The sequence below is a fragment of the Massilia sp. PAMC28688 genome, assembly GCF_019443445.1.
Classification (GTDB): Bacteria; Pseudomonadota; Gammaproteobacteria; order Burkholderiales; family Burkholderiaceae_D; genus Telluria_A.
In genome coordinates, this window is record NZ_CP080378.1 from 4,188,973 (window position 1) to 4,246,643 (window position 57,671).

The 57,671-nt window shown below is 60.8% G+C and carries 36 protein-coding genes (2 of these 36 only partly in view); 22 read left to right on the top strand and 14 right to left on the bottom strand.

The genetic code is table 11. From position 1 onward, the window contains the following. The 3 genes from tssM to KY495_RS24405 form a co-directional block, all read right to left on the bottom strand. Positions 1-3,582, bottom strand: the 5' portion of a protein-coding gene (gene tssM, locus KY495_RS18770; protein WP_219884321.1) for a type VI secretion system membrane subunit TssM. The gene continues 237 nt to the left of window position 1, outside the view; only the first 3,582 of its 3,819 coding nucleotides appear in the window; its start codon is at positions 3,580-3,582; the stop codon falls past the left edge of the window. Between the two features lie 28 nt (positions 3,583-3,610). Next, on the bottom strand, positions 3,611-4,987 hold the full coding sequence (locus KY495_RS18775) for a hypothetical protein (protein ID WP_219880865.1): 1,377 nt from the start codon (positions 4,985-4,987) through the stop codon (positions 3,611-3,613). A gap of 127 nt (positions 4,988-5,114) precedes the next feature. After that, positions 5,115-5,957, bottom strand: a complete 843-nt coding sequence (locus KY495_RS24405) for a M15 family metallopeptidase (RefSeq protein ID WP_219880866.1) — start codon at positions 5,955-5,957, stop codon at positions 5,115-5,117. 185 nt (positions 5,958-6,142) lie between these two features. On the opposite strand from KY495_RS24405, the gene KY495_RS18785 reads away from it, so the two are divergent. The 6 genes from KY495_RS18785 to KY495_RS18815 all read left to right on the top strand — a co-directional run bounded on the left by KY495_RS18785 (position 6,143) and on the right by KY495_RS18815 (position 17,812). Continuing rightward, complete coding sequence (locus KY495_RS18785) at positions 6,143-7,078, top strand: hypothetical protein (RefSeq protein WP_219880867.1); 936 nt, start codon at positions 6,143-6,145, stop codon at positions 7,076-7,078. 32 nt (positions 7,079-7,110) lie between these two features. Continuing rightward, positions 7,111-10,353, top strand: a complete 3,243-nt coding sequence (locus KY495_RS18790) for a type VI secretion system Vgr family protein (RefSeq protein WP_219880868.1) — start codon at positions 7,111-7,113, stop codon at positions 10,351-10,353. Further along, a complete protein-coding gene (locus tag KY495_RS18795; RefSeq protein ID WP_219880869.1) occupies positions 10,350-13,766 on the top strand; it encodes a hypothetical protein in 3,417 nt (1,138 codons plus the stop codon). Before KY495_RS18790 ends, KY495_RS18795 begins: the two co-directional genes overlap by 4 nt. A 25-nt stretch (positions 13,767-13,791) precedes the next feature. After that, positions 13,792-15,057 (top strand): hypothetical protein, encoded by a 1,266-nt coding sequence (locus KY495_RS18800; protein WP_219880870.1) that lies wholly within the window; start codon positions 13,792-13,794, stop codon positions 15,055-15,057. Between the two features lie 291 nt (positions 15,058-15,348). Next, positions 15,349-16,308: a hypothetical protein gene (locus tag KY495_RS18805; RefSeq protein WP_219880871.1), complete on the top strand. Its 960-nt coding sequence runs from the start codon at positions 15,349-15,351 to the stop codon at positions 16,306-16,308. A gap of 26 nt (positions 16,309-16,334) precedes the next feature. Next, positions 16,335-17,812 (top strand): IS3 family transposase gene (locus tag KY495_RS18815; RefSeq protein WP_374040954.1). Its coding sequence is split into 2 segments (ribosomal slippage): positions 16,335-16,760 and positions 16,763-17,812, totalling 1,476 coding nucleotides; the frame shifts between segments, so codons are not numbered across the junction. A gap of 585 nt (positions 17,813-18,397) precedes the next feature. Here KY495_RS18815 and KY495_RS18820 read toward each other — a convergent pair. Then, positions 18,398-19,381 (bottom strand): IS5 family transposase, encoded by a 984-nt coding sequence (locus KY495_RS18820; protein WP_219880848.1) that lies wholly within the window; start codon positions 19,379-19,381, stop codon positions 18,398-18,400. Between KY495_RS18820 and KY495_RS18825 the strand changes: the two genes are divergently transcribed. Continuing rightward, on the top strand, positions 19,380-19,517 hold the full coding sequence (locus tag KY495_RS18825; RefSeq protein ID WP_219880872.1) for a hypothetical protein: 138 nt from the start codon (positions 19,380-19,382) through the stop codon (positions 19,515-19,517). The genes KY495_RS18820 and KY495_RS18825 overlap by 2 nt on opposite strands. A gap of 1,378 nt (positions 19,518-20,895) precedes the next feature. Here the strand turns inward: KY495_RS18825 and KY495_RS18830 are convergent. Then, positions 20,896-21,983, bottom strand: a protein-coding gene (locus KY495_RS18830; protein WP_219880873.1) for an IS3 family transposase whose coding sequence is annotated in 2 segments (ribosomal slippage) — positions 20,896-21,731 and positions 21,731-21,983 — 1,089 coding nt in all. Because the reading frame shifts where the segments join, the coding sequence is not laid out codon by codon here. 80 nt (positions 21,984-22,063) lie between these two features. Here KY495_RS18830 and KY495_RS18835 point away from each other — a divergent pair. From KY495_RS18835 to KY495_RS18845, 3 genes are all read left to right on the top strand, one after another. Further along, entirely contained in the window at positions 22,064-22,381 is a 318-nt protein-coding gene (locus KY495_RS18835; RefSeq protein WP_219880874.1) for a hypothetical protein, read from the top strand. A 222-nt stretch (positions 22,382-22,603) separates the two neighbouring features. Next, positions 22,604-23,080, top strand: a complete 477-nt coding sequence (locus KY495_RS18840; protein ID WP_219880875.1) for a DUF3304 domain-containing protein — start codon at positions 22,604-22,606, stop codon at positions 23,078-23,080. A gap of 369 nt (positions 23,081-23,449) precedes the next feature. Further along, positions 23,450-24,187 carry an SDR family oxidoreductase gene (locus tag KY495_RS18845; protein WP_219880876.1) on the top strand — a complete coding sequence of 246 codons (738 nt, stop codon included), beginning with the start codon at positions 23,450-23,452 and terminating at the stop codon, positions 24,185-24,187. A 12-nt stretch (positions 24,188-24,199) separates the two neighbouring features. On the opposite strand, the gene KY495_RS18850 is transcribed toward KY495_RS18845, so the two are convergent. The 5 genes from KY495_RS18850 to KY495_RS18870 form a co-directional block, all read right to left on the bottom strand. Continuing rightward, positions 24,200-25,081 carry a family 16 glycosylhydrolase gene (locus KY495_RS18850; RefSeq protein ID WP_229518364.1) on the bottom strand — a complete coding sequence of 294 codons (882 nt, stop codon included), beginning with the start codon at positions 25,079-25,081 and terminating at the stop codon, positions 24,200-24,202. 1 nt (position 25,082) lies between these two features. After that, complete coding sequence (locus tag KY495_RS18855) at positions 25,083-26,603, bottom strand: tryptophan halogenase family protein (protein WP_219880877.1); 1,521 nt, start codon at positions 26,601-26,603, stop codon at positions 25,083-25,085. A gap of 66 nt (positions 26,604-26,669) precedes the next feature. Continuing rightward, entirely contained in the window at positions 26,670-29,564 is a 2,895-nt protein-coding gene (locus KY495_RS18860; RefSeq protein ID WP_219880878.1) for a TonB-dependent receptor, read from the bottom strand. A 321-nt stretch (positions 29,565-29,885) separates the two neighbouring features. Then, positions 29,886-30,302 (bottom strand): KGG domain-containing protein, encoded by a 417-nt coding sequence (locus KY495_RS18865; protein WP_219880879.1) that lies wholly within the window; start codon positions 30,300-30,302, stop codon positions 29,886-29,888. A gap of 224 nt (positions 30,303-30,526) precedes the next feature. Next, complete coding sequence (locus tag KY495_RS18870; RefSeq protein WP_219880880.1) at positions 30,527-31,480, bottom strand: DMT family transporter; 954 nt, start codon at positions 31,478-31,480, stop codon at positions 30,527-30,529. A gap of 246 nt (positions 31,481-31,726) precedes the next feature. On the opposite strand from KY495_RS18870, the gene KY495_RS18875 reads away from it, so the two are divergent. The 6 genes from KY495_RS18875 (at position 31,727) to KY495_RS18900 (ending at position 41,667) form a co-directional block, all read left to right on the top strand. Beyond that, the gene (locus KY495_RS18875) at positions 31,727-34,384 is read left to right on the top strand and encodes a TonB-dependent receptor (protein ID WP_219880881.1); all 2,658 of its coding nucleotides are present in this window, start codon (positions 31,727-31,729) and stop codon (positions 34,382-34,384) included. A 102-nt stretch (positions 34,385-34,486) separates the two neighbouring features. After that, entirely contained in the window at positions 34,487-36,007 is a 1,521-nt protein-coding gene (locus KY495_RS18880; protein WP_219880882.1) for a tryptophan halogenase family protein, read from the top strand. A gap of 317 nt (positions 36,008-36,324) precedes the next feature. Continuing rightward, positions 36,325-37,563 carry an ABC transporter substrate-binding protein gene (locus KY495_RS18885; protein WP_219880883.1) on the top strand — a complete coding sequence of 413 codons (1,239 nt, stop codon included), beginning with the start codon at positions 36,325-36,327 and terminating at the stop codon, positions 37,561-37,563. A 7-nt stretch (positions 37,564-37,570) separates the two neighbouring features. Further along, the gene (locus tag KY495_RS18890) at positions 37,571-39,079 is read left to right on the top strand and encodes a tryptophan halogenase family protein (RefSeq protein ID WP_267876160.1); all 1,509 of its coding nucleotides are present in this window, start codon (positions 37,571-37,573) and stop codon (positions 39,077-39,079) included. Positions 39,080-39,157: 78 nt separating this feature from the next. After that, positions 39,158-40,186, top strand: coding sequence for a LacI family DNA-binding transcriptional regulator (locus tag KY495_RS18895; protein WP_219880885.1), 1,029 nt, complete (start codon positions 39,158-39,160; stop codon positions 40,184-40,186). A gap of 113 nt (positions 40,187-40,299) precedes the next feature. Continuing rightward, the gene (locus tag KY495_RS18900; RefSeq protein ID WP_219880886.1) at positions 40,300-41,667 is read left to right on the top strand and encodes a GH1 family beta-glucosidase; all 1,368 of its coding nucleotides are present in this window, start codon (positions 40,300-40,302) and stop codon (positions 41,665-41,667) included. Between the two features lie 10 nt (positions 41,668-41,677). Here the strand turns inward: KY495_RS18900 and KY495_RS18905 are convergent, their stop codons facing one another. From KY495_RS18905 to KY495_RS18915, 3 genes are all read right to left on the bottom strand, one after another. Continuing rightward, on the bottom strand, positions 41,678-42,109 hold the full coding sequence (locus tag KY495_RS18905; protein ID WP_219880887.1) for a hypothetical protein: 432 nt from the start codon (positions 42,107-42,109) through the stop codon (positions 41,678-41,680). A 92-nt stretch (positions 42,110-42,201) separates the two neighbouring features. Beyond that, a complete protein-coding gene (locus KY495_RS18910; protein WP_219880888.1) occupies positions 42,202-43,410 on the bottom strand; it encodes a cation:proton antiporter in 1,209 nt (402 codons plus the stop codon). 94 nt (positions 43,411-43,504) lie between these two features. Continuing rightward, positions 43,505-45,139 carry a murein L,D-transpeptidase gene (locus KY495_RS18915; RefSeq protein ID WP_219880889.1) on the bottom strand — a complete coding sequence of 545 codons (1,635 nt, stop codon included), beginning with the start codon at positions 45,137-45,139 and terminating at the stop codon, positions 43,505-43,507. Positions 45,140-45,260: 121 nt separating this feature from the next. On the opposite strand from KY495_RS18915, the gene KY495_RS18920 reads away from it, so the two are divergent. From KY495_RS18920 to KY495_RS18940, 5 genes are all read left to right on the top strand, one after another. Continuing rightward, positions 45,261-47,414 (top strand): bifunctional diguanylate cyclase/phosphodiesterase, encoded by a 2,154-nt coding sequence (locus KY495_RS18920; RefSeq protein ID WP_219880890.1) that lies wholly within the window; start codon positions 45,261-45,263, stop codon positions 47,412-47,414. 188 nt (positions 47,415-47,602) lie between these two features. Further along, on the top strand, positions 47,603-49,450 hold the full coding sequence (locus KY495_RS18925) for a pre-peptidase C-terminal domain-containing protein (RefSeq protein ID WP_219880891.1): 1,848 nt from the start codon (positions 47,603-47,605) through the stop codon (positions 49,448-49,450). 177 nt (positions 49,451-49,627) lie between these two features. Further along, a complete protein-coding gene (locus KY495_RS18930) occupies positions 49,628-50,104 on the top strand; it encodes a thermonuclease family protein (RefSeq protein ID WP_229518365.1) in 477 nt (158 codons plus the stop codon). A gap of 1,078 nt (positions 50,105-51,182) precedes the next feature. Continuing rightward, positions 51,183-52,613 carry a hypothetical protein gene (locus KY495_RS18935; RefSeq protein ID WP_219884412.1) on the top strand — a complete coding sequence of 477 codons (1,431 nt, stop codon included), beginning with the start codon at positions 51,183-51,185 and terminating at the stop codon, positions 52,611-52,613. Between the two features lie 762 nt (positions 52,614-53,375). After that, positions 53,376-54,179, top strand: a complete 804-nt coding sequence (locus tag KY495_RS18940) for an alpha/beta hydrolase (RefSeq protein ID WP_307728199.1) — start codon at positions 53,376-53,378, stop codon at positions 54,177-54,179. Here the strand turns inward: KY495_RS18940 and KY495_RS18945 are convergent, their stop codons facing one another. Next, a complete protein-coding gene (locus tag KY495_RS18945; protein WP_219880893.1) occupies positions 54,180-57,101 on the bottom strand; it encodes a GGDEF and EAL domain-containing protein in 2,922 nt (973 codons plus the stop codon). A gap of 147 nt (positions 57,102-57,248) precedes the next feature. Here KY495_RS18945 and KY495_RS18950 point away from each other — a divergent pair, with 147 nt between their 5' ends. Then, positions 57,249-57,671, top strand: partial view of an ABC transporter substrate-binding protein gene (locus KY495_RS18950; protein WP_219880894.1) — the 5' portion only. It continues 354 nt past the right edge of the window; the window shows 423 of its 777 coding nt (coding positions 1-423); it begins with the start codon at positions 57,249-57,251; its stop codon lies off the right edge, out of view.

The following is a 57,671-nucleotide window of genomic DNA, read 5'->3' on the forward strand; positions in this document are numbered from 1 at the left end:
GGCGGTTTCGACCATTCGCATGAGTCCTTCCCGCCCTTCCACGTTGAGCAGTACCACGGTCCGTCCCTCCGGCGTAATAGCCGTGATGCGCGTACCAGGCTTCGGCGTTGGATTTGGCCATGTCATAGGAACTGGCGGCTGGGGCAGGCCTTTCCAGCGCACCGACTGGCCATCAATCTCGATCGTGAATTCTGTTGCATTGGCAGCGCCGATGGCCTGCAGTTCGAACATCTTCACCTCACCGCCGCCCGTCGACGCCTCCACGTTGGCAACGCCGGTGGCGCTCAACGGCGCAATCCACATCGGGAAGCTGGCGACAACCGGTTCGGCCAGCCTGATACCCATGTCGGCCCAGGTTTTCGCAGCCAGCATGTCGCCACGGCGCACAACGAGCGGGCCGATGGTGGTGTCGAAGAACTTGGCGATCGTGCCGGTTGGACCGAACATCAGGCCGATTTCTTCGTTCGACGCTTCCGAGGTCGATGCGGCGTTGAACGGGAATTTAACTGCCAGCGTCTTGTTAAACGGCTGCACAACCTGGGCCTGCCATACCTTGTTGATTTCCGCTTCGGTCGGTTTGACGATCACGGCAAACGACTGCATGAGCGGGCGTACCAGGATTGGACGGATCGCGGTCTTTTGCGAGTCGCTCATCCCGGTCAGCATCTGTTCATCGACGTATTTCAGCGCATCGGCCAGTTCCGAGCCGGTGCCGTCGAGCGTTTGCTGCATCAGCTGCTTGGCGCCCGGTCCGGGGTCGCCCTGGTTCTTGATGGTGTTAAAGCGGGTACGCAGCTTGGACAGGTGGTCCATGTAGGTGCGCATGAGCGAGTTGCCCTGCTCGGTCGCCACCACCAGGCGCGCCACGCCGGCAAATTCCTTGCCCACCGGCCCAAGCGGCAGGGCCGCGCTGGCGGCAGTGGCGCTGGAACTGGTTGGCATGTTGACGTTCACCTGGGACGGTTTGCGGCGCAGGATGACTTCCTTGAACCAGCCCATGACACCGCGCTTGGCTCGCTGCAGGCCGGCGTCCACCAGCGATGGATTGTCCCACGAGGTCTGCTCGTAGACAGTCGTAATGAGCTTGTTCAAGGGCGAAATCTGCGGATCACCCAGGCGGTTCATGGCCACGGCGGCGGCATCGAAGCCTTCGAGGTCGCGAATGGTCACGCCCTGCACGAACTTCTGCCACTCCTTGGCATAGTCGTTCTTGTACATTTCGACCAGCTGCTTCTGGATCTGTTCCGGGCTGCCTTCCAGCGTCAGGTCATTGCTGGATGCAGTCTTGAGCACCCAGTCGGCGCTTTGCAGTTCCTTGTTGGCCGCTTCCTTGATTGCCTCCTGCACGTAGTCGCTCCAGGCTTCGCGCGTGAAAGTGCCAGGAATGGCATAGCTACCCAGGATCAGCGACTTGTCCTGGTCGCCCACGATGCTGGCGACGGTGATGGGCTTAAAGTTGACGGCGGCGCGGGCCTTGATGGCGGCGTACACGCGCTCGCGCGCCGGCATGCCTTTGACGACCTTGCGCAGGTTTTCACGGGTCTGGTCCACCAGTGCCAGTTTGCTGTCAAGCGTCGGCCAGGATGGATCGCTGACCTGGCGCAGATAGAAGTCGATGGTGCGTTCGGCAGCGCGGATCATTTGCTCGCGCGGCATCGCGCCGCGGTTGGCGTCGAGCCAGTTGCGCCAGTGTCGGGTGAGCTGGTCATTCAAATGGCCGCCCTCGAACCTGGATTTGTCGCCCAACATGAGGTAGGTCTTGAGGGCGTTGTAAGCATCCTCAGAGTTAGTAGGCGAGGCATCCTTGAAATTGGTGTTGGCGACCGGCGCCGGCGTCACCGGCGTGGCATTGAGCACGCTCATTGCATCCTGCACGCCGCCACCGAGTCTGCTGCTCGGCTGCAGCTGGGCGGCATTGGCGTTGACGTCGGTGAGGAAGCCTTCAAGTGACTGCCCGACGGGATTGAGCATCACTTCCTTCACGCCATTGAAATACTCTTCGCGCAGCTTGCGCTCCAGCAGATTGCCCTGGTAAAGGCCAAGGCTCAGGCTCAAAGGCCGGTCTTCGCGATAGCGCGACAGCTGCTCGATACGGTCCTGCAGGATCTGCAGTGCCTCGAAGCGTGATTGCAGGTCCAGGCGCTGGGCCTGCACCTTGACGGCCGAGTCGAGGTCGGCCTGCACATTGGCCACCAGCTGGCGGTTGTTCACGTACGACCAGCTCCAGCCGCCCAGGGTCAGGCCAACCAGTGCGGTCGCCGCAAAGAAGGCAGCGTAGCGCATGCGCGTCTTGGCGGGGCTGGCGTATTGGGCCACCAGGTCCTTGTCGGCAAAGATCACCTTGCGAAACAGGTTAAGCAGGAAGAAGCCGCTCTGGGCGTGGAATTCCTCGTGCTCGGGCGGGCGCAGCTTGATGTCGAAGCGGCGTGCCACGCGCTCGGACGAAGCCGATACCGATTCGCCTTCCTGCAGGGCGCTGGTGAAGTAAAAGCCGCGGAACACGGGCTTGAACTGGAATGGATTTTCCTCAAACAGGGTGGCGATAAAGGAGCGCAGGGGCGCCTTGATGGTCGAAAATTCAAGCGGGAAGGTGAATACGCCGGGCGGCATGCGCTCGCGCCACTGCAGTGCCATGTTGGCCTGGCTCATGTCCTTCAGGCCGTCGTACAGTTCATCGAAGCGGGCGTCGAACTGGTCCAGCACCTGCTGGCCAGTGGTGCTCTGGCTGTAGGGGAGGGTGGCGCCCCAGGCGCGATCACGCTCGCCGCGCTCGGTGTCCTGGAAAAATTCGTTAAAGCCGGTGATCAGGTCGGCCTTGGTAAAGACGACGTAGACGGGGGCATGAACTTCGAGCTTTTCAGTCAGCTCCTGGACCCGCATGCGCAGATTTTTGGCCAGGTTGATGGCAAATTCCGGGCGGTTGCCGGTCAGTTCGGCCACGCTCACGGCGATGATGATGCCGTTGATCGGCGCCTTCTTGCGGTATTTTTTCAGCAGGCTCAGAAAGCCGAACCACTCGTTGCGGTCTTCGTCGACCACGGAGTAGCGCCCGGCCGTGTCGAGCAAAATGCCGTCTGTGGTAAAGAACCAGTCGCAGTTGCGGGTGCCGCCCACGCCTTGCACCACCTTGCTGTCGGCGAATGGAAACTGCAGGCCGGAGCTGGCAATGGCAGTACTCTTGCCGGCGGCCGGGTTGCCAATGACCATATACCAGGGCAGTTCGTAGAGCGCGGCGTCACCGGAGAGGTGTCCCAGCTTGGAGCCTTTGATGGTGGCGATGGCATCCAGCATGCGCTTCTTGATCACGTCCTGTTCCTGACGCTGGGCCGGGTCGACCTTGCTGATCTTGTTGGCCTGCTGATCGAGCATACCGCCCAGTGCCGATGCGTTCCTCAGGCGCGTGCGCCGCCGCCACAGCCATACCATTACACCAAACGCCATGGCGATGGCCAGCACGCCCAGGGCATAGGCGAGCGGCAGCTCGAGCAGCGTGGCGCCGATCAGGAGGAGGGCGGCAAACGCAAGCCAGCCGATGACGAGCAGGCTTTTGCGACTTGTCAGAAATTCCCAGAAATTTTGCATCATTGTTGGTAACTCACTTGTGAAACATTCAGGACAGGGCTGCTGCAGGCTGGATCAGGATGGCGCTGCGGCGGTACGGGTCATCGTTGCTAATACAAAGAACAGGTGCTGCGAGCTCGGTGGCATGGTGGTGACCCAGGGCCAGTGCCGTGACAAAGGAGACAGCGCCGGCGCTGCCGCAGCCGCTGCCAACGGCCAGCACTTCTGAGGCGGTGTCAAGATGCGGCAGGGTGGCCGAGGCCAGTTCCATCATTTCCATCACGCGCGAGGTGCGGTGATCGGTGTCTGTAACCAGCATGGCGACTTTGGCCGCCTCGGTGCCGGTGGCGGCAAGCAGCGTGGCAGACATGGTGGCAAGGGCCTTGGCGTCGGCCTTTTTGGCTTCGTCGGCCGAGTTGTGGCGGCGCGTTTCCGGTTCTAGCTGCAGCAGCATGTGCGGCAGCTCGGGGAGGGTTACAGCCTGGGCATGGTCGATCAGCAGCAGGCCGGCGGCGCCTTCGCCGGGAATGCGGCCCTGGGGACGGGCGGCGGCAAACAGAATGTCGCTGCTGGCCCAGCGCTCGATGCAGGCCTCGCCTAGGTGCGATGCGCAGGTCATGACGATGGCCGCCAGCGGCACGCCACTGGTGTTGGCCTGGTGTGCCACCCGGCCAAGGACCGCAGCGGGACTGGCGCCGCGCGCATCGGACGGCACCGTGGCCGCGAGCGACAGCTGCTTGTCGGGCCAGCCGGCGGTGATGATGACGTGGCGCAGCCACAGGCCGGCGGCGCTGCGCAGCTCCAGGCTCCATTCCGGCGGCAGCATGGGCTGCAGGTACAGCATGGGCGGCGCGCCTTCGGGCGGCAGCAGGTTGGCGCTCGCTTCGTCGGCCAGCTCGCCGGCAACGGCGGTGGCCAGGGTCAGGGCGCGCCATTGTTCGGCACTCACTTCCAGCTCCTGCACGCCGTTCTGTTCAAACCATTCGGTGATTTCGTCCTGGATCGCGGTATCGTCGGCGTCGGCGCAGCGCACCGTCATGACCGGGAAGCCCTGGTCATTGACCAGTTCGGCATCGAGCTCGGCGCGCGCCTTGCCTTCGATGAGCTTGCCAGACAGGTCGGCGGCGCTGGCGCCGTGCGGCGCGCGGATGGCGGCGGCCAGCAGGGCCAGGGGCGGCGCCTTGGGCGCGGGCGGCGCAGCCTGGGCATCGGCGGGGGCGCCTGTGGCGGCAGGAGCGGGCGCGGCGGCCATTTTCTGCAGCACCACGCGGCCCACCCAGATCGAGGCCAGGATGCCAAGCGGGATCGCGACCAGGAAGACCAGCATGTCGCCCGGGGCGGGCATCCGGTTGGTTGCGCGCCAGTACCAGATCGCGCCCATCCAGCTGAGGCCCAGGACCAGGACGATCAGCAGGCTGACTTTCATCCATGGGCGCATCAGAACGGCACCATCAGTCGGCAGGCGGCGGTACGTGGCGCAGCGCCGGCACGGGCGGCACCGGGCTGGTGAGGGAAAACCTGTGGTCCTTGCATATATCCTGTTCGCTTCACTATCAATTCCGCTTCATCACGCCCTTGCGGCGCAGTTCGGTGTGTCCAAAATCCATCATTTTCCAGCGACCGCCCCAGGTCAGCCCGACCGATTCAGCCACTTCGCCATACAGTTCGTAGCCGCGCATGGCCCACGGATCTTTTTCCGTGATGACGATCTTGCCGTTGCGCAGGAAAGCGCAGTCGGCCGCCAGGCCATACTGGTGCCAGCTCTGGAACGCGGCCGCATTGGTCACGTTTGAACCCATGGCAGCAAGCTTGTTCTGGCGCTCGGGACTGCGGTAGCCTTCCAGGATCGCCATCTCGTAACCATGCCTTTCCTTCATGATCTTGAAGATCAGCAGGAGCCGCTGGGCAAATTCCGGGTCCAGGCGATCCCAGTCGCGACTGGCCGTCACCAGCATCGGCCTTACCTGTTCCACTTCCACCGTGGCAAACACGGCCGGTGGCAGGGGCGGCGGCGGCACCAGCTGCTCGCCTTCCAGCAACATTGCAACTTGCTGGTTGGTTTCCCTGACCGGGGTGTCGAAACCGCCCAGCATTGTAGAGGAACCTGACGTTAAGGCAACTATTGGTGGTATCAAAATCAACAATATTCCAACTGTGAACAGGACGTAGTGGGCACGGACAAAGCTGATGAGGTTGCGCAATGAGCTGCGGCCCGATTGCTGTATCTTTACAACACCCTCTCCCTGTTGCCGCGCCAGATGGCCCAAGCGCTGCTGCATGCGCTGCCCCGCGCCGGCGAGCGCCTGCAAAACAAACTCGCGCCCCGCGGGGAACAAAATCATCCAGCTGACCAGGCAAGCGAGGAGGAAATACAGCGCTATTGCCACAAAGAACACATGGACCTCTTCAATTCAACTGTGCGATACTGCCAAAATTGCCTATTAGTATAACTTGAAGTTCTGATAATCTAGCCCTTGTTTACGTGTTAATTCGTGGACAATGCAACATAGTTGGAATTATATCAACAACAGAACTGTCGCAAATAGCGTAAAGTTATGCAGAAATTAACAAGGAGCGCATTTTGCAACATAGCGATGATCGTCCGCCGGCGTCGGGCCGGCCCAGTCTTCTGTCTGCGGAGCAGCAGGGAGAAGCAGAGCGCCAGCGCATCCTGTCCGGTCTCGATAACAAACCGTCGCTAACGACTGCAGGGGCGGACAAGGCCCGCAGCGGCGCGCTCAAGTGGGTGGCGGCCGGTGCTGCCGTGCTGGCCCTGACAGCCGGTGCGGGCGCCTGGCTGGTCAGCGAAGGGGAAAAGGAAATCGTGCTGGCGGGCACCGCGCCGCTGCCGGCCACACCGCCACCGGCCGCAGCGCTGGTGTCGGAGCCGGCCCCACTGACGCCGCCGGGCGAAGAGGTGTCGACCGCGGCCATCTTGCAGGATACGCCAGTGATGGCAGAGCCGGCACCGGCCACGCCACCAGCGCTCGACAAGGATGGCGATGAGCTGCAGTCCATGCTCGAGCAGGGCTTGCCGGATGCACCCAAGGCCGCAGCGGGGACTCCGCTGGTGCTGGCCGATGCGCCACCGTATGCGGGCGAAAAGCGCGCCCCTGGGCCGGAGAAGGCAGTGCCTGCAGCCAAGGCGGCGAAGCCTGCCGCCGACAAGTCGAAGCCGCCAGCATCAAAGGCGGCTGTAAAGAAAACGGCAACGGCCAAGAATGACGCCAAAGCGCGCAGCAAGAACACTGCCGCGTCCGCCAAGAAGAAACCGGCGCCGGCCAAGCCGGCCCCGAAGATTGACAGCGATGAAGCCCTGCTGGCCGCACTGGTAGCTCATTCCAAGGCGACGCAGCCCAAGCGCGCCACGGGAGTCGCGGCCAAGCTCAAGCAATGCAAGACATTGGGATCGGTTGCCGATGCGGAGCAGTGCCGCGCCAAGTTGTGTGCAGGCAGCGCCAGAAAAGAGGCGGAGTGCAAGTCTTCACGCGTGGCAAAAGCGGCGGGCGATTCCTGAACCGGGTCAAATTTTAGTACGAAAGCAAGTCAATGAATTCAGCGTTAGCCGACAAGATCTCGGCGGTACTAGCAGCATTTTCCAGCGTCAGTAGACTTTACGCACTGACAATTGGAGATGAGGACAGCGCGTCCGGCACCGAAGGCTTGATGGTCGAAGCCTTTGCCGCCGATGACGCGCTACAAGACATTGGCGCGCGCGACGTGATTGCCGTGTCGACCAACGCCCATATTGATCTTGGCCCATTGCTCGGCCAGCCCGCTGCCTTGCGCGTAACCCTGGCCGATGGCAGCCGCACCACGTTTGCCGGCGAGATCAGCCAGGTGGCGATGCTGGGCAGCGAAGGCGGCCTGGCGCGCTACCGCGTACGGATTTCCCCTTGGCTGTGGCGCCTGAGCCAGGTGCGCAACAGCCGCGTATGGCAAGACAAGAGCGTCATTGACATCGTCGAATCGGTATTCGAAGCGTATGGCCCGGTGGCGAAGTGGCGCTGGAGCGAAGAAGCCGGTCCCTTCCTGGCCGAGGCCACGCGCAGCTACTGCTGCCAGTACCGCGAAACTGACCTGGCATTCGTGCGCCGCCTGCTGACCGAGGAAGGCATTGGCTGGCGCTACGAGCAGACCGAGGACGGCCCAGGCGTGGTGCTGTTTGCGGACAGCACCCAGCAGGATGCTATCGCCGAAGATATCAGCAGCGAGGCCGATGGCGGTTTGCGCTTCCATAATGTGCGTGCCGGCGAACGCCAGGATACGGTGCAGGCCTTGCATGCGCAGCGCGCCATCAGCGCATCCATGACCACCTTGCTCAGCTATGACTATAAGGCCAAGCAGGCTGTGGCGGCCAGCGCACCATCGCGCCTTGCCAATGGTACGCGCCTGGCGTCGCTTGAATCGTTCGATGTCCCTGGCCAGTACGCTTTCGCCAGCGCATCGCAGGCGCAGCACTATGCCGACATGCAGATGCAGGGCAGGGAAGCGCGAGCCCAGCTATGGTCGGGTCGTTCCACGGTACGCAGCTTGCGCGCAGGCACCCGCGTCACCGTATTTGATGCGCCGCTCAAGCGGCTGGGCGACGCACCCGCTTTCACCATCTTGCGCGTTTGCAGCGTGGGCGTGAACAACCTGCCGGCACCGGCGCACCAGGCCTTGTCGGAACTGTTCGGCCCCATACCCGAACTGTTGCAGGACATCGTGCGCGACGCGCCGGACGATTTCGATTTGGCCATTTCCCAGGCGCGTTCCACCGGCTACGCCAATTGCTTCGAGGCGTTAGCGGCCGACGTCGTCTGGCGGCCGCAGTTGCCGGACAGCGAGGGACGCAACCATCCGCGCGCCACCGCGCTTGGCTCGCAAAGCGCGATCGTGGTGGGCCCCGATGGTGCCGACACGGCCGACGGCGCAGACGAGCTCTATTGCGACTACCTGGGACGCGTGCGCATTCGCTACCACTGGCAGGACAGCGGCGACGCGACCTGCTGGGTGCGCGTGGCGCAGCGTTCGGCTGGCGGCGGCATGGGCAGCCAGTTCCTGCCGCGTATCGGTCAGGAAGTGTTGGTGCAGTTCCTGGAAAATGACATCGACCGGCCCGTGATTGTTGGTGCCCTGTACAACGGCCAGGGCGAGGGAGGTGTGGCCCCGACGCCGGGCGGCCAGGCTGCGGGCGAGGGCGACGCAGACTGCTTCGCGCCGGCACATAACAGCGCGCCTTCGGCGCAGGGCAACATTGCTGGCGGCAATAGTCCGCTGTGGCATGGCGCTTCAAGCGATACCAAGGGACACCGCAATGGCGCGGCCCAGTGGGGTGTGCGCAGCAAGGAGTTTGGCGGCTCGGGCTACAACCAGCTGCTGTTCGACGACACCGATGCCCAGGGACGCATCCAGCTCAAAAGCAGCCATGCGGGCAGCGAGCTCAATCTCGGACACCTGATTCACACGGCCGACAACTACCGCGGCAGTTTCCGCGGCCTGGGTGCGGAGCTGCGGACCGATGCCTATGGTGCCGTTCGGGCGGGCCGTGGCCTCTTGATCAGTAGCTACAAGACCAGCCACAGCGCGACGCAGCGCGATCCTGCCGGTGACAACGCGCCGGCCATTGCCATGCTCAAGCAGGCGGCGACGATTGCAGAAACGTTCAGCAAAGCGGCCGAGACGCACAAGACCGTTGCGCTGGCCACGCACACGGGGGCGATTGGTGCCAGCGAAAGCGTGATTGATGAAAAGGGCGCGCCGGTCAAGGCCTTGATGACGGCCGTCTCCGGCATGGTGGGCAGCGATTCGCTGGATACGGCGCAGGCGGATGCGTTGGCCAAGGAAACGTCGCCGGCCGAGGGCAAGCTGCCGCACGCCACTGACCCCATCATCGCCATTGCGGCCCAGGCGGGCCTGGGCATAAGCGCGGGGCAGAGCGTGCAGTTGGCCAACGGCGAAACGGTGGCACTTATGAGCGGCAAGGACATGCAGTTCAACACGGGCGGTCAGATGCGCGTGCACACCGGGCAAGCCATCGGCGTGCTGGGCGGAGCGATGAAGCCGGGGCTGGACAATGTCGGCCTGCAGATGATCGCTGCGAAGGACAACATCGACGTTCAGGCGCAGAGTGACACGCTGACCGTGCAAGCGCGCGACGAGATCAATGTCATGAGCGCCAATAGCCATATTGACTGGGCGGCGGCCAAGAGCATCAGCCTGTCGACGGCGGGCGGGGCGAACATCACGATTGAGGGTGGGAATATTACCGTGCAGTGCCCGGGCAATATCGTTATTCATGCCGGGAAGAAGGTGTTCAGCGGACCCGAAAGTCGGGAATATCCGATGCCGCAACTGCCCAAGTCCTCGACAAAGCCGGTCCCACTCAAATTCGATCTGATGTTGACCGCGCTGCCTGGCCTGGATGCGATTCCTCTTGGTAACTACGACTGGCAAATCGTCAGGATGGGCGCCGCGAAGAAGGACCGAATAATCGTTCAAGGAGTCTCTGACGATGAGGGAAAACTCAAGTTGACCCCGGCTCAGGAGCTCCGTTTGTCTGTCGCGGTTGCGCGGTGGCCGAGTGACATTTACGTGATCGGGCCTGGTATTGAACGGCCGCTGATTATCTATGACCAAAAAGATGATTGGACGGAAAGCCAAAAAACCTTGCATGCCTTGGCTGCCCTTGATTTCTCCGAGGTGCCAGGCACACACATCACGACTGAAGAGAGTACCCGAGAGAGAACGCGGGCGGGTGAAGCAACAGGCGAAGCATCCACATTTCAGTTTTTCAAAAAGATATCATGAGCACTACAAAAACACAGCGGCCAGCCACAGTTGTCAAAGTCCTCAATAATGGGGCACCTGTAGTAAAAGGACAGATGGCGTCCCACGCTGGTGCGCACGGCAGAGACAACATTGAGCCCAATGCTTTCGCACCGCTACGGCAGAACAATAAAGTGCGATTCTTCACCACTGGAAAAGAGTATTTCAAGGTGGTCTGCGCCGCAATGTTAAGCGCGAAGTCGAGCATCTTTATTGCTGGGTGGCAGGTGAACTGGGATGTTGAACTGACGCCCGGGATGCGGCTGCTCGATGTATTGCACAACCGGGTTCAAAGTTCGGACAAGTTCCGTGTATTCGTTATGCCATGGCTGTCGCCGAAAATTGGCTTGGACACGTTGGATCTGGAAACGATGCTCGCGGTTTTTCATCTCAACGCTGGTCGAAAAACCATGCAAGCCATGTGCTGCCCTGCCGGAGGACAAAGCGATCTCATCGGCACGGAAGGTGCCGCGTTCAGTCACCATCAAAAACTCGTCGTCATCGACAACAAGATTGCCTATATCGGGGGTATTGACCTTGCTTACGGCCGTTGTGACGACGAGCGGTTTTCACTTAACCATGAAGGCCGGCGGTTGAACGAGCGCTACAATCCAGGTATCCCGGCTTTACAGGCGGTTAGAGCTGAAGACGGCCCGAGTGTCACAACCATGGATCTGCTGCTCACCACGGTTACGGCAGGTCACTGGAAAATTGGGGGCAACAGTGCGCCCGCCGAAAAAGACAAACCTGGCGCTTTGATGAAGTATCTGACTGCCCGCATGGCAGAGGCCGATCAACTCGCACTTGACGCAGTTGCAGTCGTGAATTCCGGCATGCGGTTGACGAAAGAACGCCACGCCAGCATGGTGAAGAGCACGAAGGTGCTCGTTAAATCCAGTCTAAACGGAGCGGCCAACACAGCGATTGATGCTGCCCGCGCAGTCAGCTCTCAATGCGCAGCGTGGCAAGTGCCTGATCTTTATGGCACCGTAGCGAGCTATAAAGTCAATCCGCGGCCTGTCTCCGGGATGGGCACTTCCGTGCGTAACATGGAAGAAAACGTCATCGAAACCTACAACCAAGGCGTTGCTAAAGCGCGGGAATTTTTGGAACCCCTGGGCCGACTGGAGATCGACCCGAAAACAACGACCGGTATACCGGGGGCGCTGGATGATACGGAGCGTACTGCACGTGGAGCGGTCAATGCTTCCGTTGGCACCGCAGCGCGGGCGGCCGGGGTCGCTCAGGAAATTGCCAAAGATGGCAGGGATGTATGCGTGCAAATAGCGCCCAGCGTCGCGCACGGGGTCGCGTCAGCAAAATCCAGCGCGCGCGATCTTATCGCCGCCGCGCAAAGGATGGATGAAGAAGCAAGCCAGACCATCAGCAGCATCAACGCGGCAATCGAGCACGGCCTCAATATTTTGCAAGGTGCCGTGATTGACGAGATCAATGCGGCTCGTAGGGTATTAAATGATAAGGTATTGCAAGCAATTGAAGTAATCGACGAGAAAACGCTAGCAGGGATTCGCAGCGTTAGCCAGGAAAAATTTGATGCGGTAATAAAACAGTTCATGCGTTTGGCGAAGGTCGTGTATCTCGCGCAAATTGCATTGGCCTGGGTATCAATCAAACCCAATGAAAAGTTGCTTAGCTCGAAAACAAAATCGTCGGTAAAAGGCAATCACATTTTAAAAGATGATCAGCCGCGGGAGCCTTGGCAAGATGTGCATTCCGAAATAGTTGGACCTGCTGTGGCAGATGTTGCCAGAAACTTTATTGACCGCTGGAATTCCGCTCAGTTCAGTTACTTGCGCGACGGCACTATACGAGATCTAACTGAAGCATTGGGACTCGCTTTGGGGCCGACGCTTGGGATCGTTGGTAAAGTCGTCATCAAAGGTGCCGGACATGCGGCCGCTAAGGCGGGAGGAGATAAGCTGCGGCAGAGTATGATGATTCCGTCGCACCTCGTCCCCCCGGTGCTTCCCGTAAACCCTAAAAAAGATGGCACGGGTGAAAGTGTCCGGATTCTTCGCAGTGCGGCGTTGAAGCTGTGCAAGGATGAGGCCAGAGCAAAAGGTCTGAAGATCATGCCCACCGCGGCCCAGGCGGAAATTCAAACTCAGATGCTCGAACTCATTAAGAATGCAACGGACTTTATTTACATTGAAAACCAATTCTTTCAGTCCGCGTTCGGCGATCCGACCATTGAGCCTTTTACGATCGACGCCGAGCGAAGGACCTCTGGTCCCATGCGGCTTGTCTATGCGAGCCGAATGAACCGTATTAAGTCGGAGTTAAGCGGCGCGGGGTTCGCTGCCGTTAAGAAGGCGCTGCCGAAGAACGAAATCGGCAAGGAAATTGCTGATCGAATTGCAAAAGCGATTCGCCTTGACCAACCATTCCACGTCTATATAGTTTTGCCGGTCCATCCAGAAGGACGTATGGACGATATTACAATTATGGGGCAGATACACTGGACTATGCAGAGTCTTATCTACGCAGACCTAAGTCTTGTTAACCGAATTAAACGCTCGATTGCTGCAAAAAAAATGTTGAAGCCTGGCCTCATCAGTGACGCCGCTTGGGGTGTGGCCTATGCAAAGGCGGGGATCAAATTAACAGACCACGCACCATACGAGAGCGTCAGTGAAGAGGAGTGGTCAAAATACTTGACGCTGCTCAATTTGCGCACGTGCGAAAAAGTCGATGGGCTCGTACGTACGGAGCAAATATATGTGCACAGCAAATTGTTGATCGTGGACGACCGACACGTACTTCTCGGAAGTGCCAACATCAACGACCGCAGCCAGAATGGCGGCCGAGATAGCGAAATCGCTATGGTTATGCTTGGTTCGAGTTCCATGAAAGCAACTCTAGGGAGTCGTGCCACTTCGGTCAATCCACTAGCGCGAAAATTGCGGGTTGATCTGTGGCAGAAACATTTTGCGATAGGCGCCGGTAATGAATTTGTACATCCCGTTCCTGCAGCGCAGGAACTTCTGGATACTCCTGCGCTGGAGTCAACGTATCGTAGGATTCAGGCGCTTTCGCGAGCTAACGCCAAGACATTTGAGGCGAATTTTCCTCATATTCCAGTGGCGGGTAATGGCCGATCTCCCCCTGCCCGGGGTGTTTCAATATGGCCAGTTTGCCCGGCAGGGGTTACGGCTCAGGATGCAGCCGAGCACGCTAAGGCCATGCCCTTTCACCATGAATTCTGGACGCACCTCGCAGGAAAGCGATCGTTTGAAGGCAAAGCCTTTGGTTTTATTTCCAAGCTGCCGACTTTTTGGACGGTAGGAGAGTATAACCACCCTGGCGAAATGTCCGTTGGTGCATTAACCCTTAGACCCGACATCGGTACAACATCGCAAACGGCGGTAGGCTAATTCGAATGAGTATGGAATCAGCATCGTGAATAATTTTATGTTCAAGCCCTGCTGGGTAATGGCAATTGCAGTACTTATGACTGGTTGTAGTCGCGCGGAACCAACAAAACCGCAGAATCCGCGCAATACCATGATAACTTCCTGCATTGACAGATTGCTTCTGGATATGCCTTCGCCCATTGAATTCAGTGGGACCGAGGTGAAATATGATGGTACGCATTCATTCGTTGGAATAGGCGACCGAGGTGTGCGCGGCGTGCGCTATGGCGAACGCGCCCTTACGGAAACTCATCCAACGGCTGAAACTGAATTCTTTCGAATCAAGCGACAGGTTGGTACTAGGATCACTACACAAGAGCAGCTCACGTCGGAAATATTCGCGATTGACGGTGAAATAGAGCTATTTCAAGATATTCTAAAAGGCCCGGACTTGGAGTTGCGAGCAGAGGCGGCGAAGCGACTAAAGGAGCTCCGCGTAAAGCGGGCCTCCGTAGAGGCTGCTCGACCGCATTCCGGACCTGTGACCATAGCGGATAAAACCGCTTTCGCTTTTCAGGACGGCGGCGCGTTTAAGCTTGGCTTCTACGTTCCCGAGGATAGGCGTGTAAGAATTTTAGAGGGCAAGCTAGTGGGGGGGGCGCATGATGGAAAAGAAGCCGTTCAGGAACAATACAAGTTGTTCCGATCACGATACTTGCCGAGAAATCCGAGAACAGGTGTAGGCCAGCGCGGATTCTGTACGGCTCATGGAATTATTTTAGAAAAAGAATTCGCTACTGAACGCAACACGTTCACCGAGGTGATGTTCCGAAGTACTAAATATCCAAATCTTATTTTTACGCTCACCGTTGAGCCGCCTTCGGCAGAACACCAAGATATTCATACTGAGAGAAATCTTGGCGCCGATACCGCAAACTTGCATCTGATTGGCATTGAGAAGCGATTTGGTCCTGAGCGAGTGTCCATATTAGGCGCAAATGGACGAGTGCTAGGCTACAGTTACGGGCGCAATTGTTCCAAGACGAGCTGCCGTCCAGCCGATCAGCTTTACGAGTTCGAGGCGAAGACGTACGGCGAAGCTGGAAACAAGTATCGGCCCCATCTTACGTTACACATGATCGCTGCAACCTCCGATGAATATAAAACGGCGTGGCCGGAACTCCCAGACGCCCCGGACCATAACAAAGTGATGCGACCCGGCTTAAAAGGAAAAGTTCCGCCGCCGTACGAGGAAGGCAAGAAGATATTTCTTCAAGTGCTCCAGTCTATCCGCGCAAAAGATCCCTTATGAACGACGCGAATGGATGGCTGGACCGCAATGGACCGTCGTACCGACATTTGTCAAAACACGCACCTGTCGCGGGGACGGCGTGAGCACTCGATATAACATCCTGAGAGCGTCAGCGGCCATCGTATCTTTCGTGATGTCGCACACCCCAGCGTGTGCCTCGCAGGTCTCGACCACGGCATGTATCGACCGATTGCTACTCACACTGCCAGGACCCGTTGAGTTCGCTGCGAGTGATGCCAAATATGGCGGCACGCACTTTTTTCCCGGTATTGACGATTTGGCCGCCGGGGGGTGAGATTTGCCGACAACGAGTTGACTGAAACTCAAATCACTTCTGTGAAGGAATTCCGTGAGATTGAGGCATATGTTCGCAATACGTTGACAACGCCGAAACAATTTTCGTCGCATGCGGCGCAGATCAGTCGAGGTATAGCTTACTCGCAAAAGCTATCGAAAAGCACAGATGTGAATTTAAGGGCAGATGCCCTAGAGGAATTGAAGGTCTTACGTGCTGAGCTCGCGGCTAACAAGGCGGCGCGTTCCGATGTCGGCGCGATCAGTACACCAGACAAGGCTGCGTTTGCCTATCGGGATGGCCGCGCCTATAAATTTGGATTTTTTGCTTCCGATGATAAGCGTGTGCGGATTTGGGAGGGCGAGATTCCTGAAAACTCGAAAGCTACGAATGCCGTCGTTGAGGCTCAATATCGGCTGTGGAGGTCTCGGTACGTTGTGCGCGCAGCTACTGAGGTCGGTAGTGAGCGAGGTTTCTGCACCCCACACGGCATTATTTTAGATGCTGAAAGAGTGGCCGCGGAACGGAACACGCGCACTGATTTAATGTTTCGTAGCGTCAAATACCCAAATCTTATTTTCAGGCTCACGGTAGAACCCGCCACTACAAGCGGCAAGGACATCCACACTGAGCCAAATCTCGGCGCTGATAGAGCGAATCTGCATCTTGTGGGAATCGAGAAAAAATTTGGTCCGAAGCGAGTGTCCATACTCGGCGCCAACGGTAGCGTGCTAGGCTACAGTTACGGGCGGAATTGTTCCGAGACGAGCTGCCGTCCAGCCGATCAGCTTTACGAGTTCGAAGCGAAGACATACGGTCAAGCGGGCAAGGAATATCGGCCATATTTGACGTTACATATGATAGCTGCGACTTCGGACGAGTATAAGACGGGATGGCCTGAACTTCCAGACGCCCCCCCCCTGTGCCAATATAACTTGAGACACCTACCCGATTAATTTAGAGTACAGCAGTAGGTCCCCAAATGCACAACCGAAAGCATCAAATTAGCACTCCAGTAGCTCCCCCGGACACCACCGACGTGTCGCCTTCCGAAGCGCAACGGCCAGACCCCGAGGTCGTCCCCACTGCCAAGCGGCGCGCTTTTTCCAAGGCCGAGAAACTGCGCATTCTGGCCGCCGCTGACGCCTGCGTGGCGCCCGGCGACATCGGCGCGTTGCTGCGTCGGGAAGGCATCTACTCGTCCCACCTGGCGACGTGGCGCAAGCAGCGTCAAGCTGCAGGCGAGGTCGCCGCTCTGGAGCGCAAGCGCGGCCCGAAAGCTGATCCCGCTGCCGCCCAGACGCGGCGCGTGCTGGAGCTGGAAAAAGAAGTAGAACGCCTGCGCGCGAAGCTGGTCAAGGCCGACTTGATTATCGACGTCCAAAAAAAACTTTCCACTCTGCTGGGTCTGAGCACCAGCGACACACCGAGCGAGCCGAAGTGATTAATGCCGCCAACAGCCTGGGTGAGCAGGTCGGCCTGGCCGCTGCGTGTCGCGCCTTGCGTCTGCCACGCAGCGCCCTGTATCGCGACCGCGCCGCGCGCCACATCTGCCTGTTGCCGCCCCCTGTCGCGACAGCACCAGCGAGGCGGCCTCCGCTGGCGCTGTCGGAACTGGAGCGCCGCGTCGTACTTGACGTGCTCAACAGCCCGCGCTTCGCCAATTGCGCGCCTGCAGCCATCCACGCCCAGTTGCTCGACGAAGGGCGCTATGTGGCCTCGGTACGCACCATGTATCGCTTGCTGCAGGGCTGCGCCGCCGTGCGCGAGCGGCGCAACCAACTACGCCATCCAGAGTACGCCAAGCCCGAGCTGCTGGCCGTGGTGCCCAATCAAGTCTGGAGCTGGGACATCACGAAACTGAAGGGGCCGGTCAGAGGAACCTGTTTCCATCTGTACGTCATACTCGACATCTTCAGCCGCTACGTCGTCGGCTGGATGGTGGCCGAGCAGGAAACCGCCGAATTGGCCGAGCAACTCATCGCCGACACCGCCGCTAAGGAATGCATCTCGCCGGGCGCGCTGACGTTGCATGCCGACCGAGGCAGCAGCATGCGCTCTAAGCCAGTGGCCACGCTGCTGTCCGATCTGGGCATCGCCAAGTCGCACAGCAGGCCCTACGTCTCCGACGACAACCCGTACTCGGAGGCGCAGTTCAAGACCATGAAGTACCAGCCCGGATTCCCAGCACGTTTTGGCTCGCTGGCTGACGCGCGCGCTCACTGCGCCACGTTCTTCACTTGGTACAACCAGCAGCATCGCCATTCCGGCATCGGAATGATGACGCCCGAGAGCGTCCACACCGGTCGCGCGATCGAAGTACGCAAGCAACGACAAGCCACTCTGGCAGATGCATTCCAGCGCACGCCGAACCGTTTCAAACACCGCATGCCGCAGCCGCAGAAGCTACCAACGGCAGCATGGATTAACCCACCGGCGATGGAGACGAAAGCTGCCTGAGATCCGAGATTTAGACTCTCACCAATTCAACCAGGTGTTTCAAAATCATTGACACGCTCCGCCCGGACCATAATAAAGTGATGCGACCGGGCTTGAAAGGGAAGGTGCCGCCGCCGTACGAGGAGGGCAAGAGGATATTCCTGCAAGTGCTCCAGTCTCTTCGGACGAAAGATCAATTGTGAAAGATGCTAAAAGTGGCCTATCCTCCGCTCGACCTTTTGTCGGACATTTGTGACATTCCGCAAGTTTCAGCTTATAGCGGGCTAGGAGTTAGTTTTCCGTTAAAGTAGAACGCAACAGGATCATATCCTTTCTTGCTCGCGACTGCCCCGGGATCAGAGGCTGGGACTAGCTTAACAAGCATCTCGAAATTTAACGTTTGAGCGGCCGAAATGAAGTGCACCTATTTGATTTTAACCGCCGCCATTTCAGCGGTTGTTAGGGAGGCGCTGATCAATTGACGATTTCAGCGGGTTCCCGAAATTTGGAGGAATCGACCTCGCCGAAGAATCGCGACGCGCTTTTTCGGTGCCGTTTCTGCCGGGTTTTCAACGAAATTGCAGTATTCCTTGCGCCTTTCGGCACTCAGGACACTCTTCGGGTTTCAGTGATCGTAAATCGCCGGCCGGCCAGCACCAGATTGGCGAAGCCGAACAGTGTGAACAACTGGGCGGTGTTCTTCGCCAAGCCACGGTAGCGCGTCTTCCGATGACGGAACAGGTTCTTGATGACATGAAATGGATGCTCGACTTTCGCGCGCACGCTCGCCTTGAGATGCTCAAGCTTTTCGGTCATGCGGCCGAGCTTGTTCTTCGGCAGCGCCTTGCGTTTGGCGCGCTTCATCGCCACGTGCCAGGTCACCGGTTTGCCGATGTTCTCGGCCCGCTTTTCAACGCCCTGATAACCGGCGTCGCCAAAGGCCGCCACTTCATCGCCGTGCAGCAGAGCGTGTGCTTGCGTCACATCGGAGACATTGCCAGCGGTGCCCACGACGGTATGCACAAGGCCCGATGCAGCGTCAACGCCGATGTGCGCTTTCATCCCGAAATGCCAGTCATTGCCCTTCTTCGATTGGTGCATTTCCGGGTCGCGCTCGCCGTCTTTGTTTTTGGTCGACGGTGGCGCGGCAATCAAGGTGGCATCCACAATGGTCCCTTCGCGCATCATCAATCCTTTGGCCGCCAGGTGCGCGTTGATCGCTTCGAAGATCTTCTGCGTCAGCCCCTTTGCTTCGAGCAAGTGGCGAAACTTGAGCAGCGTCGTCGCGTCCGGTGCGCTCTCGCGATTGAGGTCTATACCAACAAAAGCGCGGATCGCCTGGCTGTCGTAAATGGCGTCCTCAATACCCTCATCGGACAGACCAAAACACTGCTGGGCCACATACATGCGCAGCATGCGCGCCAAGCCGATCGGCGGACGGCCTGCACCAGTCACCTTCGGATAGTGCGGCTCGATCAGCTTATGCAGCTTGCCCCACGGCGTCGCCACGTCGATCTCAGCGAGGAAGCGGTCGCGGCGCGTCAGCTTCTTCTTAGCGGCGTACTCAAGGTCGGAAAAGCTCTTTTGCATGATCGATGGCGGCGCGGTGAAAGTACCGGTATTGTCTCAGGTCTGGCTGACGATGGAAACGTCCGCGCTTGAATTAATCAGCGTCTCCTTAGCGGATGCGATGCCAAAACAACGCCGGCCACTGAAAAACGCGTAGCCTCCGTGCCGCAACTTGCAGCCCATGGGCCAACGGTATCCATTGACGGCCCGGTTTTTGCGGTTAATGGAAAAAGGGTCTGGCTCGGCGAAAAACTGGATCGTTGGAAGGCTACGCTTCCCGGGGAAGCACGTTGCATAATGGGTGATCGCGTGATTACTTTGTGCATCTGGGACGAGCTTGGGATTTCAGTGGGGACTGGTGAATTCGACAAGTCCCGTGCCGAATTTATCAACGTTGATTTGGTATTGCCACGAATTGTTTATGGGGCGACGGAGTCAGAATTTATTCCGCGTAAAGCGTTTGCAGGGTCGTTGCGGTTTGACGGCTTCCCTATATCAACGGATACAGAATTCCGTAGTATAGTCAAGAATGTTCCCCGCAGGAGGCAACTGCGGTGTGGTGGTCGCGATTGCTCCAATCCCGGTGGAAATTTCGAGGACGTTGGAATGATTAAACTCCACCTTAGTAGCTCGACGGACCGCGGGACAGTTGAAAACTTGTCTGTCGCATGTGCTGAGTTGGAGCTTTGTGTCGGAATCGCTGCAGCAACGACAAATTGATCGTCCGCCGGCGTCGGGCCGGTCCAGTCTTCGTCTGCCGAGCAGCAGGGAGAAGCTGAGCGCCAGCACATCTTGTCCTGTCTCGATAGCAAACCGTCGCTAACGACTGCCAGGGCGAAAGGCGTTACAGCCATGCGTAATGGTCGGTGTTAAACACAAGGTAGCCGAGGAAAATGCCGAGTTGCGCTCCGACATTCGCGGTCTTTTTGTTGAGATGTCTCTGAATTGGCGGTACGACGAGTCAAAAACGCCAGCGCCGCCAGGTGGATTTAATAACTTAATTTCTCAGCGGAGGCCAACTGTGTTCAAGGCCGAGACAGCAAACGCATGACCTGGTATCGCATTACTTTACTGATTGACAGCATTAATCTCGCTTACTTCTACGCCTTGGCCGTGGTTCTGACCATTTTTGTCGTTTTGCACCGGAAAAACCCGCTCCTGGTACCGCGCGCTTTGGCATTGACTGGCTGGTATGGGCTTATGTTAATGGCTGCTCCAATGCTTGGCTTTTGTTTTTGGTATAACTTTAGCCACCGATCGGACCATGAGGTAATCGCCATCGTAGTCCGATTTATTTCATTTGTACCAGTGTTAGCATGTGCCTTAATTGCCCTGTTCAGGTATCCGGTCCGAAGAAATTTGCAGCCATAACCGCTTCTAGCTACCAGCCCCCTGCAAGTCCCGGCGGTCCCACACGGGCTGATGGAATTGCCGATCGTTGCGTGGTGGGATTGCAATTAAGCTCAACAATATTTATTATCCAAACGGCAAAGGACGGTAATCCCCCCATTAATGATGGGCGCCAAAAGTAGAGGCTATGCGGCGAGGGCCAATTTCTGAATCGGAGTGATGCCGCCAAGGGCCATGTGTGGCCGGTCATGATTGTAAGTCCATAACCAGTGCGTGGCAAAGTCTTGAATCTCATCAAGGGAATCGAACAAATGATGTGCCAGCCAGTCGTAGCGTACAGTGCGGTTGTAGCGCTCGACGTAAGCGTTTTGCTGCGGCTGTCCAGGCTGGATGAACGCAATCTCGATGTCATGCTTGGCGGCCCACATCTTGGTCGTCTCGCTGATGTATTCGGGACCGTTGTCGCAACGGATAATGCGGGGCTTGCCACGCCATTCGATCAGTTGATTCAGTGACCGTACGATGCGCTCCGATGGCAGCGAGAAATCGACGTCGATGATCAAGCCTTCACGGTTGAAGTCGTCGATGACGTTGAACAGACGAATGCTGCGCCCATCGGCAAGCTGGTCGTGCATGAAGTCCATCGACCAGGTCTGGTTGATCGCCGTGGGCACCGCTAGAGGCAGGGGCTTCTCACGCACCAGGCGCTGACGCGGTTTGATGCGCAGATTGAGTTCCAACTCACGGTAGATGCGGTAGACGCGCTTGTGGTTCCATTTGAAGCCCTTCACGTTGCGCAGGTACAGGAAGCTTAGGCCGAAGCCCCAGTTGCGCTGGTTGTTCGTCAGGCGAATCAACCAATCGGCAATGGCCTCGTTCTCGGCATTGAGCTTGGCTTGGTAGCGGAAGCAGGTCTGGCTGATGCCAAAGGCTAGGCACGCCGCCCTGATGCTCACCCGTCCAGCGTCAACGAAGCTGCGCGCCATCTCCCGTCGGCGAGATGGCGCTACCACTTTTTTGCGAGGGCCTCGGCCACGATCTCTGCCTTGAGGCGCTCTTCGGCATACATTTTCTTGAGCCGACGGTTCTCTTCTTCGAGCTCCTTCATGCGGGCCATCAGCGAGGCGTCCATGCCGCCGAACTTGGAGCGCCATTTGTAGAACGTGGCCGCGCTCATGCCGTGTTCACGGCACAGCTCTGGAATGGGCGAGCCACCTTCGGCCTGTTTCAGGATGGCGATGATCTGGCTGTCGGTAAAGCGGGAAGTCTTCATGCAGAACTTTCAAATGCTAAGTTAGAAAATTCTACTTTTAAATGCGATCATTTGCTGGGGGGATTACCGGACGTCTTCCCATGACTTTTGAAAAAAACCGCATTCTCTCACTTCGCCTGTTGGGAATCGCAATAGCTGCTTTTATTTTTGTAAAGTTTTTCTCGGGCAGCATCGCAGGATCTTGCCGCAATGCTGGGTGCGTTGGTGTGGCTGCTGGCACTGCAGTTGTTGGTTTCGGGATTGGGTTCCTATTGATGGCAACCGCCACTTTCTATGCCGTACGAAGTTATTCTCGGATCGAGGGGCGGCGGTCCAGCCTGCGGGTTCTGGAACTATGGGGGTTCTGGCTACTTACGCTGTTGATGTTCATGATGACATTGGGCTCTTTCAGATTTTAAGGCGCTGACCATGCGAACCCCTATTGTCGAACATTTGCCGCTGTCGCGCTCATGGGGGACCCTTCAGAGACGGTCATAAAGTTCCACGAAGCGATGCAGAGCTCCGATGGAGCATGGGATAGTGGCCCAGCGTTGTGGGATTCGACCAAAATGATCCAGATGGTGATTTCAATAGAAACGTTCCACAAGCCGCATTGCAAAACTCGTCAGTGGGATAGGTAAATGCCTTTACGAATCAATCGAATCACTCGCCCTATTGCACTTCTCTTGTTGTTTGCCAGTGTGGCACCAGGTTGTGGCAGCCAAAACGGGCGCTTCAATGCGACTATCGTGGGCTACAACCACACCAGCATCCCAATCGCCGAATTCACACTCAAGGTCGACCAGGGCGACGCCGTCAGTGGGATGTCATTGCTGGAGCATTCCGGTGGAGGAGGATTTGTTTGTTGTGTCGAAGTTCCCCGTAAATGGCACAACAATATGAATATAACCGTAAATATCACGGAGCTGGTGGATGGCATGGAGCGCGAACGCGTAGTAATGGCCCCCGTTCCAAAGTATGACAGCGACAACATGAATATTTTGAACATCCATTTTTTGCGCGGGGGACATGTCAAAATTTTTCTCTACGGGGCGACCGCAAACAGCAAAAATTATCCTCTTCAGGGTGAAGAAGCGGAATTGGGCGGCCCAGACTAATCCCGAATATCAGCCTCAACCATAGACAAGATGACACATCTTTACCAAGGTGGGCCAATCCGCTTCGATGGCAAACGTGGCGACTTAATCTGATGGTGCTCAGGTATGGCAGTAAGAACATATTCAATGTGAACATTCATTTCTTGCCTGGAGGAGAGGTCAAACTATTTGTGCTGGTAGTACTATAAGCGGCAAGAATTACCCACTTCAAGGCGCAGAGGCGGAGTTGGGAGGCTGACATCCGCCTGGTTCAACAAGCGTTAGGCCGCTTTACAGCACCCGTCAATGAATAAAAGTCGGACCCGGCGCGCAGCAATGAAAGTCAAGCATCGCAACAATAACGGCCTCGCTCGTCAAGGAAGCATCGACATGAAAGAATCAACCAAAGCAATCGTGACCGGCCACAGCAAGGGCCTGGGCGAAGCCATCGCTCTCAACCTGCTCTCACGCGGCATCCCTGTCCTTGGCCTGGCGCGCCATGCCTCTTCTGCCTTGACGCAGCAGTATCCATCACTGTGCGTACAGAATCGCATCGATCTGGCAAATCCCGCGGCCATGCTGGAATGGCTCAATAGCGGCGAGCTGGAATCGTTCGTCAGCGATTGCGCCACCGTGCTACTGGTGAATAACGCCGGAACCGTACAGCCAGTCGGCTCCTTGCACCAGCAAGCGCCCGCTGATGTGGCGGCAGCCGTGTCGCTCAACGTCACTGCGCCGCTGATGCTGGCCGCCGCCGTATCCCAGGCCACGCCTGGCAGCGAGCGCCGCATCCTGCACGTGTCCAGTGGCGCGGCCCGCAGTGCCTATCCCGGCTGGAGTGTCTACTGCGCCACCAAGTCCGCCCTGGACCACCACGCGCGCGCCGTCCAGATGGATGCGGAAGAGGGCACCCGCATCTGCAGCCTGGCGCCTGGCATCATTGATACTGGCATGCAGGCAGCGATCCGCGCAACGCCGGACGACATTTTCCCCCTGCGCCAACGGTTCCTGGACCTACACCGGCAAGGCCAGCTGGTGGCACCTGCCGACTGCGCCGCCCAGCTGGTCAGCTATCTGCTGGCCGACACGTTCGGCGGCAAAGCGGTGGACGACCTGCGCCACACCTGACAGCTGCCGGCATCAGGGACGATAGACCCGCACATAATCGACCTCCATCCGCACCGGGAAGATCGCATCGTCCACCGGCCCGCCCAGGTCCCCGCCCAGCGCGATATTGAGGATCAGGTACTGCGGTCCCGTGAATGGCCACTTGCGCACATCGCCATCCTTCGGGTTCGCGAACTGGAAGTAGTACTTGTCGTCGACACCAATGACGATCTGATGTTCGTCCCACTTGAGCTGGTAGTTGTGAAAGGCGTCGCAGGCATCCGGCACGGTGGTGGTCGCGCCTTTCTGCGTGCCCAGCGTGTGGTTGTATGCGGCGGTATGCACGGTGCCCAGCACTTCGCCCTTCTTCTGGCCCACGTGTTCCATGATGTCTACTTCGCCCTGCAGCGGCCAGTCGCCACTTTTACCGAGCATCCAGATCGCCGGCCAGGTACCGAAGCCGCAGGGCAGCTTGGCGCGAATCTCGAAAAAGCCATACGTCCATTCCGCCTTGCCGCGCGTGAGCATCCGTGACGAGGTATAGGCCTGCCGGCCGTAGTCAGGTGCACTGGCCAGCTTTTCCTTGAGGGCCGTGATAATTAGCCGGCCGTCGGCCACGCGGGCATTCTCGGCCCGGTCGCGTGAGTAGTATTGAAGTTCATTGTTGTACCAGCCAAGCTTGTTGCGGCTGGTGTCGTAGTCCCATTTGCTCGCATCGGGCAAGCCATCGATATTGAATTCGTCGGCCCATGCCAGCTTCCATCCCGCCGGCACGCCGCCGGGCGGGATGGCCGGTGTGGGCGCTGGCGTCGCTGGCGGCGGCATGGCAACCGCCCCGGGTCCGGCGCTACCCCCGCCGCAGGCGGCAAGGCCGCACAGTCCAATGAAAAGCATATGCAGTGTTGTACGTGTCATGTCATCTTTCTGGATTGGTGCCGGCCTTGCAGTGGGCGGCGATAAAGTCGGCCTGGGTCGGCATGGCGTGGACGCAGCGGGCGATCACCTGCTCCACATTATTAAGGTAGGCGTGCACCTCAGCTTCAGGGCGCAGTTGGGCAAAAGGATGGTAGGCGCGCGGCATCACGCCCTGGCCAATCATCACCTGCAGCCAGCTCATTTCCGTGAACAGTTCGTCCTGCTCGCGGTAGATACGCCCGCTGCTGGAAAACAGGTCGATCTTGCGCTGCAGGCTGTCCGGAATGGCCATGTTGCTGCAGTAGCGCCAGAACTCAGAGTCATCGCGCCGCGTCACCTTGTAGTGCAGGATCAGAAAATCGCGAATGAATTCGTATTCCACGTTTGTCTGGCGGTTATATTCGGCGATATCAACGGGATCGAAACCGCCATGTGGAAAAAAGCTCGCAATGCGCGAGATAGCCGTCTGGATCAGGTGAATGCTGGTCGATTCGAGCGGCTCCAGGAAACCACTCGACAGGCCCACCGCGATGCAATTGCGATTCCAGAACCGCTTGCGGCGGCCAGTCTGGAAGCGCAAATGGCGTGGCTCGGCCAGCGCCGCACCGTCAAGGTTGTCCATCAGGATGCCGGTAGCCTGATCCTGCTCCATGAAGCCGCTGCTGTACACGTGGCCATTGCCGGTGCGATGCTGCAGGGGGATGCGCCACTGCCAGCCGGCAGCGTGGGCCGTGGAGCGCGTCAGGGGCAGCAGCGGCCCGGCCGATTCGCAGGGAACCGCAATGGCCCGATCGCAGGGCAGCCAGTGCGACCAGTCTTCGTATCCCGACTTGAGCGTCTGCTCGATCAGGATCCCGCGCATGCCGGAACAGTCGATAAAGAAATCGCCTTCAATACGCGCGCCGTTCTGCATGACGAGTGCCTCGATGAAGCCATCCGGTTCGCGCTGGAGCACCTGTTCGATCTTGCCTTCTGTGCGTACCACGCCCATGTTTTCGGCATGGCTGCGCAAAAAGCGCGCATATAACCCGGCGTCAAAGTGAAACGCATGCACCAGGTCCTGCATGGGGGAGCCGGCCATCTCGGGTCGCGCACGCATGAATTTGCCGGCGCGGGGAGCCGCCGTGTTCATGGAATAGGCTTCCAATTTGCTGGCTTTGCCTAAAGCTGCCATGCGCAGCCAGAAGTGGTGGAAGGGCAGGGCGTCCCCAGGCTGGCCAACCCGGCCAAAGCCGTGGATGAAACGTTCGCCAACCGCGCCCCAGTTGACAAATTCAATCCCCAGCTTGAAGGTGCCCTGGGTGGCGCGCACGAATGCATCCTCGTCGATGCCGAGGGCCTGGTTAAATTCGTTGATGTGGGGGATGGTCGCTTCGCCCACGCCGATAGTGCCGATGTCTTCCGACTCCACCAGCTCGATGCGGCATGCAGGGCCCAGCAGCTTTGACAGGGCGGCCGCGGTCATCCAGCCGGCAGTGCCGCCGCCGGCAATGACGATACGGCGAACAGGTTCAAGGGCCATGCGCATTGTCTCCTGTGTTAGAGCACAGTGCGCGGGACGGAAAAGCCGCCCCGCGCACGGCATCCGTCAGAACTTGTAATTGGCGCCGATGACAACTGAGCGCCCAAAGTAGTAACGGTAGTTCGGCAGCAGCATCGACTTGTCCGGCGCATTGTCGCCCGGCGTGACCCGGTTTTGCGTGGAGCGGTCAAAGACGTTATACACCTGCAGCAGCAGCGACAGACCCTTGTAGGTCCCATCCTGGAACTCGTAGCCCAGCTGCGCATCGGCCACGCGGTCGGCATCTTCTTCGCGCGTGGTGGCGGTCAGGAAGATGTCACGCTTGGTGGCGGTGAAAGCGGAGCGATAGCGCTGGCTAAAGCGCGCCGAAAAGCCTGCCCGCTCGTAGTACACGGTGGCGCTGCCGGAAGTGCCGGACAGGCCATTGAGCTTGATCTCGTCACCTTTCTTGTCATACAGCGCGCTATTGAGCTTGGAGGCACTCACGACCACGCCGAAGCCGTCCAGCATTGGATGGACCATGCCGCCTTCCAGCGCACCGGCCAGTTCAATACCTGTCAGCTTGCCGCCTTCGCCGTTGGCTGGCCGTTCCACGGGGCCGAACTGCTGCACCACGACTTCTGGCGGGACGTTGGGCGGACGTGGAATGTTGGAGTTATCGCGCGCCACCGTCTCCGTGAACACATAGCTGTCCAGGTTCTTGCGGAACGCAGCGAGCGACACGTAGCTGCGCTTGCCGAAGTATTTTTCAAGCGACAGATCAATCGATTTCGCGCGCCATGGCTCGAGCTCGGGATTGCCCGAATAGGCGGTGCGCCACTTGCCCTGGTCGGGGCCCTCTTCGATAATCACGGTCGGGGTGCTGGAGCCGGCACGCATGTCAACGATGTTTGGCCGCGCCAGCGTCTTGGCCAGGCCAAAGCGGGCAATCCAGTTGCGCGGCAGTTCGCCCACCAGGTTCAGGCTTGGCAGGAAATCGGTATAACTGGCGCCACCGCTGCGCGCAAACAGCTGGTTGATGTCGGGGGTGGCGTTGTTGCCACGGTATTCCCAGCCGGTCGAATTCTGCTCGGTCTTGATCGCCTGCAGACCCACGTTGCCGCGCAGCGGGATGCCCATGACTTCGGATTCGATATCGAGCTTGCCGAAGGCAGTGAGCACCTTTTCGTGGACGCCGGAGTCGTTGTCCACTTTTTGTGCGAACAGGGTCTGCTGGGTGACGGTGCCGGCGCTCACCAGCGACGGAACGTCGTAGCGGATCAGGCCCGGAATGCCGGCCCACGACATGTCGATTGGCGCGCGCAGGGCACTGGCGGGGATATCGCGGATGTAGTTGCCGTTGGCGTCGCGCTGCATGAGCAGGCGCGTTTCATTCTTGGCCACGTCCTTGTCGCGCCTGGTCAGGTTGACGCCGGCGCTGAAGTTGCTGAAGAAGCCGTCCAGGCGCCGATTGAACGAAATGCGCGCCGATTTGAGTTCGTCGCGGATCTTCGGGTTGCGGATGGCACCGGTGTAAGCATCCTGGTCGCCCACGAAGTCAAAGCCCTGCTGGTCACCCAGCTTGACGATGGCGGGGTTGGACAGGTAGTCGCTTTGCTGCGGGGTCCAGGTCTGGCGCCCGCCATCGACCGGTACATGCCAGCTGAAGGCGCCGTAGGCCCAGCTCTGGGTCGCGCTGTCATAGGGCGCCGCGTAGGCTTCGTTATAGCTTTCATTGCGGTCGCTGCGCGACATGCTCACGTCGGCCACAGCCTGCCAGGCGTCGTTCAGGCGCAGGGCGGTATTCCAGCCCAGGGCCTTGATGCTGTCCTTGCGGCGCGTGTCGAAGTTGCCGGTGGTGACGGGCATCTTGTCCGCCGTTGCGCTTGTCGTGAACGTATTTTGGCCCACCTGGGTCAAACCAAGATTGGACAGATTCGGCGACACACCGCCGCCCCAGGTGGCGAACATGCTCGACAAGAACTTGCCGCCGACTTCGTGGGTGTCAAAGCGCGAGTAGTACAGGTCCAGCTGGCTGTGCAGGTCGCGGTTGGGCTTGTATTCCAGCACTGCCATGAGGCCGTCGCGGGTGTTGCGCTTGGTGGACGATGTCGCGGTCCAGAACATGGGGAGCATCGAGTTGCCCGTCAAGCCTTCGGCGTAGGGATGCTTCGATGGGGCGTTGCCCGTGACGGGCAGACCGTAGGGCGAAAAATCGCCGTACATTACCAGCTCGGTTTGCTTGACATTGGTGGCCACGTCTAGCCGGGCGAAACCGGCGGCAATGCCGAAGGTGTTGTTCATGAACTGGTCGACATACGACAGGCTGAAACGCTTGCCAATGGGGGAGGCCACGCCGTCCACCAGGTTGCCGTTGGAATTCTTTTCGCCGCGCAGGTTGACGGACATCTGGCGGCCGCGCGTGTCGAGCGGCTTGCGGGCGCGCAGGTCGATGGTGCCCGACAAGCCCTGGCCAATCAGGGTGCCGTCCGGCGTCTTGTAGACCAGGGCCGATCCGATCAGCTCGGAGGGGAACTGGTCATACTCCACCGTGCGCGCGTCGTTGGAGCTGACAATCTCGCGGCCATTGAGGAGCGAGCCGGAAAACTCCGGCGACAGCCCGCGAATGGAAATGACATCCACGCGCCCGTCCGGGCCCCGCTGGCCGGTCACGCCCGGCAGGCGCGAGAGCGACTCGGCAATGCTGGCGTCGGGCAGCTTGCCCAGTTCTTCCGCCGACACCACTTCCACGATGGAATCGGAATTGCGCTTGGTAGCGACGGAGTCTTCAATACTGCGCCGAATGCCGGTCACCACGACAGTAGTGGTCGCGTTGCTTGCCTGCGCCTCGGTGGCGGTTTCCTGGGCCTGGGCGCTGCCGCCGGTGACGAGCAGGCATGCGCAGGCGGCCGCAATCGGACTGAGTCTGAAATGCGGGCGCACAGCGGCGCGAGAATCAATAGCTGTGCTGGATTTGTTCATGTTCTCTCCATGTAAATGTCGCTGGCAAGGCGCCGCGGACGGGACGTATGGAAGCGTTTCCATAATGTATTTTCGCAAAGATACACCAAAAGATCAGGACTGCCAACAAGAGTTTGGAAACGTTCCCACAGAGTGCAAAAATGCAACAACGGATGCTGCATGTGCACAATGCGGTCTGAGGAAGAAAAGCGCCGGAGGACCGCGCAGGCAGGGGCGGCAGGGAGAAAAAAAGAATAGCCCGCGAGAGCGGGCTATCCGTACTGCACGGTGCTGGTGAGGCACCGCTTACAGGGCCGGCATCACCCGGCCCAGGAGGAAAGTCTACCTGGAGCGCGATCCCGAACCGCCGGCGTTGTTACCGCCGGAAGACTGATTGCCGCCGGACTTGGCGCCGGCACCGGCGCCGGAATCGCTTTGCTTGCTGCCGGCGCCGGCCGAACCGCGCGAACCGCTATTGGCGCCGCTCTGCTGATTGCCGCCGCTGTGGCTGCGTTTGCCGGCTTCGCGTGCCTCTTCCGGGGTGAACTCGTGGGCATTGCCGGATGCGTGCGCTGCGCGCCCGCCTTCGGCAGCAATTTCGCGCTGACGCTGCGGATCCATGGAGGCGAAACCGCGAGTGGACGTATTGCCGCTCTGGTTGTCGCCGCCCTGGTTGCCACCGCGGTTACCGCTGTTGCCGCCGGACTGGTTATTGCCCTTGTTACCGCCTTGATTGTTGCCGCCCTGATTGTTAGCCATAATCGTTCTCCTATTGATATTTTTGTTGATACTCACGCGAACATGCGGTGTCGGAACCGACACGTGGCGATTCCGAGTGTCTCCATAGTAGGCGAGCGCCAGAGCCAGTTGAGTCGGCCGGAAAGCAGTACTCATGTAGGAATAGATAACGCGTTTGTCCGCGCTTCAACCTACAACATTTAGGGCCAGCAATGATTGAAAAAAGAAAGTGTTTCAGGTAGATATTACGCATGCAAGGGGCGCGCCCGGACTGCGTGGATCCGCACTGACCAGGTCACGCCGATGGCGAGCAAGGCCATTGCGGCAAGTTCCAGCATGCGCGGCCATCGCTGCGCGTGGATGAAGCCATACAACAGGGCAAACATGGTTTCGAACAGGATCAGCTGGCCGGACAGGGTAACCGGAACGCGGCGGCTGGCAATGTTCCACAAATGGTTACCAATCACCGAGGCGCCAAGCGCGAGCAGGGTGTTGGTGACCCAGAATAGGGTCCAGTCGCGGCCGCTCGCGGCGCCCGCTGCACCGGTAATATCCCCATGCCAGATGGCCATGCCTGCCAGGCTCATGACGAGGGCAATGGCGCCGCTGGCCAGGCCGTACAGCGCCGACCATTCGGCACTGGTGAAATGCGGCGTACGTTTGAGGTAGCGCGCATTGTCGACCGTGTACCAGCTCCAGCACAGCAAGGCCCCGGTCGCGCATGCGATCCCGAGCACGGTACGGGCCGGGTCTGCGGCGGCGCCGCGCGCGGCATGCAACACGTCCACATTAATGCAGGCAATGCCGGCGCCCACTACCAGCAGGGGGCCGGCCAGGGCGCGCACGTGCACCGCACCCTGGTCATTGCGGCCAAGCAGTGTAACGGCGATGGGCAGCACGCCGATGATCAGCGAAGTGGCACTGACGCCGGCCAGCGTGACGCCCATGGCCAGCAGGATGTAGTACACGATATTGCCGGCCATGGCGTGACGCACCAGTGCGGCGTAGTCGCTGCGCCCGAGGCGCGCGGCCAGCTTGCCCAGGCGCGGCAGCATCAGGCCCAGCGCGATGGCGCCATACGCAATGTAGCGTCCCAGCGCCAGTTCCACCGGCGAGAAGGCAGGAAGCATCCTGGGCACGATGAACACCATGCCCCACATCGCCCCGGCCAGCAGGCCGCACAGCACACCCATCCTCATAACTTGTCCCCTTGTCGCACCGGCGCCAGTGTCGCATGTTGTTAAGCGAAATCTTTTTATTAAATCATTGAAAATGTGTCGTTGACACTGAAAAACAATGAGTGATATATTTTGTCATCAATTGGGAGCGTTTCCAATCATTGGGAAGAACGCACTGATTGGGCCTGCCAGGTGGGATAATCCTGTGCCGGTGCGCGGCAGCAAGAACAATAACGACAAAAACAAACGACAAAATTGGGAGACGCGATGTTGCAACTGAATACCAAGCGCACATTCATCAGCCTGGCCGTGGCCAGCGCCTGCAGTCTGGGCAGCACGTCTGCCCATGCGCAGACGGCAAGCCCGCCGGCACCGGGCGATGCCGCCAGCGGCGAAGAATACGTTCCCGAGATCAAGGTCACGGCGACCCGCTATTCAACCTCGCTGCTCAAGACCCCGATCGCGGTGACGGCCTTCAGCCAGGACAGCCTGTCACGCATGGGCGTGACCAGCGCCAAGGACCTGGCCAATGAAATCCCGAACGTCAATATCCAGCAGACGGGCGACTCGGCGGTGCAGATCACCATTCGCGGCATCACCTCGTCCAACACCACCGAAATCGGCGACCCCGCGGTCGGCTTCCATATCGACGGCCTGTACTCGCCGCGGCCCCAGGGCGCGCAGGCACTGATGTTCGACGTGGAGCAGGTGGAAGTGCTGCGCGGCCCGCAAGGCACCTTGTTTGGACGGAACTCGACGGGCGGCAGTGTCAATGTCATCTCTTCCAAGCCCGACTTCAACGGCAATTACGGCAAGGCGGAAATCGACCTTGGCAACTACAACAAGAAGCAGATCAACGTCATCCAGAATATCGCGGTCAATGACAAGCTGGCCGTGCGCGCCGCCTTTACGCGCGTGGTACGCGATGGCTATGCCAACCAGATGCAGGACATGCGCGAGGCGAACGACCCGGCGCGCGGCTGGATCCCGGACGGCATTCCCGACGTGGACCAGCGCTGGAATACGCCGGTCAACAAGCAGGACTTCTACACCAACCAGGACTCGTATGCGGCCCGCCTGGCCGCGCGCGTGCGCGCCACGCCCGACCTGACCCTGAACGCGGCCTTTGAACTGTTCCAGGACAGCAGCGCCGGCGGCACCAGCTTTGCCGACTGCGAGCAGCGCGCCGGCACCCGCTACGCCTGCACCGGCGGCGAATTCGACCTCTTGATCAATGTGCCGGGCAAGACCGACATGTCGATCAAATCGCTGCGCGGCGGCGCCAGCTGGAACGTCAACCAGCATACCAGCCTTGACTACAATTTCATGGTGGCAGACCAGCGCCGCTTTCAGATCTACGACGCCGACAAGGGGCTGACCGCCGCGCTGCCATTCCAGATCAGCGCCGACTATCCGAACCGTCCGGATGCGAACAACTGGGGTACCTGGCCGCTCGATGACCGCTACCAGGCCACCTGGGATTCCAAGTACATCTCCACCGTGCAGGAACTGCAGCTCAAGCAGCAGTTCAATACCTTGCAGTACGTGGCCGGCCTGTTCTGGATGCACGAAAAGAACCAGATCAATTACGAGGTGGTGGATTTTTTCCGCAAGCCGCATGCACTGGCTTCGGGCGCCTTCTACGCCCAGCCGAACCGCCAGGTCGATGCCAAGGCGGTCTTCGCCCAGGCCGACTGGCGCTTTATGCCTACCTGGGTTGCCACAGCGGGGGCGCGCTACAGCATTGACAGCAAGACCGACAAGGATGGTTTGAACCTGGGCGGCTGGTGGGGCCAGAAGGAGTTCTACCGCGGCACCTACGACCCCGGCACGCCGAATACGCCGGGCTACCGCATCCCGCAAGGCTACGACCTGGGCCCGCGCGTGGGCGGCAGCTTCGAGGCCTACGAACTGTATGGCAAGCCATCACCCAACGACCATTCGGAAGAATGGAAAAAGGTCACGTGGCGCCTTGGCCTGCAAAAGCAGGTCACGGAAAACCAGATGGCCTACACGGCACTGTCCACCGGCTACAAGGCAGGCGGATTTGGCGACCGGGTCGACAGCTGCGGGGGCCACACCTGCCTCGATGGCAAGCCGGGCGTGGAGACCTTCCTCCCCTACAAGCCGGAACTGGTAACGAATCTGGAGTTCGGCTACAAGGGCAAGTTCATGGATAACCGACTGAGTCTGTCGGCAGTGGCGTTTGCCATGCGTTACCAGGACCAGCAGCTGACCGGTACCTATTTCGTCACCAAGTACCTGCCGCCGGATGGCCAGCCTTGCGCTGCCGATCAGCCCAAGTGCGACGTGTATGAGACCTGGCGCACGATCAACGTGGGGAACACCCGCATTTCGGGCCTGGAGGTGGAGTGGGACTACAAGCCGTGGAAGGGCGCCAGGATTGGCGGCGCTTTCTCCAACCTGAATACCTCGATCCGCGACTACGGGGCCTACAGCGACGATTACCTGTGCGAGGAGCGTATCGAATTCGATCAGGAGCGCTGCCCGGCGCCGTTCGCAGGTCCCGGTCCCGACAGCGGCAAGCGCCTGTACGACGTGACCGGCAACCGCCTGCCGAACGCGCCCAAGTACACCTTCATGCTGCATGGCTCGCAGGCGTTCAACCTGGCCAACGGCATGAAGATCACGCCGTACGTGAAGGTGAACTGGCGCGACAAGGCGTACTTCGACGTGCGCAATGACGAATTCCGCCACATTGGCCGCTTCCAGAAGGCGTATGCGGTGGGCGACGCCTCGATCCGGCTCGATGCCAGCGAAGGCAACTGGCATGCGGAAGCCTATGTACGTAATATCAGCGACAAGCGCGCGAAAAACTGGGGTGGCAGCGGCCTGGGCGCCCAGATGATCGCCAGCTACATCGAGCCGCGCATGTTCGGCCTGCGCGTGGGCGTCAACTACTAAGCTTATCTGCCTGTTCGCGGCCTGCATGGCGCGCTGGCCGATGAGGTCTTGCCTGGCAGCGGACCCCATCGGCCTTTTTTGCATGGACTGCGAGGGGAGTCAATGAAGGACAAGCACATTCGCCAGGTCGTGATCGTGGGCGGCGGCACCGCCGGCTGGATGACGGCCGCCGCACTGGCGGCGCTGCTGCCGGGGCTCTACAGCTACCGGCTGATCGAATCGGATGCCATCTCCACCATTGGCGTGGGCGAGGCCACCATTCCCAGCATCCGCAACTTCAATCTGCACCTGGGGATTGACGAAAACGACTTCCTGCGCGCCACGCAAGGCACTTTCAAGCTGGGAATCGAATTCGTCAACTGGGGCAAGCTGGGCCACAACTATATCCACGGCTTCGGCTCGGTGGGGCGCGACCAGCCTACCGCCAACTTCTTCCATTACTGGCTCAAGATGCAGCAGATGGGCCATGCCACCAGCCTGGAACCGTATGCCATCAACACCGTGGCCGCGCGCCTGGGGAAGTTTAGCCGGGGCCGTCCCGACCTGCCCAATTCGCCGCTGGCCGACATGTCGTATGCCTTCCATTTTGACGCCGGGCTGTACGCGCGCTACCTGCGCAGCTACAGCGAGGCCCGCGGCGTGCGCCGCACGGAAGGGCGCATTGTCGGCACGGCGTTGCGCGCCAGCGACGGCTTCATCGAGGCCGTGGTCATGGAAAACGGTGAGCGCATCGCGGGCGACTTTTTCATTGACTGTTCCGGCATGGCGGGCCTGCTGATCGAGCAGGCGCTGCACACGGGCTACGAGGACTGGAGTCATTGGCTGCCGTGCGACCGCGCCATTGCTGTGCCGTGCGAGTCGCATGGCCCGATGCCCGCGCTCACCCGCGCGACTGCGCATGCCGCAGGCTGGCAGTGGCGCATTCCGCTGCAGCACCGCACCGGCAACGGTCACGTGTTTTCCAGCCGCTTCATGCAGGCCGGCGCCGCCGAGGAGATCCTCATGGCCAACCTCGATGGCAAGCCGTTGGCCGCACCGCGCCTGCTTACCTTCACCACCGGCAAACGCAGGAAGTTCTGGAACCGGAACTGCGTGGCCATCGGCCTGGCCGGTGGCTTCATGGAGCCGCTCGAGTCAACCAGCATCCACCTGGTCAAGACGGCGCTCATGCGCCTGATCAGCTTTTTCCCCGACCGCGCCTTTGAGCAGGCCGATATCGACACCTTCAATCGCCTGTGCGACAAAGAGTACGAGCAGATCCGCGACTTCCTGATCTGCCACTACAAGGTCAGTGGGCGCGACGATTCCGATTTCTGGCGCTATGTGCGCGACATGGCCGTGCCGGAGACGCTGCAGCGCAAGCTCGACCTGTTCGCCAGCCGCGGGCGCATCGTGCGCGAGAACGAGGAGCTGTTCCCGGAAGACAGCTGGCTGCAGGTGATGCACGGGCAGGGCATGCGCCCGCGTTCATACAACCCGGTGGTGGACCAGCGCGCGCCCGAAGATATCGCCGACTTCCTCAACAGCACCGCGGCGGTGATCCGCAAATGCGTCGATGCCATGCCGGGCCACGAAGCGTTCATTGCCGCCCACTGCCGCGCGGGCGTCAAGCAGGCAGCCTAGTGTCCTGAATTGCAGATTCGTTGAATAAATATGACGAGAATCGCCCCGATCCTGCGTCGCAAATGCGCGCAAGGCCTCGGCCTTGCTGTGCTTTGCTCCTTGACTCGGGCCGATTTCGTCACATTTATTATTCAACGAACTAGCAATTCAGGACACTAGCGCCGCGCTGTCGAACGGGTGGGGCACGCCGGCAGAGGCGAATGCGCATGCGGCAGCTGCGCGTTGACACCCAAATTCATTGGATGATATAGTCAAACCCATCATTTGGAAAGCCTTCCAAAATACGCCGGCACAGACCTGCAATCTCAGGAGACGCGATGTACACAGTAGCAAAGTTGGCGGGAGCGGCGCTGCTGGCCGCCGCCTGCACGGCAGCCCACGCCGGCAATCCCCGGCCCGAAGTGATCCATTGGTGGACGTCGAGCAGCGAAGCGGCGGCCGTGCGCACGATTGCGGACGCTTATCGCAAGCAGGGCGGCGTGTGGAGCGATTCGGCCATTGCCGGCGCCGACCAGGCGCGCGCGGTGGCCATCAACCGGATCGTCGGCGGAAACCCGCCCATGGCGGCCCAGTTCAACACCACCAAGCAGTTCACCGACCTGGTGGAACAGGGCATGCTCAATAATGTGGACGACGTGGCCGCGCGCGAAGGCTGGGACAAGTTCCTGCCCGCGCCGATCCTCAATGTCATTCGCGTCAATGGCCATTACTATGCGGTGCCGGTCAACATCCACATGCAGGCCTGGATGTGGTATTCCAAGGCCGCGTTCCAGAAAGCGGGCATCAGCAAGGAGCCGGCCAGCGTGGACGAACTGTTCGCCGCGCTCGACAAGCTCAAGGCGGCAAAGATCATCCCGCTGGCCCATGGCGGCCAGGCGTGGCAGGAAAACATCCTGTTCCTGTCGATGCTGGCGCATGTGGGCGGGACCGACCTGTATCTGAAAGTGCTGCGCGAGCGTGACCCGGCAGCGATCAATTCGCCCGCCTTCCGCAAGGTGCTCACCACCTTCAAGCGCCTGCAATCGTATGTCGATCCGGGTGCACCGGGGCGCAACTGGAACGATGCCACGGCGCTCGTCATCAGCGGCAAGGCAGGCATGCAGATCATGGGCGACTGGGCCAAGGGAGAATTTGCGGCCGCCCGCATGACGGCGGGGAAGGAATACGGCTGCATCGCGGGCTTCAATGCCAGCTCGCCCTACCTGATCCAGGGTGACGCCTTTGTGTTTCCCAAGACCGGCAACGCGCAGCAGATCAAGTACCAGAAGCTGCTGGCCAGTACCATCGTGGCGCCAGCCACGCAGGTGTCATTCAACAAGCTCAAAGGATCGATTCCGATCCGGGGCGACGTTGACGCGAGCAGCATGGACCATTGCGCCAGGATCGGCATGCAGATCATGAAGGACCGCACGCGTCACGTGGGCATTGGCGAGGTGTATCTGACGCCGGACCAGAACGGCGCCATGCAGGATGTGCTCACCGCCTTCTGGAACACGCGCATGCCGGTCGAAAAAGCCCAGAAAGGAATCGCCGCCGCGCTCAGGAACGAGCAGTGAGGGCGCCGTGAACGAGCCGATCGGCGACATTGTCATTGTCGGCGGCGGCACCGCGGGCTGGATGACGGCGGCGGCGCTGTCGCGCTTGCTGCCGGCGGGCCACCGGATTCGCCTGGTCGAATCGGACCAGATTTCCACCATCGGCGTGGGCGAGGCGACCATTCCCAGCATCCGCGCCTTCAATCACATGCTGGGGCTGGACGAAGACACGTTCATGCGCAACACCCAGGCCACATTCAAGCTCGGTATCGAGTTTGTGAACTGGGGCCGCGAAGGCGACTCCTACATCCACGGCTTCGGCCAGATTGGCCGCGACCAGGCCGTGGCCAGGTTCTACCAGTACTGGCTCAAGATGTACCAGGCGGGCGAGGCCGACGAGCTGGGCGCGTTTTCCATCAACACCCTGGCGCCGCGCCACGACAAGTTCATGCGCCCGCCCACAGACATGCCCAATTCCCCGCTGGCCGACATCGCCTACGCATTTCATTTCGACGCCGGCCTGTACGCGCGCTACCTGCGCGGCATCAGCGAAGAGCAGGGCGTGGTGCGGGTGGAAGGGCGCATTGTGGGCACCCGCCTGCGCCAGGGCGACGGCTTCATTGAAGCGGTGGTCATGGAACACGGCGAGCACATTGCGGGCGACCTGTTCATCGACTGTTCCGGCCTGGCCGGCCTGCTCATTGAACAGGCGCTGCATACCGGCTTTGAAGACTGGCGCCACTGGCTGCCGGCCGACAGTGCCATTGCCGTGCCCTGCGCCGGCAGAGCGGCCCTGGCACCCTACACGCGCGCCACTGCGCGCAAGAGCGGCTGGCAGTGGCGCATTCCCTTGCAGCACCGCACCGGCAACGGCCATGTCTTTTCCAGCCAGTTCATGAGTGCCGACGAAGCCCGGTCGATCCTGATGGCCAGCCTGGACGGGGAGGCGCTGGCCGAGCCGCGCCTGATCCGCTTTACCACCGGCAAGCGCAAAAAGGCATGGAACCGCAACTGCGTCGCCATTGGCCTGGCGGGCGGCTTCGTGGAGCCGCTCGAATCGACCAGCATCCACATGGTGCAGACGGCGATCATGCGCCTGGTGAGCTGCTTTCCGGACCGTGGTTTTGCCCAGGCCGATATTGACCTGTTCAACGCCCAGAGCGACGAAGAGTATGAGCGCATCCGCGACTTTCTCATCATGCATTACCACCTCAACGCGCGCGCCGGGCAGCCGTTGTGGGACTACTGCCGCAGCATGGAGGTGCCCGAGACGGTGCGCGAGCGCATTGCCCTGTACCAGGGCCATGGCCGCATTTTTCGCAAGGGCGATGAGCTGTTTGCCGATGCCAGCTGGCTGCAGGTGATGCACGGGCAGGGCTTGCGCGCCAGTGGCTACCACCCGCTGGTGGACCAGCGCAGCAAGGAAGATATCGCCGCCTTTCTGGAGGCAGTGCGCAAGACGATCGCGGCCTGCGTGGCGGCCATGCCGGGCCACGCCGAATACGTTGGCGCGATGTGCCGCGCGCCGCTGCGCTGAAGGCACAGCCGGCGCTTGTCGCGCTGCGCTCCTTTGCAGTATCCTGTCTCCTTTGATGACGGACGAAAGATCAACCAGGTGGCAACCCTAAAAGATGTAGCGCAGCTGGCCGGCGTGGGACTTGGGACAGCCTCGCGCGTCGTGAGCGGCAAGGGCGCGGTCTCGCCCAAGACGCTTGAGCGCGTGCGCAAGGCAATCGCTGAACTGGACTTCCAGCCCTCGCATGCCGCGCGCTCGCTCATGTCGGGCAATTCGCAAATGGTCGGGGTCTATATTCCCTTCCTGTCCGGTACCTTCTATACCCCCATCCTGCAGCTCATTTATGCCGAATTGCGCGCTGCCGGCCTGAACATGGTGGTGGGCTTCGGCACCGGTGGCCTGGACCAGCGCAAGCAGGCGGTGGAAGGCATTGAATTTTTGCACCAGCGCGGCTGCGACGGGGTGCTGGTCATGAGTACGGCCCTGCTGCAGGAAGATATCGCGGCCCTGGGCCCGCGCGCTGCCCGCATGGTGCTGCTCAATCACCGCCTCGATGGCATGGCAGAGCGCTGCTTCACGATCGACCATACGCTCGGTGGCCGGATGGCCGCGCGCACGCTGATCGACAACAAGCACCGCAAGATCGCCGTGATTGCCGGCCCGGACGAAGCGGCCGACAACCTGGAACGGGTGCAGGGCTTCATGGACGAACTGGCCAGCGCCGGCATTGATCCCGCCAAGGTATGGTGCGTGAAGAGCGATTTTTCGCCAGACGGCGGCTGGCAGTCGGCCGCGCAGCTGCTGGCGTCCGGCCACGATTTCACGGCCGTGTTTTGCGCCAATGACGAGATGGCGGTCGGGGCGCTGTCGTACTTCCAGCAGGCCGGGATCAATGTGCCGGGCGACGTGTCGGTGCTCGGCTACGACGACACCCACACGGCCGAATTCACGGCGCCGCGCCTGAGCTCCGTGCGCATGCCCTGGACCGAGATGACCTTGAATGGGCTGAACTGCCTGCTCAATAGTTGCTACGGCATGGATCGCCCATGCAATCATGACACGGTGGTCAGCGTGACCCAGCGTGCGTCGGTGGCAAAAGCCAAGGCCAGGTCCGCGCGCGCCAGATAAGTTCCCACCCCTCAAAAAACCGCCCTCGGCCATGCATGGGCGGTTTTTTTTGTGGTAAAGTGGAAGCGATTCCAATTTAGTGGCAGGCAACTTCCACCCTTGATGACGCGCCCATGACCAATTACCCATCCGCTCTTCGCACTCCCTTGTCCCGCGCCGACTTTGGCCCCGGCTTCCAGTGGGGCTGTTCCACGTCGTCATTTCAGATCGAAGGAGGCGCGCAGGCAGGCGGACGGGTGCCGTCGATCTGGGATACCTTTTGCGAGCAGCCCGGCGTGATCCGGGACGGCTCCGATGGCAAGGTCGCGTGCGACCATTATCACCGCTGGCCGGAGGACATGGACCTGGGCAAGGCAATGGGCTTGAACGCCTACCGCTTTTCCATTTCCTGGCCGCGCATAATGAGCGCGCCGGGGGCGGCGCCCAACGAGGAGGGCCTGCAGTTCTATTCGGACTTGATTGACGGGGTGCTCGCACGCGGGCTGGTGCCGTGGGTGACCTTGTACCACTGGGACTTGCCGCAATACCTGCAGGATGCGGGCGGCTGGAGCAGCCGCGACACCGTGGCTGCCTTTGTCCACTACGCCGATGTGGTGACGCGCCGCCTGGGCAGCCGCGTCAAGCACTGGATCACGCATAACGAGCCATGGTGCACGGCGATTCACGGCAACTTCGACGGCATGCATGCCCCGGGCCTCAAGAGCCTGCCCACGGCGCTGCAGGTGTGCCACCATGTGCTGCTCTCGCACGGGCTGGCGGTACCGGTGATCCGCGCCAACGTGCCCGGGGCCAGGGTCGGTATTGCCCTGAGCCTGCATCCGGTCATGCCCGCCAGCGACACGCCGCAGGACCTGGAAGCAGTGGCGCGCCATGACGCCTTTCGCAACCGCTGGTTTCTCGACCCCTTGTATGGCCGCGGTTTTCCGGCCGACACGCTGGCATTGATGGGCGACGCTGCCCCCGTCATGCAGCCGGGCGACGTGGAAGCGATCGCCGTGCCGACCGACTTTTTGGGCGTGAACTATTATTTTCCCGAAGTGGTGCGGCACGATCCGGCCGGTGGCTTTCTGGCCACCCGTGTGATCCATCCGGAAGGACGCGAGCGCACCGACTTTGGCTGGGAAGTGGCGCCGCAGGGCATGACCGACCTGCTGCTGCGCATTGCGCGCGACTACCAGCCGGGCGAAATGTATGTGACGGAGAATGGCTCGTCGTATGATGATGTGGTGCAGGCCGATGGCAGCATCGAGGACCACGCGCGCCGGCATTACCTGGTGCGCCATCTGCAGGCCGTGCGCACGGCGCAGGAACAGGGGGTGCCGGTCAAGGGGTACTTCGCCTGGAGCCTGCTCGACAACTTCGAATGGTCGGAAGGCTACCTGCGCCGCTTTGGCCTGGCCTACGTGGATTTTGCCACCCAGCGGCGCACCCTGAAGCTGAGCGGCCAGTGGTACCGCGACTTCCTGCACGGCGCCGCCTGACGGGCGCTGGCTACACGGCGTGCCACACCTGGGCCAGGCCGGCCAGGTGCACGGCGCCAAGGCCGATGCAGATGAGGGAACTCCACACCAGGAAGGGCGTGGCCTGGTGCCGGGCGAACAGCAGCAGCGGCACCACGGCCAGGCCGCGCAGCAGGTAGACGGCGGTGATCCCGACCAGCGCCGCCTTGAGCTGCGGCAGGGGCGCAATCACGCCCGCCCCGGCCAGGGCATACGCCGACCAGGTGGCCAGGACCAGTGCAATGAACGCCGTCACCACGGCCGGGTAGACCCGGCCTGCGGCATCGGCCCTGGCCATGCTGTCGCCGGCGCCGAAAAAGCGGTACCAGGGCGCGCCGCCGACGATGATCCCCACATGGAGCAGGGCGGCGATCGCGCTCAGGATGGCCGCAACCACCAGTGGCAGGTTATAGTGCGTGGGCATGATGGCAGTGTCCGGTCGGGTTGCACGATGTGCATGCGGCCATGCCCATGCAGCTCCCACATGCTAGCAAAAAGTCAAGCATCGCGCTGGCGCTATGTCTTCCTGAAAATGAGTTCCTGCATGCGCTGGAGCTTGGGATAGACCAGCGGCACGGTCAGCATGGTGCTGCCGATGGCCATCAGCAGCAGGGCGGTGAAGGTGTCGCTGGTAATGATCTCTTTGTCGAGCAAAATATTGCAAAAGATGATCATGATGAGGGCCTTGGTCTGCAACAGCCAGCCGATGATCGATGCCTCGCCCTTTTGCCACCCGAGGATGCGGCCAGCCATGTGGGCGGCCGCCAGTTTGCCGGCGACCGAGGCGACCAGCAGGACGGCGGCGGCCAGGAACACGGCGCTGCCGCCCACGGACCAGTTGGTGCGCAGACCGGTACTGAGGAAGAACACGGGCATGATGGTCAGCAGCACGTGGTGGCGCAGCAAGTCCATCTTTTTCTGGTCGAACCAGTGAGCATCCATGACGGCACCGGCCAGGAAGGCGCCGACCATGTAGTGCAGGCCGGCCCAGTCGGCGGCCAGGCCGCAGATGGCAAGCCAGATCAGTGCCGCGAACCAGCGGTCCGGTTCCTGCATCCTGACCATCAGCTTTCTGAATGCCCAGGCGGCCACGATGAACACGAGCAGGAAGGCGCCCTGGCGTCCCACGCGCGTCCAGTCCAGCAAGATCAGCGCCAGTACGCCCCAGATGGCAATATCGTCCAGGCTTGCGTAGCGCAGGATGCGCTGGCCAATGGGCTGGCGCAGCACGTCTAGCTTTTCCATCAGCAAAATCAGGATGGGCAGTGCGGTCACGGCGCAGGCCATGCCGATGCCCAGGATGAATTGCCAGGTCTGGGCCTGGGGGCCGATCCACCCGCTGTAGAGCAACATGCCCATGGCGGCCAGGCAGCCGCTGGCCAGCGGCACGCCCAGGGCCAGCGAGGAAGTGACCAGGGTTTCGCGGCGGTGTTCCCAGGCCGACACCAGATCGAGTTCGATGCCTGCGATCATGACAAAGATCATCACTGCCCACCAGGCAATGCCATTGAGGGTCTGGATGACGGCGGGATTGAACACGAAGCTGTAATACTCGGGAAAGGCCGCGCCCATGACGCCGGGGCCAAGCAGGATGCCGGTGATGATCTGCACCACCACCAGCGGCGCGTAATAATCGGTGCGGCCCACGCGCCAGATCAGGTAGGGAACCGTGAAAATGAGCAACATCGCAATGAGGAATATTTCGGTGGTACTCATCGCATGCATGGCACATCCCTGAAGTTGAATCGAGAGATTATAGCCAAATACTCAAGGTCTGGAATCGCTTCCTTGTTTGCATGGGGAATCTAGTGTTGTCGCCCTACTGAGGCTGGCGCCGCGTGAGGGCCTGTTCAAGCTGCGCATCGCGCCGGTAGATGTCGGGCGAGAAAATGGCCTGGCCGTCGCGGCCGGCAATCGCGGTGGCATAGAACAGCACCACGGGAATGGTGGTCTTGAGGCTGACCGTCTTGCTCGGGGTGCCAGGCGTCATGGCATGGGCGATGGCCTGTTCCGTCCATTCGGGCTTGTCGGCCAGGACGAATTTGGCCAGCGCATGCGGCTGTTCCACCCGGATACAGCCATGGCTCAGGTCGCGCCGGGTACGCTTGAACAGCTCGCGCGCCGAGGTCGAGTGCAGGTAGATATTGTCCGGGTTGGGCATGGCAAACTTGACGGCGCCCAGGGCATTGATGGGCCCTGGGCGCTGGCGGATGCGATAGGCGCCGCTGCGCGCAGCGGCCAGCGTTGCCGCGTCGATGTGCTGGGTGGGGGCGCCTCCCTTCACGGGCACGAGCTCCATATTGTTTTGCACCAGGTACTGGCTGTTGCTGGCCATCTTGGGAAGCAGTTCGCCGCGCGCGATGCTGGGCGGGACGTTCCAGTAGGGGTTAAATTCCAGGTAGCGCATATGGCCCACGAACAGCGGGGTCTGGGTCTTGACGGCGGTGCCGACGATGACCCGCATTTCCAGCGGTGGCGGGCCGCCCGTGACGCCATTGCTGATCGCCCACAGCCGGTAGGCCGGCAAGTTGACGGCCACCACGGGACCGGCGGAAAAATCGGGCAGCCAGCGCAGGCGCTCCAGCGTCAGCTCGAGCTGGCGCACGCGCGTGGCCAGGGGCGTATTCAGGGCGCCGATGGTGTCGCGCCCGAGCACGCCGTCGTCGAGCAAGCCATGGCGTGCCTGGAAGCGCTTGACGGCCGCGGCCAGCTCGGCGCTGTAGACGGTGTCCGGCCCGGCCGGGGCAGCGTGGCCCAGGTCGCCCAGGCGCTGCAGCTGCGCGCGCAGCAAGTGCGCCTCGGCGTACGCATCGCCACTGTCCACCCGGGCTCCCTTGTCGAGCGGGGTCAGGGTGATGGCGGGCTGCCTTGCCAGGGCCCGGTAGGCCGCCAGGGCCTGCTTGATGAACTGATACAGCGCAATGCGCGGTTCGGCGCGCGCGCCTGCCGTGGTCAAGTTGTCCTGGGCAATGGCCTGGCGCAGCTGCTCGACCGGATCGAACTGTTTCAGGCGCGGATCGGCGCCGGCCGTATGGTATTCCGAGCGCACCCGGCCGACCCGCAGATCGGCCAGGAAGTGCAGCATGGCCCGGGTAAGGGCGACATCGAAGCTGGCATCGTCCGGCGTGGCGGCGCGCAGGCGCTGTTCCAGCACGGCGGCCTGATAATCGGACGGGGCCAGGCCCTGGCTGTCGGCGCCCTGCAGCAGGGCAACGGCGGCCGCGGCCCTGGCGGGGCCGTGTTCCAGCCACACAGGGGTAAACGCGCGGGGCGCGTAAAAGCGTTCCAGCCAGTCGCGTTCGTCATATGGACGCTCGGCACGCGGCGCAGCCTGGCGCGCCCCGGCGGCCAGGCTGCGGATGTCGTCGGCAGGGGCGGCGCGCGCCGTGGGCACGGTCAAGGCAAGGAGCGCACTGACGGCCAGCGCAACAAAAGGTGAAAGGCGGGTAGGCATGGGAATGGAAATTGGGCGGCAGGCAAAGCAGCAGTGTAGGACCTGATTGCATGTAAAGCAATGACGCCACGGCGATGTCGGCTGCGCACCACGGGAACTTTGACGCGAACAGGCTGGTCATATGGACAATCTCCGGGGCGTTTCCATGGACCATGCTGAGCAGGGCACGACACAACGGCTATCCGCGTTTATCCGCGGTAATCTCGACGCCATCCTGACGGCGTGGGATGATTTTGCCCGGAGCCTGGCCTCGGGCCGCCATGTGGATGCGGCCGCCCTGCGCGACCATGCCGGTGGCATGCTGCGCACCATCGCCGACGACCTAGACAACGCCGAAACCGTCGAGGAGCAGCACGACAAAGCGCAGGGCAGGGGGGCGCGCACGGGGCTCGAGAGCCAGGCCGCGCAACACGGTGCAGCGCGCGTGGCCAGCGGCTTCACGTTTGACGAAACCTTGTCGGAGTTCCGCGCCTTGCGTGCCAGTGTGCTGCACCTGTGGGCCAAGGCCAATGGCCAGGCCGCGTACATGCCGCTGGACGACACGGTGCGCTTCAATGAAGCCATCGACGAAGCCCTCACCGGCTCCATGGAGCGCTACGCGCTCGATAAGGCCGAAGCGATGCGCCAGTTCGACACGCTGCTGTCATCGTCGCCGGACTTGCAATGCATTCTCAGCCCGGAAGGCCGGTTCACCTATCTCAACAAGACCTTGGCGCAACTGTTCGCCCGTGAGGCGGAGCAAGCCGTGGGCAAGCAGCTGGGCGAACTGTGCCCGGCGCTGGCGGCGTCGCTGGAGCGCGACCTGGCGCAGGCACTGACGTCGCAGGCGCCGGTGCGCGGCGAAATCCGCTGTTCGGCCCAGCCTGGTCCTGCCGTCACCTATCGCTACGTCCTCATGCCAGTCATCAATCAGAACGGGGAAGTTGCGTCGGTGACGGTCACAGCGCGCAACATTTCGGAACTGAAGGCATCGGAAGACAAGATCTTGCGCTATGCCTACTACGACTCGCTCACCGACCTGCCTAACCGTATGCTGTTTCGCGACCGGCTGGAGCAGGAAGTGCGGCACGCGGGGCGCACCGGGCGCAAGATCGCCGTGCTGTATATCGACCTGGACGGCTTCAAGGAAGTCAACGACCGGTTTGGCCACCAGGCCGGCGACAAGGTATTGCAGGAAGCGGCGCGCCGCATCAGCGGCCAGGTGCGCGTGAGCGACACGGTGGCGCGCCTGGGCGGCGACGAATTTACCGTGATCCTGACCGAGGTGGGCAAGGTGAGTTATATCGATGCCCTGGTGCAGGACATTCTCAGGGCACTGGCGCAGCCCTTCGAGATCGATGGCCACCAGGCCAATATTTCCGGGAGCATCGGCGTGGCCCTGTTTCCAGACGACGGCAGCGGTCCGGAAGACTTGATCCGCAATGCCGACCAGGCCATGTTCGCAGCCAAAAAAAGCGGCCGCAACGGCCACAGCTTTTTTACGCAGACCATGCGCGATTCGGCATGGGCGCGCCAGTGCGTGCTGCACCAGCTGCGCCACGCGGTTGCCGATGAGCAGTTGCGGGTGCATTACCAGCCCATCGTCAGCATGGCAACGGGCGCCATCGTCAAGGCTGAAGCGCTGGTGCGCTGGCAGCATCCGGAATGCGGGCTGGTGCTGCCTGACGCGTTCATCGGCCTGGCAGAGGAGTCTGGCTTGATCGGCGCCATCGATGCCTGGGTGCTGGAGCAGGCGCTGGGGCGGGCGCATGCCTGGAGCGCCATGCTGGGGACGCCGTTCCAGGTCAGTGTCAACAAGTCGCCCAGTGACTTCATGGTACGCACCGGACCGGGCCAGAGCGACGATCTTGCACGGCTGTTGCAAGCCGGCAGCACCGTGGCGGTCGAAATCACGGAAGGGGTCATGCTGAGCGACTCGCCGGGCGTGCGCGCCAAGCTCAGGCAAATGCACGATGCCGGCGTCAAGCTCACCATTGATGACTTCGGGATTGGTTACTCCTCCATGGCCTACCTGAAAAAGTTCAAGGTGGACTTTCTCAAGATCGACAAATCGTTCGTGCGCGACATGATGGAAAGCGTGGAAAGCCGCGTGTTTGCCGAAACCATCGTGCTCATGGCGCACCGGCTGGGCCTGGAGGTGATTGCGGAAGGGGTGGAAACGCCCGAGCAGCGTGACTGGCTCAAGGCTGCAGGCTGCGACTTTGCCCAGGGCTTTCTGTATTCCGAGGCAAGGGACGTGCCAGGCTTTGAAGCCTTGCTGGGCGCCGGGCGCTGACCGCATCGGTGGCATTTTGTGGCGGGCGACGTGCCAATTTGTCTCCTTTGCACCAAAACTGTGCCTTTTTGAGTACATACGTGACATTGTTTCCATGTTAATGTTTCTAGTTCGGAAATGGAACGCCGACATGCTCCCTGTGCGCGGGGAACCGGAAAAAGTTCCCTACAAGACCAAACGGAAACAGAATGTCATCTTCGAAAACTTTGCTTGTTATGCTCGCTGCGGGCTTTGCCAGCCATGCGCTTGCGCAGTCATCCGCACCCCCCGCAGCCGCGCTGGTGGCGGCCAAATCCGCGCCGGTACAGATCGGCTCGGTCGACACCGTGCTCAAAGGCTTTGCCAACCAGCATGCCAATAGCCGCAGCATGTTTGTGCAATCGATGAGCGGCAAGACAGTGGGCGCCACGCTGCGCGATTATTTTGAAAAAGACGGAGCGGTGTCGATGACCGGTACGGCCATTGACACGCCCAACTCGCTGTTTGTCCTGAAAGGCAACCGGAAAAAAGTTTACGGCTATCTGCTGAAATACGACAGCATGCAAGCGTTCGAATACACGAGCGACCGGCAGGGCAAGGTGTGGCTGACGGAAGTGGACATCAAGAAGATCGTGCCCGATTTTGATCCCGATTTTCGTGACACCCGCACCCAGGCCATGATGGCCTCGGTTTCGCACCCGGTGTACAGCCCCATGGCCCTGCGCCAGGCGCGCCACATCGGGCGCTACCAGAATGAAGACGTGACGCAGCTGCAAAGCAAGCCCGGCAGCCCTTACGTGTTTTACCTGAACATATCGGCCGTGATGAGCGGCAGCACGCCGCTTAATGGCGTGACCAAGGAAAACATGTTCCGCGCCTGGCAGGCGGTAGCCGACCAGTACTCGATGTTGAACATGAACGTCACGACCAGCCGCGCCGTGTACGACGCGGCGCGCAGTGCCAACGTCATGCGCACTGGCATTATCAATTTTATCAATGGAGACGGCCGCTCGTATGCGCCGCTGCATTCGTTCGGAACCACGGCCGCGGGCACCCTGTTCCGCAATCCATCGTCGGGATTCGACTATGGCTATGGCATCGGCATGACGGGCGCCCACGAAGTGGGCCACCAGATGGGCATGAACCATGACCGCGGCGGCAGTGGCGGCGAATACTTTGAAGGCATTGCCGCTTACCAGTGGGGTCCCATCATGGGCAACTACTGGATGGGCGGCAGCTGGGCCAACCAGCTGTTTACGTGGAGCCGGGGCGAGTACAGCACGGCCAGCAACTTTGAAGACGACCTGCGCATCATGACCGTGGAAGAAGCGGTGCCCTACGTGGCCGACGATATTCCCACCTCGCGCGCCATGCTGTTCGATGCCGGCGGCGCCATCAGCCCCACGCGCAACTTTGGCCAGATCGAGCGCACCGGCGACGCCGATACCTTTACCTTTTCCACCACCGGCACCAGCACGTTGAACCTGCGGGTCGATCCGCTGGAATACCTGCGCATGCTCGATGTGGAGGCGACGATCTACAATGCGGCCAATGCAGTGGTGGCGCGCAGCAATCTGGCCGTGAACCGTTCGGCTCAGTTCAGCAATCTGTCGCTTCCGGCAGGGAACTATCGCCTGGTCATCCGCGGCGGCGCAGAAGGCACGCCGGCCAATGGCTTTTCCAACTATTCCTCGCTGGGATTCTATGGCATGCAGGGTACCCTCACCGGCGCCATCGGCAGTACCTATCCGCAGCTGGCCAATGGCGCGGCGCTGGGCGGGCAGGGCGCCGCCACCGGCAGCTGGAAGTACTACACGATCGACGTGCCGGCAGGCTACTCGCAGGTGCGCTTCACCGTCAGTGGTGCCAACGGCGACGCCGATCTGTTTGCCCGCCTGGGTGCGACCCCGACCGGCTCTACCTACAACTGCAAGTCCGATGGCCCTACCAGCGTGGAAAGCTGCACCCTGAGTGCCCCTGCCGCAGGGCGCTATTACGTGGGTGTGTATGCCTACTCGACGTTTTCAAATCTGAGCGTCAGCGCCAGCTACCAGTAACAGGAACTGGCTAGCGCCTTTGTCTTGCTGATTCGTTGCCTCTGCCCCCTGCGGGTGGAGGTTGCGAGGTCGGGCCGCGCGCAATCGTTTCATGCAGGATGCCAAGATTTGTCTTGTGGAAGTTGGTGTTGCGAACGACAATCACCACCGAATGTTGAATCAGGAGTTTCGGTGAAGATGATTGTGAGCTTGGCGGGAATGATGGTGGCGGCTTGCTTCGTATTGAATGCGCATGCCGCCTCCGCCTACCGGGTGGTTGGTGTGTCCGACGGTGACACGCTCACTGCGCTGGGGAAGGGGCGCGAGCGCGTCAAATGCCGCCTGTACGGCATCGATGCGCCCGAAAAAAAGCAGGCGTACGGCCAGGCATCCAAGGCCTCGCTGGCCGCGCTGGCGTTCGGCCGCAGTGCCATGATCGATGTGGTGGGGCGCGACCGCTATGGCCGCTCGCTGTGCAAGGTGGCGGTCAATGGCCTGGACGTGAACCGCGAGCAGATCGCCCGCGGCATGGCTTGGATGTACCGGCGCTATGCCAGGGACGCTAACTACAGTGATGCCGAGATGGCGGCCCAGGCCCATCGCCGGGGAGTATGGGGCGACAGCGACCCCGTGGCGCCATGGGATTTCAGGCGTAGCCGGCATGGCCGATTTTAAGCACGTGGCTGCGTCCGCACCGCAATCAGCATGACATTTTGCATATGGTTGCGGTGAATACGCTACAGGTTGGCTTTGTACCTTGTGCTGTTAGTTGGCTGGGGTACATGCGTATAGCGAAGTTGGCATCGGTACGCCACTGACAGGAAGTGTGCGGAGACAGGGCATGCAGTCCGCCCTTGCTTTCCAGGCGTTAGGCTTCGGCTCAACGCGCACGAAAACAGCTCAGCGTCGGCCAGCGGTGTACGGTGACGAGCGTGCAGGTAGACGTCGGAGTGACGAAGGCGACGCCTTGCACTAAACGGATTGAAACAGGGGGGCTGACATGGCGAGTGTGTAGGCAGCTGGTCACCTCATGATGTGCGCCGAAGTGTCCGGAGCACCCGACGCCTCGCACCAGACTGCCTGACACCAGACACTCGTCGATCATGCGTCCAAGCCACACGGACGGGGACCGACGCAAACGCGAAGTCAGCTACGTCATGCTGCTGTGCGCGGGTTTTGCGAGATGAAATGAAGCGGCCAGCAAGTCCTGCAGGCAGGGCGAGCGCCGTTCGCTTGCCGCGCGTTATCTACTTTCGCCAGATTAACAGGCCAGCTTCGATGTCCTAGAGATCCACCGCTCCCTGGGCTCGTTTTTGCTCGTTTTTTCCCCCGGTCAATTACTGATGAACCGTTCCCGCCGCGCCTTGGGATCGACGTGAATCAAACGGGCGGCGGTTCGGTTCTTTGGTGCATGCCGTTCTGCGGCCAAAATGGCGGCTGGCAGGTCGGGTCAACGCTTGCCATTCGTGCGCTTCTTTCTACTCATCACTGTCCCAGGCGGGGTGTGTTAAGGATTTACCGCTCCTTGGTCTCGTTTATGCTCGTGCCGTTACTTGTACTGAGCCAATTTCTCCGTGGCCAATTTCACATACCCTGGCAGCGATGTTGCCTGGCGCTGCCATACACTCTTAGCCTGAATCCGCTTTCGCTTCTGGCTCTCCTGATTCGATCCGAAGCAGGGGAACCGGTTGGCGAACTTCCTGTCAAACCAGTGAGGTAACAACGCGACGCCCCATGACGCGAGGAGACGAGCATGTTCGAGACCAAGCAGTTGAATCTCACATCGAAGACCCGCGCTGCCGTCATGCGCTTGCAACGGGCGCGCGGCGACCATCGCAAACCGGAGTGGGTGGTTGAAGATGCCTTCCAGGCGTGGATCGAAAAGATTGCGCGCGAGGATACCGATGTCGCGCAGGCGGAGACGCGCGGCTATCAGTGGAAGAGCTTGTTTTTGCCGGAGGGGACGCGTGTACGTTTCCAGTACAAACGCGAAACATACTATGCCGACGTGCGCGGAGACGCACTTGTCTATAACGGCCGTGCCTATTCGCCACGCCAGTTACTGCTGCATATCACGGGCACGGTTCGCAATGCGTGGCGCGAGCTATGGCTGCGCAGTCCGGGCGATTTCCGTTGGCACCTTGCCGACACGCGCCGCCTCATTCTGCGGCGCGTACCCACCGGGCGCCACCCGCGAGGGGTGGATGTGGCAAGCCATAATGATATGAACCACTATAGATTGCAGGCGCAGCGGGAACGCGCTCCTGTGGCAAGGAACCATGAGCTCATTCCTTGCGACGGTCCGGTCGCCCAGGCAGTGGGGGAGGCAGAGTCGGCGGCTGTTGCAGCAGACGAAGGGGGCGGCACGATGGGCAAGGGGGAGCCGCTTGCTTCCGAAATTGTCGAAGATTGCGCTAATGGCAAACAGGTCGCTAAGGCTCCTGGCGTCGAGAACCTGGACGAAGAATGTAACGCGGGGCTAAGCTCTGGACTCAACTCTCGACTTGACCCTCGACTTGATTCTCGACCTGATTTTCGACCTGATTTTCGACCTGATTTTCGACCGGATGCTCGGCCCGACGCGCGGCGTGACCTAGGCGCTGACTTACGAGGCGACTCACTACACAGCTTACGACCGCGCGATCCACGGGACGATCAAGCCGATGCAGCACTTTGCGAGAATCGTCCCGGCCTGATCGAGGAAGAACTTGACCCGGCCAAATACTTCCTCATGGTGTTCAATCAAGCTGATTCCCCAAGCGCTGCTCCCACCTCGACCGCAGGATGTTCCCCTGACACGCCCGCTCTCGCGGGACGCAACAATCATCTTGGCCATGGCAGGAACAGCAGCTCCACAGAGCCGGGCACCCGTCCCGCGGAGCGGATTCGCCCCGCCAGCTCTGACGCCCTCGACACCGCCGCTAGCCCTTGCTCCGATCCAGATGATTCAGATGATTCAGGATCGTGCGTTCCTCCGTTCCCTCCCGGACTCCCCATAGGGAACCCGCCTTACCGTTACCCCGGTGCGGTCCATGGCGCCTCGCTGCGCGCCATCCTCTACCGCGATGATGTAGTACGGGATGATCAGCCTGATCTGTCGTGCGGCAGCGGCGGTGGCGGACGCGCTCGCGCGGGCAGGTCTGGGCCGCGAGACCGGCGATGGACGGGCTACATGTCGCGATGAACAGTTATTTGAAAAAGGCTTTATCCGCGATTTTTCTTTGGCCCGACAATGAAAAAGCCAGCGTCTCAGCTACACCTTTCCAGCGACCCCTCGGCTGACCGGCCGGCGAATCAAGGAACTGCGATTTCTCAAACCAGTTGTGCCGAGTCCCGCCGTTCTTGATGGATAGCGTGCTCTCAGTTGCCTGCTTACCAATAGCAGATTTCAGCAGCGATAGCGGAACATTCGTCCCACGCGTTTGCGACACCGGGCCAGCGGCATGAGCAGCGCCCGAGAACAAGGGAGAGATCTGGCGCCCCCGGCACGCTCCCCAGGATCAGCGACGCCGAGAATGAGCGATCCAGGAATCAACGACTCAGAGACCATCGACAGGACCAGCGATCCAGACCAGCGATAAAGACCGGGGATCAAGACCAGCGATCCGGACCCGGCGATCAAGACCAGCGATCCGGACCCGGCGATTTAGACCAGCGATCCGGAAACAAAGAGCATGAATTAGCGATCCAGCCCCAGTCAGCACGAACTAGCTATCCAGAATCAGCGGCCCCGAAGCCAGCGGCCCCGATAATCATCCTTCGCGGGCCAATGACTTGCGGCCCTCATCTTTCAAAGACAAAACCACAACAATGGAATCGTAGCGTGTAAGTTTTTTCGCCGAAAATTGTGTCGAACAGGCCATCATGAGTCTACAATTCCTGCGTAGGATTCCAAAAAAGAAACGTTATGATCGGTTAGACGATGAAGGTTCTTCGGCGAAATAACGTGCATTGTGCGGGGACCGGTCCCGCGACCCTGGTGTTCATCCACGGTTTCGGCTGCGACTACACCATGTGGCGCTTCCTGGTTCCGCACTTCGAGCAGCGCTTCCGGGTTGTGCTGTACGATCTGACCGGCTGCGGCGGATCCGACCTGGCCGCTTACGACTTCGACAAGTACGCAACCTTGCACGGCCACGTCTCCGATCTCCTCGAAGTGGTGGAGCGCTACGCCAAGGGCGACGTGGTCCTGGTGGGACACTCGGTGGGTTCCACCATTGCCATGCTTGCCGCCGTGGCGCAGCCGGAACGCTTCGCCGGACAGGTCATGGTCAGCCCCTCGCCGTGCTTCATGAACGATGGCGACTATGTGGGCGGCTTCAACCCCGAAGATATCGACGGCCTGCTCGCGCTCATGAACCGGCACCTCGGTGAATTCACCGCCAAAGTGGCGCCCCTGATCATGGGCGCGCCCGGGCAGCCCGCCCTGCAAGCCGAGCTTGCAAGCCGTTTCGACCGCAACCATCCCGACATCATGCGCCATCTGGGCCGCGTCGTCTTCACTGCCGACCACCGCCAGGACGTGGCCCGATGCCGCATCCCCACCCTGATCTTGCAATGTACCGACGACATGATTGCGCCCATCGAAGTAGGGCAGTACCTGAACGCGCACCTGCCCGACAGCACCTTGCAGATCATTCCCAACGTCGGGCATTGTCCCCACATGAGCGTACCCGGCCCCAGTGGCGACGTGCTCAATGATTTCCTCCTGTCCCTGACCGTACGGGGCGTCCTTCCGGCGGCCGCCTGATCAGAGTTCAGCACACAGCAGCCGCTCGAATTCGCTGGCCGGGACCGCCCGGGAAAACAGGAAGCCCTGGCCAAAGTCGCACTGGCCTTCGATCAGCCATTCCTTTTGCTCGACTGTCTCAATGCCTTCGGCAATGACTTGCAGGCCAAGTTCGTGGGCCATGGCAATGATGGAGCGCACAATGGCCCGGTCGCCCCCATTGCCGCCAATGTCGCGCACAAAGGATTGATCGATCTTGAGAAAGTCGACCGCGAACTTTTTCAAGTAGGCAATGGACGAATAGCCAGTGCCAAAGTCGTCGATGGCCACCTTGATGCCGGCATCATGGTATTGCAAGAGCTTGGCCGACACAATGGGCGAGGCATCGAGCAGCACGCCCTCCGTGATTTCCACCGATACGCTGGTTCCCGTCAATCCCAGTTCGGCCAGGTAGTCAGGCCAACTGACTTCGTTCAAGCGTGAAATGAATTGCACGGGCGACTTGTTGATGCTGACCGTAAATGGCGTACCGAGGCGCCGGCCCCATTCCCGCGCGCACCACGCCGCCTCGCGAAATACCCAGTCGCCAATTTCGCTGATGAGCCCCGTCTCTTCGGCAAAGCCGATAAAGCGCACCGGCTCAATCATGCCCAGCACGGGATGCTCCCAGCGCAGCAGCGCTTCTGCCTTGCTCACCTTGCCCGTGGCCAGGTCGATGATCGGCTGGTAGTGCACCTGCAGCTGGCCCGTGGCCAGCGCCACCCGCAAGTCGCTGATCAGGCGCAGGCGCTCGTTGGCCTCGTGCTGCATGGAGGGCGTGAAATAGCTGAAGTGGTTGCGCCCCTCGTTCTTGACGGCATACATGGCCTGGTCGGCGTTGCGGATCAGGTTTTCCGCATCAGCTGCATCGGCCGGGTACAGGGTCACACCGATGCTGGCCGACAGGTAGACCACTTCGTTGCCGAGGTAGAACGGTTCACCGAGGGCGGCATTGATTTTCTCGGCCACGACATCCACGTGGGGTGCCCCGTCCAGCTCGGCCAGGATGGCCGTGAATTCATCGCCCCCCAGGCGCGCCACCGTATCGGACGAGCGCACGCAGCCGCAAATGCGGCGCGCCGCCTCCACCAGCACCTGGTCGCCGATGGTGTGGCCAAGCAGGTCGTTGGCTTCCTTGAAGCGGTCAAGGTCAATGAACAGCAGGGCCAGGGGCAGCCCGCTGCGCTGGGATTTGCGAATTTCCAGGTCCAGCCGGTCGCGGAACAGGCGCCGGTTGGGCAGGCCGGTCAGCAAGTCATGATTGGCATGGCGCCAGACAATTTCTTCCGAGCGGCGCTTTTCAGCTATGTCGGTCACCGTGCCGATCATGCGCTGCGGCGTATTGCGCCCGTCCACACTGCCCACCACCGTGGCGCGCGTCATGACCCAGCGCCAGCTGTCGGGGGCGTCGTCGGTGGCGACCCGAAATTCACTGCGAAACGACCTTTTTTGGCCAGACAGGCAGGCCCGCAGTTCGGCCCGGATGCTCTCGCGGTCTTCCGGGTGCACGCAGTGGTCGAGAAAGGTGGCCGGGTCTTCCGGATTGTCCTGGTCCAGATGGAAAATTTCCCGCGCGCGCTCGGAATACACCACGTTGCGGGCCACCAGGTCCCAATCCCAGATCCCGTCGCCCGAGCCTTCAATGGCCAGCTTGAGACGCTCATTGCTGAACGCCAGCTCCTGCTGGGCGCGGATGGCTTCGTCAATGTCGACGGCAATGCCCACGTGGCCGGCATAGCTGCCGTCGGGCTTGAACCAGGGCGCGGTCTGCGCTTCCATCCAGTGCCACTGGCCATCGGCAAAGCGCACCCGCATGCGCCGCTGTACAAACTGGTGGGTTTCAATGGCCATGCGGATGGCATGCAGGGTCGGCGCCCGGTCCTGGGGATGGATGACCCAGGCCCAACCCGTGCCGAGCAGGTCGGACGGCGGCGTGCCGAGCAGCGTTTCGTGGCGCGGGTTGAAGTAAATGGCGTGGCCATGCTCGTCAAGCTGCCAGATCAGTGCCGACGATGCTTCGGCCAGCGCGCGAAAGCGCGCTTCGCTGGCCGCCAGCGCATCCTGGGCCCGCCGCCGCTCGGTCAGGTCGACCGTGACGGCCAGGATCACGTGCCCGCCCTGGGGGCCGCGCTGCAGGCGCGTGATGCTGCTGTTGGCCGATACCACGGTGCCGTCGGGACGCACATAGCGCTTGTCCAGCGAGCGCGGCACACCCGTGGCCAGCAATTGCCCCACGTTGAACAAGGTATTGGGCAAATCGTCCGGATGGGTGACCTCGGCTATGCCGCAGGCCAGCAGCGCGTCGCGGCTGCGCCCGAGCATGCGGCACAGCTCTTCATTTACGCGCAGGAAGGCCCCCTCCAGCGAAATGAGCGACAGGCCCACGTGGGCATGGGCAAAGATGGCCGACAGCTGCTGCTCGCTGTCGCGCAGGGCCCGTTCGGTCAGGACCCGGCTGGTGGTATCGAAAAAGATGGCCAGTGCCCCCGCTACCTGCCCATGCTCATCGTGCAGGGGCGAGTAGTTGAGGGTGAACCAGGCTGGCCCCTCGCCGCCATCGCGCTTGACCCAGAACGGCTGGTCGACACAGGTGGAGCCGATCCCGCGCTGGCGCGCCATGCGCATGTGGGGAAAGAAGTTGGGGTTGCCCGGGGCGCAGTCACGCAGCCGGCAGGCGAAGGGCGTCGATTTGCCCAGGCTGTCAACGCGGGTGCAGGCATCATTGCTGATGAGGATATCTTCCTTGCCCCAGGAGAGGATGGCGGGCATGGTCATTTGCAGCACCATGTCAACGGCCGCCTTGAGGCTATGGGACCAGCCTGACAACGAGCCAAGGCTGGTGGCGGACCAGTCATGGGCGCGGATGCGCCCTGCCATTTCCCCGTTGTGCGCAGGCCATGCCATGCTCTCTCCTACGGTTTTCCAGTCCGTTTGACCCCGCCGCGACAAGATTGTTCCATGCACTGTGCTAAGATTTATCCACCCGAATAACGCCTTCAGAAGGGCATCATGCCGCCGCTTGCACGCCATTGTCTCCGCGCCACTGGGTTCATGACAGCATGCGTTCTGGGCATGCCCTGCGCTGCCGCGGGGGCCGCCTTGACGCCTGCCACGGCGCCGGACATCATCAGCGTGGGCGTGTTTACCGTGGCGCCTTATGTGATGGCCGGTCCTGACGGGCCCGAGGGGGCCCTGATCGAATTCTTCGACCGCGAGATCGCTCCCCGCATGGGCGTGCGCTTTCGCTGGGAGCGGCCGACCACCGTGGCCCGGCTCGAACAAAGCCTGATCAGCGGGCGCGTCATGTTCACCCCCATCATGCTGCGCACCAGCAAGCGCGACAAGGCCCGCATCCGCTTTGCCGGCGAAGTCTACATTCGCTTTCATCCCTGCCTGGCCGTGTTGCCCGGCCATCGGCTCGATCAGATTGCCTCGCCAGCCGATTTGGCCGGCATGACGGTGGGCTGGGTGCAG

Coding starts and splice junctions, on each gene's coding strand:
- KY495_RS18825 (WP_219880872.1), top strand. CDS start 19,380: ATGATCGATGGCGGCGCGGTGAAAGTACCGGTATTGTCTCAGGTCTGG.
- KY495_RS18885 (WP_219880883.1), top strand. CDS start 36,325: ATGTACACAGTAGCAAAGTTGGCGGGAGCGGCGCTGCTGGCCGCCGCC.
- KY495_RS18790 (WP_219880868.1), top strand. CDS start 7,111: ATGAATTCAGCGTTAGCCGACAAGATCTCGGCGGTACTAGCAGCATTT.
- KY495_RS18915 (WP_219880889.1), bottom strand. CDS start 45,139: ATGCCTACCCGCCTTTCACCTTTTGTTGCGCTGGCCGTCAGTGCGCTC.
- KY495_RS18925 (WP_219880891.1), top strand. CDS start 47,603: ATGTCATCTTCGAAAACTTTGCTTGTTATGCTCGCTGCGGGCTTTGCC.
- KY495_RS18860 (WP_219880878.1), bottom strand. CDS start 29,564: ATGAACAAATCCAGCACAGCTATTGATTCTCGCGCCGCTGTGCGCCCG.
- KY495_RS18920 (WP_219880890.1), top strand. CDS start 45,261: ATGGACAATCTCCGGGGCGTTTCCATGGACCATGCTGAGCAGGGCACG.
- KY495_RS18840 (WP_219880875.1), top strand. CDS start 22,604: ATGCCTTTACGAATCAATCGAATCACTCGCCCTATTGCACTTCTCTTG.
- KY495_RS18875 (WP_219880881.1), top strand. CDS start 31,727: ATGTTGCAACTGAATACCAAGCGCACATTCATCAGCCTGGCCGTGGCC.
- KY495_RS18845 (WP_219880876.1), top strand. CDS start 23,450: ATGAAAGAATCAACCAAAGCAATCGTGACCGGCCACAGCAAGGGCCTG.
- KY495_RS18855 (WP_219880877.1), bottom strand. CDS start 26,603: ATGGCCCTTGAACCTGTTCGCCGTATCGTCATTGCCGGCGGCGGCACT.
- KY495_RS18870 (WP_219880880.1), bottom strand. CDS start 31,480: ATGAGGATGGGTGTGCTGTGCGGCCTGCTGGCCGGGGCGATGTGGGGC.
- KY495_RS18865 (WP_219880879.1), bottom strand. CDS start 30,302: ATGGCTAACAATCAGGGCGGCAACAATCAAGGCGGTAACAAGGGCAAT.
- KY495_RS18930 (WP_229518365.1), top strand. CDS start 49,628: ATGATTGTGAGCTTGGCGGGAATGATGGTGGCGGCTTGCTTCGTATTG.
- KY495_RS18820 (WP_219880848.1), bottom strand. CDS start 19,381: ATGCAAAAGAGCTTTTCCGACCTTGAGTACGCCGCTAAGAAGAAGCTG.
- KY495_RS18945 (WP_219880893.1), bottom strand. CDS start 57,101: ATGGCATGGCCTGCGCACAACGGGGAAATGGCAGGGCGCATCCGCGCC.
- KY495_RS18910 (WP_219880888.1), bottom strand. CDS start 43,410: ATGCATGCGATGAGTACCACCGAAATATTCCTCATTGCGATGTTGCTC.
- KY495_RS18935 (WP_219884412.1), top strand. CDS start 51,183: ATGTTCGAGACCAAGCAGTTGAATCTCACATCGAAGACCCGCGCTGCC.
- KY495_RS18775 (WP_219880865.1), bottom strand. CDS start 4,987: ATGAAAGTCAGCCTGCTGATCGTCCTGGTCCTGGGCCTCAGCTGGATG.
- KY495_RS18880 (WP_219880882.1), top strand. CDS start 34,487: ATGAAGGACAAGCACATTCGCCAGGTCGTGATCGTGGGCGGCGGCACC.
- KY495_RS18795 (WP_219880869.1), top strand. CDS start 10,350: ATGAGCACTACAAAAACACAGCGGCCAGCCACAGTTGTCAAAGTCCTC.
- KY495_RS18850 (WP_229518364.1), bottom strand. CDS start 25,081: ATGACACGTACAACACTGCATATGCTTTTCATTGGACTGTGCGGCCTT.
- KY495_RS18905 (WP_219880887.1), bottom strand. CDS start 42,109: ATGCCCACGCACTATAACCTGCCACTGGTGGTTGCGGCCATCCTGAGC.
- KY495_RS18835 (WP_219880874.1), top strand. CDS start 22,064: ATGACTTTTGAAAAAAACCGCATTCTCTCACTTCGCCTGTTGGGAATC.
- KY495_RS18900 (WP_219880886.1), top strand. CDS start 40,300: ATGACCAATTACCCATCCGCTCTTCGCACTCCCTTGTCCCGCGCCGAC.